General features: G+C 61.1%; 51 protein-coding genes, 1 tRNA gene and 1 pseudogene (1 of these 53 running past the window's edge). 23 read left to right on the top strand and 30 right to left on the bottom strand.

Going from position 1 to position 57,671, the window contains the following annotated elements; genetic code table 11:
- Window positions 1–113, bottom strand: the start of a protein-coding gene (locus ACTM82_RS02685; protein WP_427747469.1) for an HD domain-containing protein. 487 nt of this gene lie to the left of the window's left edge; only the first 113 of its 600 coding nucleotides appear in the window; the start codon lies at window positions 111–113; its stop codon lies beyond the left edge, outside the window.
- A 171-nt stretch (window positions 114–284) separates the two neighbouring features.
- Window positions 285–1,571: a glutamate-5-semialdehyde dehydrogenase gene (locus ACTM82_RS02680; protein WP_441054039.1), complete on the bottom strand. Its 1,287-nt coding sequence runs from the start codon at window positions 1,569–1,571 to the stop codon at window positions 285–287.
- Window positions 1,572–1,603: 32 nt separating this feature from the next.
- On the opposite strand from ACTM82_RS02680, the gene ACTM82_RS02675 reads away from it, so the two are divergent.
- A complete protein-coding gene (locus ACTM82_RS02675; RefSeq protein ID WP_441088508.1) occupies window positions 1,604–3,103 on the top strand; it encodes an alpha/beta fold hydrolase in 1,500 nt (499 codons plus the stop codon).
- Window positions 3,104–3,203: 100 nt separating this feature from the next.
- On the opposite strand, the gene proB is transcribed toward ACTM82_RS02675, so the two are convergent.
- The 5 genes from proB to ACTM82_RS02650 all read right to left on the bottom strand — a co-directional run bounded on the left by proB (window position 3,204) and on the right by ACTM82_RS02650 (window position 7,768).
- Window positions 3,204–4,331 (bottom strand): glutamate 5-kinase, encoded by a 1,128-nt coding sequence (gene proB / locus ACTM82_RS02670; protein ID WP_441054043.1) that lies wholly within the window; start codon window positions 4,329–4,331, stop codon window positions 3,204–3,206.
- Between the two features lie 79 nt (window positions 4,332–4,410).
- Entirely contained in the window at window positions 4,411–5,916 is a 1,506-nt protein-coding gene (locus tag ACTM82_RS02665; RefSeq protein ID WP_441054045.1) for a nicotinate phosphoribosyltransferase, read from the bottom strand.
- Window positions 5,917–6,000: 84 nt separating this feature from the next.
- Window positions 6,001–6,459: a hypothetical protein gene (locus tag ACTM82_RS02660; RefSeq protein WP_441054047.1), complete on the bottom strand. Its 459-nt coding sequence runs from the start codon at window positions 6,457–6,459 to the stop codon at window positions 6,001–6,003.
- A gap of 65 nt (window positions 6,460–6,524) precedes the next feature.
- A tRNA-Ala gene (locus ACTM82_RS02655) sits at window positions 6,525–6,597 on the bottom strand.
- Between the two features lie 232 nt (window positions 6,598–6,829).
- A complete protein-coding gene (locus tag ACTM82_RS02650) occupies window positions 6,830–7,768 on the bottom strand; it encodes a radical SAM protein (RefSeq protein WP_441054049.1) in 939 nt (312 codons plus the stop codon).
- 534 nt (window positions 7,769–8,302) lie between these two features.
- Here ACTM82_RS02650 and ACTM82_RS02645 point away from each other — a divergent pair.
- From ACTM82_RS02645 to ACTM82_RS02635, 3 genes are all read left to right on the top strand, one after another.
- The gene (locus tag ACTM82_RS02645; protein ID WP_427727958.1) at window positions 8,303–9,502 is read left to right on the top strand and encodes an MraY family glycosyltransferase; all 1,200 of its coding nucleotides are present in this window, start codon (window positions 8,303–8,305) and stop codon (window positions 9,500–9,502) included.
- Window positions 9,503–9,661: 159 nt separating this feature from the next.
- Window positions 9,662–10,711 carry a tryptophan--tRNA ligase gene (gene trpS / locus ACTM82_RS02640; protein ID WP_441054051.1) on the top strand — a complete coding sequence of 350 codons (1,050 nt, stop codon included), beginning with the start codon at window positions 9,662–9,664 and terminating at the stop codon, window positions 10,709–10,711.
- A 221-nt stretch (window positions 10,712–10,932) separates the two neighbouring features.
- Window positions 10,933–11,226, top strand: a complete 294-nt coding sequence (locus ACTM82_RS02635) for a DUF6485 family protein (protein WP_195838532.1) — start codon at window positions 10,933–10,935, stop codon at window positions 11,224–11,226.
- A gap of 419 nt (window positions 11,227–11,645) precedes the next feature.
- On the opposite strand, the gene ACTM82_RS02630 is transcribed toward ACTM82_RS02635, so the two are convergent.
- The 6 genes from ACTM82_RS02630 to ACTM82_RS02605 form a co-directional block, all read right to left on the bottom strand.
- Window positions 11,646–11,966 carry an MGMT family protein gene (locus ACTM82_RS02630; RefSeq protein ID WP_154515649.1) on the bottom strand — a complete coding sequence of 107 codons (321 nt, stop codon included), beginning with the start codon at window positions 11,964–11,966 and terminating at the stop codon, window positions 11,646–11,648.
- 193 nt (window positions 11,967–12,159) lie between these two features.
- Entirely contained in the window at window positions 12,160–13,014 is an 855-nt protein-coding gene (locus tag ACTM82_RS02625; RefSeq protein WP_441054053.1) for a DegV family protein, read from the bottom strand.
- Window positions 13,015–13,133: 119 nt separating this feature from the next.
- Entirely contained in the window at window positions 13,134–13,583 is a 450-nt protein-coding gene (locus ACTM82_RS02620) for a MarR family winged helix-turn-helix transcriptional regulator (RefSeq protein ID WP_154515655.1), read from the bottom strand.
- A 163-nt stretch (window positions 13,584–13,746) separates the two neighbouring features.
- Window positions 13,747–14,466: a B3/B4 domain-containing protein gene (locus ACTM82_RS02615; protein WP_441054055.1), complete on the bottom strand. Its 720-nt coding sequence runs from the start codon at window positions 14,464–14,466 to the stop codon at window positions 13,747–13,749.
- A gap of 224 nt (window positions 14,467–14,690) precedes the next feature.
- The gene (pckA, locus tag ACTM82_RS02610) at window positions 14,691–16,361 is read right to left on the bottom strand and encodes a phosphoenolpyruvate carboxykinase (ATP) (protein ID WP_427719537.1); all 1,671 of its coding nucleotides are present in this window, start codon (window positions 16,359–16,361) and stop codon (window positions 14,691–14,693) included.
- A gap of 262 nt (window positions 16,362–16,623) precedes the next feature.
- Window positions 16,624–18,195 (bottom strand): L-lactate permease, encoded by a 1,572-nt coding sequence (locus ACTM82_RS02605; protein ID WP_441054057.1) that lies wholly within the window; start codon window positions 18,193–18,195, stop codon window positions 16,624–16,626.
- A gap of 177 nt (window positions 18,196–18,372) precedes the next feature.
- On the opposite strand from ACTM82_RS02605, the gene ACTM82_RS02600 reads away from it, so the two are divergent.
- On the top strand, window positions 18,373–19,953 hold the full coding sequence (locus ACTM82_RS02600) for a lipopolysaccharide biosynthesis protein (RefSeq protein WP_441054059.1): 1,581 nt from the start codon (window positions 18,373–18,375) through the stop codon (window positions 19,951–19,953).
- Window positions 19,954–20,270: 317 nt separating this feature from the next.
- Here ACTM82_RS02600 and ACTM82_RS02595 read toward each other — a convergent pair whose 3' ends face one another.
- On the bottom strand, window positions 20,271–21,110 hold the full coding sequence (locus ACTM82_RS02595) for a metallophosphoesterase (protein ID WP_441054061.1): 840 nt from the start codon (window positions 21,108–21,110) through the stop codon (window positions 20,271–20,273).
- A gap of 262 nt (window positions 21,111–21,372) precedes the next feature.
- On the opposite strand from ACTM82_RS02595, the gene ACTM82_RS02590 reads away from it, so the two are divergent.
- Window positions 21,373–22,974 carry a potassium/proton antiporter gene (locus ACTM82_RS02590; RefSeq protein WP_441054063.1) on the top strand — a complete coding sequence of 534 codons (1,602 nt, stop codon included), beginning with the start codon at window positions 21,373–21,375 and terminating at the stop codon, window positions 22,972–22,974.
- A 337-nt stretch (window positions 22,975–23,311) separates the two neighbouring features.
- Here the strand turns inward: ACTM82_RS02590 and ACTM82_RS02585 are convergent, their stop codons facing one another.
- On the bottom strand, window positions 23,312–23,503 hold the full coding sequence (locus tag ACTM82_RS02585; RefSeq protein WP_441054065.1) for a hypothetical protein: 192 nt from the start codon (window positions 23,501–23,503) through the stop codon (window positions 23,312–23,314).
- Window positions 23,504–23,618: 115 nt separating this feature from the next.
- Between ACTM82_RS02585 and ACTM82_RS02580 the strand changes: the two genes are divergently transcribed.
- The 5 genes from ACTM82_RS02580 to ACTM82_RS02560 all read left to right on the top strand — a co-directional run bounded on the left by ACTM82_RS02580 (window position 23,619) and on the right by ACTM82_RS02560 (window position 28,567).
- The gene (locus tag ACTM82_RS02580) at window positions 23,619–23,975 is read left to right on the top strand and encodes a nucleotide pyrophosphohydrolase (protein WP_441054067.1); all 357 of its coding nucleotides are present in this window, start codon (window positions 23,619–23,621) and stop codon (window positions 23,973–23,975) included.
- The gene (locus ACTM82_RS02575) at window positions 23,968–25,710 is read left to right on the top strand and encodes a DNA/RNA helicase domain-containing protein (RefSeq protein WP_441054069.1); all 1,743 of its coding nucleotides are present in this window, start codon (window positions 23,968–23,970) and stop codon (window positions 25,708–25,710) included. The genes ACTM82_RS02580 and ACTM82_RS02575 overlap by 8 nt, the downstream gene beginning before the upstream one ends.
- 181 nt (window positions 25,711–25,891) lie before the next feature.
- Window positions 25,892–26,074, top strand: a complete 183-nt coding sequence (locus ACTM82_RS02570) for a hypothetical protein (protein WP_441054071.1) — start codon at window positions 25,892–25,894, stop codon at window positions 26,072–26,074.
- 135 nt (window positions 26,075–26,209) lie between these two features.
- Window positions 26,210–27,334 (top strand): 3-phosphoserine/phosphohydroxythreonine transaminase, encoded by a 1,125-nt coding sequence (serC, locus tag ACTM82_RS02565; RefSeq protein ID WP_441054073.1) that lies wholly within the window; start codon window positions 26,210–26,212, stop codon window positions 27,332–27,334.
- A gap of 69 nt (window positions 27,335–27,403) precedes the next feature.
- Window positions 27,404–28,567, top strand: a complete 1,164-nt coding sequence (locus ACTM82_RS02560; protein WP_427796062.1) for a phosphoglycerate dehydrogenase — start codon at window positions 27,404–27,406, stop codon at window positions 28,565–28,567.
- Between the two features lie 348 nt (window positions 28,568–28,915).
- Here ACTM82_RS02560 and ACTM82_RS02555 read toward each other — a convergent pair whose 3' ends face one another.
- Entirely contained in the window at window positions 28,916–29,905 is a 990-nt protein-coding gene (locus ACTM82_RS02555; protein ID WP_441054076.1) for a hypothetical protein, read from the bottom strand.
- Window positions 29,906–30,119: 214 nt separating this feature from the next.
- Here ACTM82_RS02555 and ACTM82_RS02550 point away from each other — a divergent pair, with 214 nt between their 5' ends.
- Window positions 30,120–31,340, top strand: coding sequence for a M20 family metallopeptidase (locus ACTM82_RS02550; RefSeq protein WP_441054078.1), 1,221 nt, complete (start codon window positions 30,120–30,122; stop codon window positions 31,338–31,340).
- A gap of 39 nt (window positions 31,341–31,379) precedes the next feature.
- Complete coding sequence (locus ACTM82_RS02545) at window positions 31,380–32,069, top strand: DUF1015 family protein (RefSeq protein ID WP_441054080.1); 690 nt, start codon at window positions 31,380–31,382, stop codon at window positions 32,067–32,069.
- Between the two features lie 127 nt (window positions 32,070–32,196).
- Here ACTM82_RS02545 and ACTM82_RS02540 read toward each other — a convergent pair whose 3' ends face one another.
- From ACTM82_RS02540 to ACTM82_RS02530, 3 genes are all read right to left on the bottom strand, one after another.
- The gene (locus ACTM82_RS02540) at window positions 32,197–32,832 is read right to left on the bottom strand and encodes a histidine phosphatase family protein (RefSeq protein ID WP_441048236.1); all 636 of its coding nucleotides are present in this window, start codon (window positions 32,830–32,832) and stop codon (window positions 32,197–32,199) included.
- Window positions 32,833–32,849: 17 nt separating this feature from the next.
- Window positions 32,850–33,392, bottom strand: a complete 543-nt coding sequence (locus tag ACTM82_RS02535) for a histidine phosphatase family protein (protein WP_441054082.1) — start codon at window positions 33,390–33,392, stop codon at window positions 32,850–32,852.
- Window positions 33,393–33,472: 80 nt separating this feature from the next.
- Window positions 33,473–34,144 carry a nitroreductase family protein gene (locus tag ACTM82_RS02530; protein WP_441054084.1) on the bottom strand — a complete coding sequence of 224 codons (672 nt, stop codon included), beginning with the start codon at window positions 34,142–34,144 and terminating at the stop codon, window positions 33,473–33,475.
- Between the two features lie 233 nt (window positions 34,145–34,377).
- Here ACTM82_RS02530 and ACTM82_RS02525 point away from each other — a divergent pair, with 233 nt between their 5' ends.
- Window positions 34,378–34,980, top strand: a complete 603-nt coding sequence (locus tag ACTM82_RS02525) for an HdeD family acid-resistance protein (protein ID WP_118099399.1) — start codon at window positions 34,378–34,380, stop codon at window positions 34,978–34,980.
- A complete protein-coding gene (locus tag ACTM82_RS02520) occupies window positions 34,981–35,463 on the top strand; it encodes a YaiI/YqxD family protein (RefSeq protein WP_154515742.1) in 483 nt (160 codons plus the stop codon).
- Window positions 35,464–35,595: 132 nt separating this feature from the next.
- On the opposite strand, the gene ACTM82_RS02515 is transcribed toward ACTM82_RS02520, so the two are convergent.
- A complete protein-coding gene (locus ACTM82_RS02515) occupies window positions 35,596–36,678 on the bottom strand; it encodes a putative manganese transporter (protein ID WP_441054086.1) in 1,083 nt (360 codons plus the stop codon).
- Between the two features lie 171 nt (window positions 36,679–36,849).
- Between ACTM82_RS02515 and ACTM82_RS02510 the strand changes: the two genes are divergently transcribed.
- From ACTM82_RS02510 to ACTM82_RS02490, 5 genes are all read left to right on the top strand, one after another.
- Window positions 36,850–37,818: a 3'-5' exonuclease gene (locus ACTM82_RS02510; protein WP_441054088.1), complete on the top strand. Its 969-nt coding sequence runs from the start codon at window positions 36,850–36,852 to the stop codon at window positions 37,816–37,818.
- A gap of 429 nt (window positions 37,819–38,247) precedes the next feature.
- A complete protein-coding gene (locus ACTM82_RS02505; protein ID WP_441054090.1) occupies window positions 38,248–39,447 on the top strand; it encodes a hypothetical protein in 1,200 nt (399 codons plus the stop codon).
- A gap of 411 nt (window positions 39,448–39,858) precedes the next feature.
- Entirely contained in the window at window positions 39,859–40,227 is a 369-nt protein-coding gene (locus ACTM82_RS02500; RefSeq protein ID WP_427747430.1) for an ArsR/SmtB family transcription factor, read from the top strand.
- A 63-nt stretch (window positions 40,228–40,290) separates the two neighbouring features.
- Window positions 40,291–40,509: a cation transporter gene (locus tag ACTM82_RS02495; protein ID WP_195363207.1), complete on the top strand. Its 219-nt coding sequence runs from the start codon at window positions 40,291–40,293 to the stop codon at window positions 40,507–40,509.
- 100 nt (window positions 40,510–40,609) lie between these two features.
- Window positions 40,610–42,562: a heavy metal translocating P-type ATPase gene (locus ACTM82_RS02490; RefSeq protein WP_441054092.1), complete on the top strand. Its 1,953-nt coding sequence runs from the start codon at window positions 40,610–40,612 to the stop codon at window positions 42,560–42,562.
- 98 nt (window positions 42,563–42,660) lie between these two features.
- Here ACTM82_RS02490 and ACTM82_RS02485 read toward each other — a convergent pair whose 3' ends face one another.
- From ACTM82_RS02485 to ACTM82_RS02450, 8 genes are all read right to left on the bottom strand, one after another.
- Window positions 42,661–43,431, bottom strand: coding sequence for a Cof-type HAD-IIB family hydrolase (locus ACTM82_RS02485; protein WP_441054094.1), 771 nt, complete (start codon window positions 43,429–43,431; stop codon window positions 42,661–42,663).
- Window positions 43,432–43,437: 6 nt separating this feature from the next.
- Window positions 43,438–45,297: an ABC-F family ATP-binding cassette domain-containing protein gene (locus tag ACTM82_RS02480; protein WP_427794612.1), complete on the bottom strand. Its 1,860-nt coding sequence runs from the start codon at window positions 45,295–45,297 to the stop codon at window positions 43,438–43,440.
- 297 nt (window positions 45,298–45,594) lie between these two features.
- Window positions 45,595–46,467: a phosphate ABC transporter ATP-binding protein PstB gene (gene pstB, locus ACTM82_RS02475; RefSeq protein ID WP_441041962.1), complete on the bottom strand. Its 873-nt coding sequence runs from the start codon at window positions 46,465–46,467 to the stop codon at window positions 45,595–45,597.
- Entirely contained in the window at window positions 46,464–47,390 is a 927-nt protein-coding gene (gene pstA, locus ACTM82_RS02470; RefSeq protein ID WP_441054096.1) for a phosphate ABC transporter permease PstA, read from the bottom strand. The genes pstB and pstA overlap by 4 nt, the downstream gene beginning before the upstream one ends.
- Window positions 47,383–48,291 carry a phosphate ABC transporter permease subunit PstC gene (gene pstC / locus ACTM82_RS02465; RefSeq protein WP_427795762.1) on the bottom strand — a complete coding sequence of 303 codons (909 nt, stop codon included), beginning with the start codon at window positions 48,289–48,291 and terminating at the stop codon, window positions 47,383–47,385. The genes pstA and pstC overlap by 8 nt, the downstream gene beginning before the upstream one ends.
- Before the next feature lie 24 nt (window positions 48,292–48,315).
- Window positions 48,316–49,251, bottom strand: a complete 936-nt coding sequence (locus tag ACTM82_RS02460) for a phosphate ABC transporter substrate-binding protein (RefSeq protein WP_441088507.1) — start codon at window positions 49,249–49,251, stop codon at window positions 48,316–48,318.
- A gap of 293 nt (window positions 49,252–49,544) precedes the next feature.
- Entirely contained in the window at window positions 49,545–50,981 is a 1,437-nt protein-coding gene (locus ACTM82_RS02455; RefSeq protein ID WP_441054101.1) for a M20 family metallopeptidase, read from the bottom strand.
- A 54-nt stretch (window positions 50,982–51,035) separates the two neighbouring features.
- The gene (locus tag ACTM82_RS02450; protein ID WP_441054103.1) at window positions 51,036–51,698 is read right to left on the bottom strand and encodes an HAD hydrolase-like protein; all 663 of its coding nucleotides are present in this window, start codon (window positions 51,696–51,698) and stop codon (window positions 51,036–51,038) included.
- Between the two features lie 158 nt (window positions 51,699–51,856).
- Here ACTM82_RS02450 and ACTM82_RS02445 point away from each other — a divergent pair, with 158 nt between their 5' ends.
- A complete protein-coding gene (locus ACTM82_RS02445) occupies window positions 51,857–52,717 on the top strand; it encodes a DegV family protein (RefSeq protein ID WP_441054105.1) in 861 nt (286 codons plus the stop codon).
- A gap of 168 nt (window positions 52,718–52,885) precedes the next feature.
- Here the strand turns inward: ACTM82_RS02445 and ACTM82_RS02440 are convergent, their stop codons facing one another.
- Together ACTM82_RS02440 and tgt are read right to left on the bottom strand one after the other, a co-directional pair.
- Window positions 52,886–53,644, bottom strand: coding sequence for a TIGR00730 family Rossman fold protein (locus ACTM82_RS02440; protein ID WP_154515782.1), 759 nt, complete (start codon window positions 53,642–53,644; stop codon window positions 52,886–52,888).
- A 233-nt stretch (window positions 53,645–53,877) separates the two neighbouring features.
- Complete coding sequence (gene tgt, locus ACTM82_RS02435; protein ID WP_441041950.1) at window positions 53,878–55,017, bottom strand: tRNA guanosine(34) transglycosylase Tgt; 1,140 nt, start codon at window positions 55,015–55,017, stop codon at window positions 53,878–53,880.
- Between the two features lie 233 nt (window positions 55,018–55,250).
- On the opposite strand from tgt, the gene ACTM82_RS02430 reads away from it, so the two are divergent.
- On the top strand, window positions 55,251–57,023 hold the full coding sequence (locus tag ACTM82_RS02430; protein ID WP_441054107.1) for a hypothetical protein: 1,773 nt from the start codon (window positions 55,251–55,253) through the stop codon (window positions 57,021–57,023).
- Window positions 57,024–57,344: 321 nt separating this feature from the next.
- A pseudogene (locus tag ACTM82_RS02425) lies at window positions 57,345–57,671 on the top strand (IS110 family transposase); the annotation flags it as partial.

The following is a 57,671-nucleotide window of genomic DNA, read 5'->3' as shown; positions in this document are numbered from 1 at the left end:
ATGGTGCCCTCGACCGTTTCGCCGTGGGTGATGTGGAACGGATCCTTGTTGTGCTCGTTGAGCAATTCGAACGCACGGTCGCGGGTGATTCCGGCGGAAAGCGTCTGAGACATGGCAATACCTCCAGGTGAGTCGGTGCTAAGACACGGTGTCACTATCGTATATCGCCGCGGCTCAAGCCGAAAGGCAGAAAAGGCATACGGAGAAAAAAGCCGGGCGAACGCGTCGCCCGGCAAAACCGCAGATAAAACCTGCCAAAATAAACCTGTCCCTTTTTGGGAGGTTTAGGGGCGGACCTGGCCGGTGCCGCGGAGCTTGTATTTGTAGGTGGTGAGGGCCTCGGCGGCAAAGGGGCCGCGGGCGTGGAGCTTTTGGGTCGAGATGCCGATCTCGGCGCCCAGGCCAAACTCGCCGCCGTCGGTAAAGCGCGTGCTGGCGTTGGCATACACGGCCGAGGCATCGATCTCATCCAAAAAGCGCTCGCAAGCGTCCGCGTCCTCGGCGATGATGGCCTCGGAATGCATAGTGCCATAGCGGTTGATGTGCGCGATGGCCTCGTCCTCGTTCGCCACGACCTTCACGCTCATCTCGAGCGCCAGGTACTCGCGGCCCCAGTCCTCCTCGGTCGCGGCCACGTAGTCGTCGCCCTCGGCAAGACCGGCGTCGGCGCATGCGGCACACGCGGCCCCGTCGCCGTGAATCAGCACGCCGTGGTCGTGCAGCACGGCCACGACCGCCGGCAAAAACGAATCTGCCACGACGCGGTCCACAAGCAGCGACTCGGCGGCGTTACACACGCCCACGCGCTGGGTCTTGGCATTGACGATAATGTTGAGCGCCTTGTCAAAGTCGGCCGACTCATGCACGTAGATATGGCAGTTTCCCGTGCCCGTCTCGATAACCGGCACAAGCGACTCGCGCACGCAGCGCTGGATCAGGCCCGCACCGCCACGCGGAATAAGCACGTCGACGATGCCGCGAAGCTTCATGAGCTCGCCGGTGGCCTCGCGGTCGGTGGACTCGATCATCGAGATAGCCTCGCGCGGGAAACCCTTGGCCTCGAGCGCATCGGCCAGCAGTTCGGCAATCATGGCGCACGAGTGATAGGCCAGCGAACCGCCGCGCAGAATGCAGGCGTTGCCGGTGCGGATGCAGATGCCCGCGGCATCGGCCGTCACGTTGGGGCGCGCCTCATACACCATGGCGACCAGGCCCAGCGGCACGCTCACGCGGGTGAGGTCCACACCACTTGCAAGTACGCGGTGGTCGAGCACGCGGCCGACAGGATCGGGCAGCTCAGCGAGCTTCTCCAGGCCGGCGGCCATGCCCTCGACGCGCTTGGGCGTCAGCAGCAGACGGTCGAGGAGCCCCGCCGAGGTGCCCGCATCGCGCGCAGCGGACATATCGAGCTCGTTGGCGGCGACGATGGAATCGACGCCATCGCGCAGCGCCGCGGCCATGGCGCGCACGGCCTCCTGGCGCTGCTCGTCGCTCGCCGTGGCAAGCGAGGCCGACGCTGCCTTGGCGGCAACGGCAAGATCGTGGACATACGTGGCTATATCGACCGACATGGGCGGCCCTTTCTCTTAGTAGTTTGCCAACCATGGTAGCCGATTTATGCGCATCCTCGCTGGCGGCGGTAGAATTGGTCAACCCGAAACACCGCAACGAACGGAAGTACCGCATGGCCCTCATCACTTCGTACCACGTCCCCGGCCTCTATGTCGAGGACCACAGCATCGACGTCCCCTTGGATTGGCGCGGCCTGGAGCCAATGCTTTTGGCCTTCGGCAGCACCATGCGCCGCGGCGCCATGCCGGCGCCCATCGCCGGCGCACCCGAGAGCATCAAGCTTTTCTACCGCGTGGTTTGCGCTCCCGACCGTATCAACGACGACCTGCCACTCCTCCTCTTTTTGCAGGGCGGCCCCGGCGGTGAGAGCCCGCGTCCGCTGTCGCCCACAAGCGACGGCTGGATCGAGGAGGCCGTCAAGCACTTCCGCGTCGTCCTGCCCGACCAGCGCGGTACCGGGCGCAGCAGCTGTGTAGACGGGCGCACGATTGCCGCACTGGGTGAGCGCGCCGAGGCGGCAGGCTCCGATGCGGCCCGCTCGCAGGCGGATTTTCTCAAGCGCCACCTCGCCAGCTCCATCGTGCGCGACTTTGAGTACCTGCGCCTGGTGGGCTTTGGCGGCAAGCCCTGGGTCACACTCGGCCAGAGCTACGGCGGCTTTTTGACGTTGAGCTATCTGTCGCTCTTCCCCGAGGGCGTGGCGGCGAGCTTTACCTGCGGCGGCATTCCCCACGTACCGGCGAGTGCCAGCGAGGTCTACGCGCACACCTTCCCGCGTATGGCGGCCAAGACTCAGCAGTATTACGACCGCTACCCCGCCGACGTCGAGCGCGTGGCGGCCCTGGCAGATGCCCTCGAGGAGCAAAAGCCCGCGCTGCCCGACGGCTCGCCGATGACGGTCGAGCGCCTGCAGCTCATGGGCAGCGACTTTGGCATGAAGCCGAGCTTTGAGCGCATGCACTGGATTATCGACCACGCGTTTGTTAATGGCGACGGTACGCTGAACTGCGGATCCTCGGTATCAGACAGCTTTTTGATGCGCGCCTTCGAGCGCACCAACACGCGCACGAATCCGCTGTACTGGACGCTGCAGGAATTCATCTACGCCGATGGCGACACGATGCCCATTGGCTGGGCAGCCGCCGAGGAAAAGGCCCATCGTGCCGAGTTCGACACCCTCGCGCGCCCACTCATGTTTACCGGCGAGGCCATGTTCCCGTGGATGTTTGAGCAGATGCCCGAGCTCAAGCCCTTCAAGCCCGCCATGGACCTGCTGATGGAAGACACCAGCTGGGACAAGATCTACGACCCGCAGCGCCTGGCCTGCAACGAGGTGCCGCTCCAAGCCGCGGTGTATTTCGACGACATGTACGTGGATTCGGGCCTGCAGCTCGACACGCTCAGTCGCGTGGGCAACTCACATGCCTGGGTGACCAACGAGTTCGAGCACGACGGCCTGCACGGCAGCGTGGTGTTCAAGCACCTCTTCGACGAGGCCCTCAACCGCGGAGACCTGCGTCGAATCTTCTAGCAAAGGAGTGTCCCCCATCAGCCGGCACAATAGGAACGTCCCCAAGTGCCGGCACGAGAAAGACAGCGCTGCGGGAAACGATCCGCAGCGCTGTCTTTCTTTATGCAAAGACGATCAAGTTGTCTCGGTGGATCGCGGGCTTCTCGGCCAAGTCTGCCAGCAAGCGGTTGCCGGCAATCTGGTCCTGGCGGCGTCCGGCTGCAAGCTCCAGCACGTCCGAATCGGCCTCGGCGATACCGCGGGCGACAACCATGCCGCTCGGATCGCACACGTCGAGCACATCGCCCTCGGCAAACGTGCCATCGACCTTGCGAATACCCACCGCAAGCAGGGAAGAACCGCGGCTGACCAGCGCCTTCGCGGCGCCGTCATCGACCGTCACCGAGCCATGCGCCTTGTCGCCCAGTGCAATCCACAGCTTGCGGGGCGCAATGTCCAGGCGCTCCGCCGGCGGATCGAACAGCGTACCCACGCTCTCGCCGCGGGCAAGGCGCACGAGCGCATCGGGCTCCTCGCCCGAGCAAATCACGCTCTGAATGCCCGCCGTCATCAGGATGCGGCTCGCGCGGATCTTGGTAATCATGCCGCCTGTGCCAACCGATGTGGAAGAATCGCCCGCCGACGCGATAATCTTGGCATCGATCCTATGCACGACTGGGACGAACTCGGCCGTGGGGTCCTCGTGCGGATTGGCGGTATAGAGGCCGTCGATGTCCGAGAGCGTCACGCACAGGTCGGCAGAAACCAGGCAGCCCACAAGCGCCGCCAGCGTGTCGTTGTCGCCAAACTTAATCTCGTCGACGGTAACGGTGTCGTTCTCGTTGACGACCGGCACCACGCCCAGTTCCACCAGACGCAGCAGCGCGTCGCGCGCGTGCAGATAGGACGTGCGACGGGCCGTGTCGTGACGTGTGAGCAGCACGAGCGAGGTAAGCAGGTCGCGCGCATGGAACTCCTCGTCGTAGGCCGACGAGATGATGCACTGACCGGCCGAGGCGCAGGCCTGCAGGCTCGGCAGGTCACCGACCGGCTTGCGGTCAAAGCCCAGCACGGGATAGCCACAGGCAATGGCGCCCGAACTCACCACGACCAGACGCCAGCCGAGTTTGCGCAGGGCAGCAGCCTGATCGGCAAGCCCGCCGATAAAGGCGCGGTTGACCTTGCCATCGGCGCCCACCACCGTGGACGAACCGATCTTTACCACCATCGTTTTATAAGAAGTCGTCATACGTCAAACCAATCAACTGTTGAGGGCTCGGGCGAGCTGACGGCAGAGGGAACGTAATTCCACCCTACATCCAACAAAATTAGCGAGCCCAGGGAAAGGCAGAAGCCGCGGCCATGTTCTTGCGCACGAGCTCGTCACGCACCTGCGCCAGGCCCTGCTCCATGCCCACCACATAGGTCTGCGGGTACAGGAAGCGCTTGTAGACCGGATCCAGATGGTCCAGCGCCCAAGCGCAACGCTCGCGTGCGGCCTCGATGCTCTCGCGCGGGGCAACAGCGCTGCCGTCGCGCACGATCGGCGCCAGCAGCTCGCGATACTCAAGCTCGGACACGTCGGTCACCAGGGCGGCATCGTTCACGGCCACGAGGGTATTGCCGCGCGCGGCGCCCTCCCCCGCCAGATGGTCCTCGTCATAGATCATGTCGCAGACCGGGCCGCCAAAGCCGTCGTAATAGCGGCGCACGCGCTGCACGCCCGGAATCGTGCGCTTGTAGGGCTGCTCGGAGAGCTTGACCACCGGCGTCCACGGGTCCGCCTCGCTCGCACGGCGGGCGGAAAGCTTGTACACGCCGCCCAGCGCCGGTTGGTCGTAGCAGGTCGCGAGCTTGGTGCCCACGCCAAAGCTATCGATGGGCGCACCCTGGTCAAGCAGCGACTGAATCGTGTATTCATCCAGATCGTTGGAAACCGAGATCCCCACATAGGGCAGGCCCTCGGCATCAAAACGGCCGCGGACATACTTGGACAGCTTGGCGAGGTCGCCTGAGTCGATGCGAATGGCCGACAGACGCTCGCCCGCCGCCTCCATCTCCTTGGCAACCGTAATGGCATGCTCGCAGCCCTCGCGCACATTATAAGTGTCGATGAGCAGCGTGCAGTTCTTGGGGCTCGACTTGGCAAAGGCACGGAAAGCCTCGAGCTCGGAATCGAAGCTCATCACCCAGCTGTGCGCATGCGTGCCAAAGACGGGAATGCCGTAGCGGCGACCGGCGAGCACATTGGACGTAGAGGAGCAGCCGGCAACGTAGCTCGCGCGCGCGACGGCCAGGCCGCCATCGGGACCCTGGGCGCGGCGCAGGCCAAACTCGGCCACGGGACGGCCGTCCGCCGCCAGCACCACGCGCGCCGTCTTGGTGGCGACAAGCGTCTGGAAGCCGACGATGTTGAGCAGCGCCGTCTCGAGCAGCTGGCACTCCAGCGCGGGGCCGGTGACGCGCACCATGGGCTCGCGCGGAAAGACGAGCTCGCCCTCGGGGACGGCGTCGATGTTTACATGCGCACGAAAACCGCGCAGGTAGTCGAGGAATTCAGGCTTGAACATCGCGCCGCCGGCCGGGGCCTGGAGCGATGCGAGGTAGTCGATATCCTCGGGCGTAAAGCGCAGGTTCTCGACCAGCTCGGGCAGCTCGGCGGTGCCGCACATGACGGCGTAGGCGCTGCCAAACGGATGGTCGCGGTAAAACGCCGTAAAACAGCCCTGCTCATTGGCCTTGCCGCTCTCCCACAGGCCCTGGGCCATAGTGAGCTCGTACAGATCGGTGAGCATTGCGATGTCGGTGGGATGCGAGATGTCGGTCAAAGCCATGGGGCGACCTTTCGGATGCGTTGTGCAGAGGTTGAGGGTTGGACGAGAGCAGAGCATGCGGACATGACGCCCGATGCAAATCGGTTAGAGCAGGCCCATGCTGGTCATGATCGTGTAGCCCATAAAGACGACAAACGCGACCAAGGCGAGCGCGATGATGATCTTTTGAGCCGGGGCCATACCGGGGATCTCGCCCTCGGCCGTGGGCTCCTTGGAAGTGACCATGCGCTGGGCAAACGTCATCTCGTCACGGCTCGGCTTGGACTCGGCGGGCTTGGGGCGGGCGGCTTTTTTAGGCTGAGGCTTGGGTGCAGCAGGCGCAGGCTTCGCAGCGGCGGGCTTGAGCACGGGCGCGGGCGCCGGCTCGGATGCGGCGCTCGCGGCAGCCTCCTCGGCCTTCGCATGCTCGGCACGCAGGGCGGCCAGCTCCTCACGCTCGCGACGGGCCTCTTCCTGGGCCTCGCGGCGGGCCTTCTCAGCGCGGAGCTCTTCCAACTCGGCGCGCTCCTCGTCGGACAATGGTTGGGAATCAAGCTCGGCCATAGTGCAGCCCTTTCTTTTTAAAAAAAGCCGCCGACACAATGTCGACGGCTTATCAAATCCAAGGGTGGAGACGAAGGGAGTCGAACCCTCGGCCTCTGCCATGCGACGGCAGCGCTCTCCCAACTGAGCTACGTCCCCAGGACAAGTTGATATTTTACCTACGGCTCGCCAACTGTCAACGCCCAATACCCAGTCTTTTTGGGACGGGGCTTTTTTGACTACTTTTCGGATGGTAGCTCGACCCCCACCGGGAGCAGTCTTTTTGGGACGGGGCTTTTTTAGCTACCCAGGCAGATAGCGAAAACGATTTGGACGATTAACGGCAGGGGCAGCTAAAATAGCCCCGTCCCAAAAAGACTGCTCAAAAGAGCTACTTTGCGCTGGTGAGGACGCCGGTAGTGTCGAACGCTGGGGTAAAGCTCTCGTCTACCGCGCCGCCCTCTTGCCAGAACATCGTCGTAAAGCCCAAGTCGTCGGCATGGTCGAGCACCCGCTCGTACTCCTCGCGCGTCACGGCTCGCGCCAAGTCGCCGCCCTGCTCGCGCATGAGCGCATTGGGCGTGTACTGGTTCATGACCGAGATCGGCACATCACCCACCGTCTGCCACACCAGGTCTAGCACGCGACACGAATCGTCCGCATGCCCCGGCAACACCAGGTGACGCACGATCATGCCGCGCTTCATGAGCCCGTCCTCGTCCACCAGCTTTCCCCCACGGCGCTCAATCTCGCGCGCCATTTGCGCCAAACCCGACACGGCCACACGCGGGTAGTCCTTAATGTGAGAGAGCGACTGCGCAAGCCCCGCATCGGCATATTTAAAGTCGGTTAGCCACACATCGACCAGATCGCCGAGCGCCGCCACGGCACTCGCGCGCTCATAACCGCTCGTGTTGTAGACGATTGGAACAACCAGCCCGCGCGCCCGTGCCGCGGCAATCGCAGCCGGCAGCAGGTGCGCGTAGTGCGTCGCCGTCACCAGGTTAATATTGTTTGCACCCTGGTCCTGCAGCTCCAACATAATCTCGACCAGGCGCTCGGGCATAATCTCAAGCCCAAAATTGCCCGTCGAAATCTCGTGGTTCTGGCAATAGACGCATTTGAGCGAGCAGCCGCTAAAGAAGATCGTGCCCGAACCGGCCTCGCCCGAGATAGGCGGCTCCTCCCACATATGAAGCGCCGCACGGGCCACCTTGAGCGTGTCGTTAGCACCGCATACGCCGCGCGCACCCTCATCGCGCGCCGCACCGCAACGGCGCGGACACAAATGGCAAGCGGGAGAAAAAAGTTCGGTCAACGACGTCGGCATAAAAACATGCTCCAAAACAACGATTCAGCAGGTCAAACGCAAAAGGACCAACCGCGCAGACGGCTCGAGCCCAAGGCGCCGTAATCGTCCGACACGATTTTTGTAATGTCAAGACTGGAATCGATAAAGTGCCGCTTTATGATGTAAGTATTCCGCCCCCCGCGGAGCAACTGGGTGAACCGTCGCGTTTATTTAGGGAGCCCACACAGTCGTACGTAGTACAGGTATCCTTCGTTGTTAAGGACGCTGGAACGGTCGATGAGGGCACCCACCTGTTTTAGGTGGGTTCATTTTCGTAACGTGGGGGGTGGTTTTCTTTTGCCGTTTTTGCCAAAAATTGCCATCGCAGATCCCGTATGACATCCAACGGCACTCGGCAGAACCCCCGCCACCATCCCAATATCTGGTAAGCGCGTGATTATCGATTGGCGCGATTCCCCGCACCCCCTTTGGTCGAGTATCATGGGTCAGCTATACCCTTTGCGGCATGGCATCCTTTGACCTTTTCCTTCGACGCTTGGCGGTTTTTGATACATGGCTTCATCCACGAGCTACATACCGTTCCTTTGCGTGGCAGCCGCGGCATATATCACGACCTTCCTCACGGTGCCCCTGGTTAAACGTCTGGCAATCAAGCTCGACGCCGTTGATTATCCTTCAAAACGCCGTATCAACACCAAGCCCATCCCGCGCTTGGGAGGCACGGCGGTCTTTTTGGGCCTGGTCGTTGCCTGCATCGTTCAGATTATGGGCACCTGGCATCTGGGCTGGCCGCCCGTCTTGGTCCCGCATCCGCGCCTGCACATTAGCTACCCCATGCTGGCGCTTTCTTTTACCGTCATTTTTGCGACCGGCGCGATCGACGACGTCTTCCAGCTTAAGCCCAAGCAAAAGCTCGCCGGCCAGGTCCTCGCCGCGCTCATCGCCTGCGTGGGTGGCCTAAAAATCGGCGTCATCCTCAACCCGCTTGCCCCCGGCGAGATTATGCTCGGCTGGCTCGCCTATCCCATCACCGTGGTCTACCTGGTGGCGTTCACCAACATTATCAACCTTATCGACGGCCTCGATGGCCTGGCCACAGGCATCTGCGGCATCGCATCGTTCACGATGTTCTCGATGGCCGTTCTCTCGGGCCGCATCGATGCCGCCGCGCTCTCCATCGCGTTGTTTGGCGCCTGCCTGGCCTTTTTGCGCTACAACTTCAACCCCGCGAGCATCTTTCTGGGCGACTCGGGGTCGCTGCTGCTGGGCTTTGCGCTGGGCTCCATTTCGCTGCTTAATGTGAGCCGCACCGCCGCGCTCACCTCGCTTATCATTCCGCTCATCGTTGCCGGTGTGCCCATCATCGACACGTTTAGCGCCATCGTGCGCCGCAAGCGCGCCCACATTAGCATTGGGCAGGCCGACAAAGGCCACATCCACCACCGCCTCATTCAAGAGGGCTATAACCAAAAGCAGGCTGTGCTGCTTATCTATGCCTGGTGTGTCCTGCTTTCGGCCGGTGCGGCCGCCATCAACCAGGTCGAAGTCCCCATGCGCGTGCTCATCTTTACCGTCCTTGGCATTGGCTCGGCAGCCTTCGCCAAGCACCTGCACCTGTTTGAGCCCGTGCTACGCCACCATTACAACAAGCGCACGCACGAAGACGAGCTGATAACCCCCGACGACCCCGCCTTTAAGCAGGAGGAGCAAGCGGCCGAGGAGCGTAAGGGAGAGCGCCACCACAGGCATTAAGGTTTGCTGCAGAAGATTGTTCTGCTTACCGTCGGCCGCTCGTGACCGCGCCTCGACCGCCACGCATGTCTCGCCTTACCACCCCCTTGCCCACTTTCGCCCGCCCCTCTCGATAAACGCGTTATCATCTTGACCCATGAACATACGTTAGGAGCAATCATGCCAAACGAGAACAGCTACGAAGTCGCGCTGCAAAAGAGCAACGCCATTCGCGAGGGCCTGGCCAAGACGCCCGAGAAGTTCACCATGCTTTCCGGCGACCGCCCCACCGGCCGTCTGCACCTAGGCCACTACTTTGGCACCCTCAAGGGCCGCGTGGAGTTGCAGAATATGGGCGCCAAGACCAACGTGCTCATTGCCGACTACCAGGTCATCACCGACCGCGACACCACCGAGCACATCCAGGACAACGTGTATAACATGGTCATGGACTACCTTGCCTGCGGTATCGACCCCGACAAGACCATGATCTACACGCACTCCGCCGTGCCCGCCGCCAACCAGCTCATGCTGCCGTTCCTGTCGCTGGTCTCCGAGGCCGAGCTGGCGCGCAACCCCACCGTCAAGGCCGAGATGGAGGCCTCGGGCCACGAGCTCACCGGCCTTCTGCTCACCTATCCGGTACACCAGGCCTGCGACATCCTGTTCTGCAAGGGTAACGTTGTGCCCGTCGGTCGCGACCAGCTGCCGCACATCGAGCTCACCCGTACCATCGCCCGCCGCTTTAACAACCGCTACGGCAAGGTCTTCCCCGAGGTCGACGCGCTGCTGTCCGAGACCCCACTGCTGCCCGGCCTGGACGGCCGCAAGATGAGCAAGAGCTACGGCAACGCCATTAATATCTCGATGACCGCCGAGGAGACGGCCAAGCGCATCAAGAAGAGCCAGACCGACTCCGAGCGCATGATTACGTTTGATCCCGAGAACCGCCCCGGCGTGTCCGGCCTGCTTTCGACCGCCGCCATCTGCACCGGCCGTTCCGAGGTCGAGATTGGCGAGGAGATTGGCATGGGCGGCTCTGGCCAACTCAAGAAGTACGTGACCGAGGCCGTCAACGGGTACTTCGCACCGATCCGCGAGCGTCGCCAGCGCTACGAGAACGACCTGGACTATGTGAAGGACGTCCTGCACGAGGGCAACCGTCGTGCCAACGAGATCGCCGAGCAGACCCTGGCCGAGGTTCAGGACGCCATGGGCATGGTGTACTAGTCGAGAGCAATAAACAACACTCAAACTAAACCGCCGCGATTGGCACAATCCTCGTTGCGGCGGTTTTGTTTTCTTCAGAGGTCGGTCGCCGAGATATTCAGCCGCTTGGCAGAACCCCTAAGTCGCAAGCACCTTGAGGCTATATCCTGTTAAGCAATGACACCCTATTGTTTAACATGCGGCAGCTTTTACGGCAGACCCGACCGACCGGAAGGAGTCCCATGAGCTCAGTTGCGTTTTGTACCTGCAACGACCGGAAATGCCCATTTAACCCTGTCAACCACGAGAAGGGCTGCACACCGTGTATCGCTAAGAATCTGCACGAGCACGAGATTCCAACGTGCCTGTTCAACGCGATTTCTCCCGATCGGCTTGAGGCCGATAAAGACGAGTGGTCGTGGCAAGCGTTCGCGCGGCATGTAGAAGCATATCTGGGAAGCGACAGCCCAAGAATCCCCGCAGGCGAAGAAGCGCCGCAGGGATTTACCAAGATCGGTTGCTGTAAGCGGGACTAACAATCAAAGTTAGTGCCCCCCTAAAACCAAACGTCAGTACCTCATTATGGGATAACAGACCTGATGGGTTTGCCCCATGCCTACAGGAAAGCGCCCGCCGACCATGGCAGCCGACGGGCGCTTTCCTGAAGTACACCGTTGAATCGCACAGAGGGGAGGAATGCGAATCAAACTCAACAGGGCAGGCTTTTTCATCGCCTATGGTCTGCTCCGTTGCTGCATACAATATAGTTCACCATTGTTTACTTTACAGCGTCAAATCGTGCCGCCATACCTTCTCCATAAGTTAGACACGGTAAACCTACCAAATAGGGACTGATTAATTTTGGCAGGTTTTTTCTGGGGAAACGTCAACGGCGCCAGCGTTCCACCGCAAAGGGGACAGGCACCTTTGTAGTGGTTTTAGCGCGAACGAGTCGCTATAACCCAGCCGGCCAACGACAGGCAGCCAAGTCGACGTGCATGGGGTCGACAAACGTCACGCCCTCCCCCAGCAGGAGCTCGCGCTGAGCGTCGGGACCGCCAAAGGCAAAGCCCTCGCAAATGCGACCATCGGCAAACACCACGCGGTGACAGGGAATCTCGCCGGGGCGCGGATTGCTATGCAGGGCATACCCCACGTACCGCGCACTTCGTGGACGGCCGGCGAGCAGCGCCACCTGGCCGTACGTGGCAACCATCCCCTCAGGGATCTGCTCGACTACCTCGTACACCCGCTCAAAAAAGCCCTCAGACGCCATCGATGCTCCTTTCCGCCCGCAACAGCATAAATCAAATGATCCCTCGGGGACGGCAGGGTTGCTGATCATTTGCGGCCTCCGTGAGGCCGATGGTCCGCAACCCCGTCATCGCCGAGGGATCACATGGCATGGCAGGTAGCGTTTGCCCAGATAAAACCTGCCAAAATAAACCTGTCCCTTTTTGGCAGGTCGGTTAGTTGGCAGGCTGGAAGAAGGCTACGGCTACGGCACCGGGGCCTACATGGGTGCCGATGGTGGCGCCGATGGTGTGAACGGGCAGCTCGCCCTCGGTGTGGCCAGCCCACAGCGTCGCACTATCCTCGATATACTTCTTGAGCACCGCATCCGAAAGGCCCGTATAGCCGAGCGCCAGCGGCATGGAAAAGTCGACGCCGCCCGCCTGTTCGACCTTTTGGTTCAGCAGGTTGCGACCGTTCTTGGAACCGCGCGCCTTGCCCAGCTGCACGATCAGACCGTCCTCGGCAGCCACCACGGGCTTTACGTTGAGCAGCGTACCCACGGCGCCGGCCGCAGCAGACAGGCGACCGCCGCGCACCAGGTACTCCAGCGTCTCGAGCAGGCCGATAACCACCACGCGGTCGCGCACGGCCTCAACCGCCGCCGCGATCTGGGCAGCGCCACGGCCCTCGTCCACCAAGCGCAGGGCATACTCGACCAGCACGCGCTCGCCCAGGGTGACGTTGTTGCTGTCTACCACGAACACATCGCCGCCCGGGGCCTCGGCAAGAGCGGTACGGGCACTCTGATTGGTGCCGGAAAGCTTAGCGCCCACGGTAATAATCACGGCCTCATCGCCGGCTTCACGAACCTCGGCGATAGCCTGCGAAAACGCGTACGGGTTGACCTGACCGGTCTTGGGCAGCTCATCGCGCTCCACGAGCATCTCGTAAAAGCGCTGGTGATCGATGTCGACGCCATCCATGTAAACATCGGTGCCAAAGGTAACGGACAGCGGCAGAACAGCCAGTGCCGGGTGCTCCGCCGGCGACATATCGCTTGCGGAATCGGTAATAATGCGGACGGACATAGCGAATCCTTTCTTGCGCAGGTCCCGCGCAGGGAATTTTGACAGCAATGCCCCGGCACGGTATACGCGCTCAAACGGGACGATGCAGTTGTTAGTGGGAAGCAAATGCCTAGGCGGCCCTACAGCTCGCGCAGGGTGTCGAGAATCGTACGCAGCGACGCGTACATCTGCTCGCGCTGCTCCACGCCCATGGCCTTGCCGGTGGCGTCGAGCACCTCGCGAATAATGCGATCGGCCTCATTCATGCTCTCGCCGCCCAACGTGGTCAGGCGAACCGGGGCGCGATACTTAACGGCGGCATCGCCCGAATCGTCGACCTCGACGTAGCCGCCCTCTTCCAGATGCGCCAGCGTGCGCGAGACGGCAGCGCGGGTCACGCCTGCCATGCGGGCGAGATCGGCACCAGTCAGGCCGTCCTTGCTGCGCTCAAGATAGTACAGGCACATGATATCGGAACCCTTAAGGCCCAGCCTTGCGCCCTCAGATGCCTTAATGCGCTGGATCTCCTTGTAGAGCCCGCTAATCAGTCCGACAAAATCCTCAAAACGTGTCTCGTCGTTCTGCTGCATGGGAGACGACCGCCTTTCGCTTGCATGATGCTAACGGGTAAACATCTTAGCCGCATGCCCGAACCCCCGTACCCAAATATCCCAATTGTTAACTCATCAACATAAAAACCACCACAAAGGGGACAGCACCTTTGTGGTGGTTTGTGTGGTGGTTTGGCCCGAGCTAGAGTTCCACGCGCGGGTTATCGCGGGTCACAAGCGTCTTAACGACAACCGTCGCTCCCAGATAGCGCTCGAGCAGCTCGGCTAAGCGATCGATCGCGGCCTGACAGTCCCCCATTCGCTCGGGCTCTACACACTCAATCGCCAGGAACGCATCGGCAGAATCGTCGGACAGAGCCGTTCGAACGCCGTCGCGCCAGTTCCAGCAGCGGCACACGGCGCCCGCATCATCGATGTAGGCGAGCTCGCCGGGCAGCGTCGGATCATCTGCCTCCTCGCCAAGCGGCAAGAACGCATCGCCACCGTCGGTCACCTTCAAGCGAAGGTCTCCCTCAATCGCGTGCAAATCCTCGCCTCCCACGGGCAGCGCGTAGGTCAGCGACACCGTGTTGTAAATATCCACCGCCGGTGTGATATGACCGACCGGCTTGCCCTTGAGCACGCGCTTGAGCAAGTTCTCGATTGAGCAGCGGGCGCCCTTTTTAGTCTTGAACAGGCGATAGGCCTCGCGCCAAGCCTTGACCGGCGCGTTCTCGCTGATAGTATCGCTGGTTAGATGACGCTCCGCATCGATATTGGCGCGATCGAGCAGCGCCGCAATCGCGTCCACGTCCTCTTGAGGAATCGTAGCCGCGGGCTTCATGCCCTTTACGACTACGACGCCGACCGACGCCTGTGGAAATAGCTCCCAAAATGAATCCTCGGCAATAAAGCTCTTCATACGTGCTCCTTTCGCAATTCGCGCCAACGCGAGCGCCTAAACAAAAAGCGCCCCTACAACGGCCACCTTCAAAGTCCTACGGTGCCGTCACAAGAGCGCTTACGCTGTCCCCATCCGGAGAAGGGGACGATATGTCAGGCGCATTGTAACCCGAGTCATCCACACGAGCAAAACCACCACAAAGGCGCCTGCCTCTTTGTGGTGGATATGGACTCGAGGCGACGCTAGTGGCGGAGTCCCAGTAGGCCGCGGCCGCGATGACGGGCCTCGGCGGACACCTGAGCGTGCGGGCCGGCGGCCTTGACGGACTCGGGCAGGTGCGAGTACTTCTTCTCGAAGTTCTCCTCGAACATCACCGCCAGGTTGTGCGCGGCCTCGTCGTAGCGCGCTGTGCTCTGCCAGTACTGGCGCGGCACCAGGATGCCGTCCGGCACACCGTGGCACGTGGTGGGAATGTCGACATTAAAGATATCGTCGTGCAAGAACTCGCTGTCCTCGATGGTACCGTCGAGGGCGCGTGCGACCAGGGCGCGCGTGTAGGCAAGCTCGATGCGATGGCCCACGCCATAACCGCCGCCAATCCAGCCGGTGTTGAGCAGATAGACGCGGGTGCGACCGTCGGCGATACGCTCGCCGAGCATCTTGGCGTAGACCATAGGGTCGAGCGGCATAAATGGCTCTCCGAACAGCGAGGAGAACGTGGGCGTGGGCTCGGTGACGCCGACCTCGGTACCGGGGATCTTTGCGGTGAAGCCCGTCACAAAGTGATACATGGCGGCATCGGCCGTCAGGCGCGAGATAGGCGGCAGCACGCCAAAGGCATCGCAGGTCAAAAACAGCACGACGCTCGGGGTGGTGCCCATGCCCTTGGTCCACGCGTTGGGGATATGCTCGACGGGATAGGCAACGCGCGTGTTGTGCGTGATCGAGACGTCATCGTAGTTGGGCTTGCGGTTCTCGTCGAGCACCACGTTTTCGCAGATCGCGCCAAAGCGAACGGCGTTGAAGATCTCGGGCTCGTGAAACTCGTCCAGGCCCTCGCACTTGGCGTAGCAGCCTCCCTCGATGTTGAAGATGCCCATGTCGGACCAACCGTGCTCGTCGTCGCCGATCAGCAGGCGCGTGGGATTGGCCGAAAGCGTGGTCTTGCCGGTGCCGGACAGGCCAAAGAACACCGCGGTCTCGTGCGTGACGGGATCCATGCTGGCCGAGCAATGCATGGGCAGCACATCGTCCTCGACGGGCAGCAGGTAATTCATGACGCTGAAGATGGACTTTTTAATCTCACCGGAGTAGCCGGTGCCGGCAACCAGAATCACGCGCTCCTGGAAGTTGATGACCACGGCGGCGCTGGAGTTGAGGCCCTTGATGGCGGGGTCGCACTGGTACCCGGGTGCCGCGAGCACGCAAAAGTCCGGCTCGCCGGTGCGCGCAATTTCGCGAGCAAGCGGACGGGCGAGCATCTGCTTAATGAAGAGCGCCTGGCTCGCGCGCTCGCAGGCAACGAGCAGGCGACGCGTGTGGTTGCGGTCGGCACCCGCCATGCCGCGGGTGACGAACACATCGCGCTCGTTGAGATAGTCGACGATGCCGGCCTTGATGGCCTCGTAGCTCTCAATCGAAAGCGGGCGGTTGACGGCGCCCCAGGCGATCTTATCGTGAACATCGGGGGTGTCAACGATAAAGCGGTCGTTGGGAGAACGGCCGGTGCGCTCCCCCGTCTCGATTACCAGCGCGCCGTTGGATGCCATGCGGCCCTCTTCACGGCGGATGGCGTGCTCGACGAGCTCCGCAGCAGGTAGATCGACCAGCAGACGCGGCTGATTCTCGGCGGGATCTTCGACCAGCGTAATACCAAAGTTGGACAGAACTTCTGCAGGGGTAACACCAGGCATGGGGCCTCCTTTAAAAGCGCGTCACGCGGGCGCGGCGCGCACTTTACTCACGTAAAGCCCGTTGTACCCGATATGCAAAAACGTTTTTGTGGCAAGGGCGGCAAGCCCGCCCAACGGTCAAAAATCGCAGGCAAGCGGCCTAGTCATTGGGTAGTCATTGGGGACGTTCTTAAACGACGAGTCGTTGGGGACACTCTTGAACAGGCAATATTCAAGGAGTGTCCCCGGATGCCGGCACAAAAGGAGCGTCCCTAAGTGCCAACTATAGCGGCAGGCCTTGGCCGAGCATGGCGATGGCGCTCATAAGGACCAGCATGCCGGCGGCGTAGGGCAGGACGGCGCCCAGGAGCTCGGCATCCTTGCCGCGCACGTGCACGGCGGCCAGGCCGATGGCAAGCGTCTGCGGCGAGATCATCTTGCCGGCGGCGACGCCAAGCGCGTTCAGCGCGACCATCCAGTAGTCGCTCACGCCCAGCGCGGTGGCAGCCTGGCTCTGGATGGGACCAAACAGCATGCCAGAAGACGTGCCCGAACCGGTCACGAATGCACCGACCGCGCCGATCCACGGAGCCAGAATCGGGTACAGGCCACCGGCGACCGCAATGCAAAACGCACTGATCGAAGAGATCATGCCCGCATAGCCCATAACCTTGGCACAGCCCAGAACCGAAAGCATGGTAATGACCGTCGGCATCATCTGCTTGACGGTCGCGGCCAGTACCTTGCCCATCATGCGCGGCGAAGCACCCTGAATGGCGCCGCCGACAAACGCCGCCAGGAAAATCCAGACGCCCGGCGTGTTGATCCACGAAAACGTGAGCGTGCCGGGGTTCTCGCCGCAATACACCTGCACCTGGCTCGCAAACGGTGCGAGCGCAGCATGCACGGCAGGCACCAGGTTAGACGTTCCCAACAGCAGCACAAAGATCAAAATGAAGCACGACCAAGCCGAAAGCGCCGACTTAGCGGTGAGCTGCTCGCCGGCCTCGATATTCATGTGGAAGCGTGCGTCCAGATGCCCCGACTTCTCGGCACGCATGGCAAGCGCAGCTGTCAGCGCGAGCGAAACGATGGAACCGACGACGACGGCAAGCTCGGGACCCACAAACATAGCAACGACAAGAGCCGCACCGGCAAAGGACACGCCGGAGAGCACGGCGATGCCCGCCACGCCGTTCAGGCGCTCGGCAACGCCCGCAACATTACCCTGGTCATCGGCGACACGACCCGCAACCAGCACGATAAACAGAGGCATCATCGCAAAGAAAGGCGCCAACTGCACCATCTGAACGGTCGCCAAATGCAGCGGGTCCAGGCCCACCAGACCGGCAACGGACACCGTGGGAATGCCAATGGAGCCGTAGGGCGTGGGCACGCCGTTGGCCAGCAGACAGATGAGCACGGCGGGCACGGCCTCAAAGCCCAGGCCCGCGAGCATGCCGGCGGGAATAGCAACGGCGGTGCCAAAACCGGCCATGCCCTCCATAAAGCCACCAAAGCACCAGGCCACAAGCAGCGCCAGCAGACGGCGATCGCTGCTGATGGAGGTGATCATGCTGCCGATTACGTCCATGGCGCCCGTGCGAACGCACAGGTTATACGTGAACACCGCGGCGATGATTACCAAAACGATGGGCCACAGGGCCATCAAAAAGCCTTCGAGCGAGGCGGTCGCGATCTGCGAAGCCGGCAGGTGCCACCATGCGAAGGCAAGCACGCACGAAAGGACAAACGATCCGATGGCGGCTTTCCAAGCTGGCCATTTAAAGCACAGCAGCATCACGACAAGCCAAATGATCGGCACAAGAGCCAGCAAGAATGCGGCGACGTCCATAGGTAGAAGCTCCTTGGTGCCGCGCGGGCGGCATCGTGGTATCACATAACTTCAACAGGATACCGCACGCTCACCGACAATTTACTGCCGCCCCCCGAAAATATTGAACAATCCGTTCAAAAACATGAGTGACACCGTCGCGTCTATACTAGAACGCAGCAATAGAAAGGACCCGCCTTGAGCATCTCGCCCCTCGATAGCATCCGCCGCGCCATCGCCCGCCGCAACGGCATCGCCAACCCCGCTGTATCGAGAGGCGGCACCGCAAAGGCCCAGGGCGGCCGCATCGAGAACGGCCTCTTCCCCGCATCGCACACCGCCGAGGAGCTCGCGCGTATCCAGGAGCTGAGTCAGCGCAACGCCGGCGGGCCAAATAGCGGCCAAGCCACGCGTCGTCGGCGCGAGCGCGATCGCGAGCCCGGTCCCGTCCGCCGTATGGTCAACGCCTGGTGGAACCGCCTGCTCGGCGCCGTCTACGGCGGCGGTTTCTCCATGCAGGAAGCCGAATACGAGGAGCACGCCACCAGCCGTGACTACCTTTGGAATACCCTCGGCACCGCCGTGTGGGGCATGGCGTTTCCGCTGCTCACTATCGTGTCTACGCAACTCGTGGGGGCCGAAGAAGCCGGCAAGTTCTCCATTGCCTTTGTCACCGGCACGCTCATCATGATCGCGTGCAACTACGGCGTACGCAATTTTCAGGTCTCGGACATCGACGAGAAGACGTCCTTTGCCTCCTACCAGCTCAACCGCTGGCTTTGCGGAGCTCTCGCCCTAGGCTGCGGCCTCATGTACAGCAGCGCCCGCGGCTATGACGCGCAGATGGCGACGATCGGCCTGGGCGTCTACCTCTATAAGGTGATCGACGGCATCGCCGACGTGTACGAGGGCCGCCTGCAGCAGGCCGACAAGCTCTATTTGGCCGGCATGAGCCAAACGCTGCGCTCCGTCGGCGTCATCGCGGTCTTTAGCGCGGCACTGTTCCTCACGCGCAGCATGCCCATCGCGGCCATGGCTATGGGTGTTACAGCGATCGCCTCGCTTGTGCTGGTCACCGCCCCGCTCGCCCTGCTCGAAACCGAAAAATCGCGTCGCGTGAGCATACGCGAAGTCGGCCGCCTTTTTGCGCAGTGTGCCCCGCTCTTTGGCGCGCTCTTTTTGTTCAACCTTATCGAGAGCATGCCCAAATTTGTGATGGAAGGCGCGCTGGCCTACAAATATCAGCTGTATTTTAATGCCCTATTCTTTCCGGCGCAGGCCATTTTGCTGAGCATTGGATTTATCTATAAACCGCAGCTCTTGCGTTTGTCGAGCATTTGGGCTAACCCGCGCAAGCGTCGCCGCTTTGACTTAATTATTGTCGCCGTCATGGCGCTGATCTTGGGTTTCACTGGCGCATGCGCCGCGTTTATGGCAGGCCCCGGCATTCCCCTTATGAGCTTTATGTACGGCCTCAACTTTGAGCGTTACCGCACATTGGCGCTGCTGATGGTCGTCGCCGGCGGCATCACCGCAGCCATCGATTTTATCTACGCCATTATCACAGTGCTGCGCCACGCCGACGATGTCACCAAGATCTACCTCATTTGCTTTGCCGTGAGCGTGGTGGTGCCGATGGTCCTCATCAACCTACTGGGGCTGATGGGCGCCGTGGTGAGCTACCTGGCGGTTATGGCCCTACTGCTGGTGCTGTTGATTGTCGAGTACGCCCACATTCGCCAGCGCATAGAACGAGCCCGCAACCCGTACGGTGTCTAATTAGCTGCCTCGGCCACCGGAATATGCGATGGAATCACCCCGGCTGGGGTCTCGTTGCGGACAATATGCATCACGCAAAACTAAGTGAGTAGACTTTTACCGAATCCCCGACCACACCGACAAAGCACAAGTCTGTGACCTGCGGTTTTATTGAGGCAAACATGTTGGGTGCTCGGCATTTCCAAAAAAGTCTACTCACTTAGCCAGCGGGCAGCCAAATGATTATGTAATCCCCGTCCCAGAAAAATCATTTGATGGGCAGAAGGGCAAAAGTAGTCAAAAAAGCCCCGTCCCAAATTAGCTACCCTTTGCACCGATTACTCGCCAGGGAGAATGTTTGCATAGAACTCGGCCCCGTCGTCCAGGCGCAGAATGCCTACACGGCCGAACTCGGAGCCGGTGGCGGCGGCGCAGTCGATGTCGATACGGTCGGGAACGCCGGCGGTATCCTCGCCGCCCAGGCGCACAATCTGCCCGCGGCCCGACTCCTCATCGAGCCCTGCCAGGCCGCCAACCTCGCAATAACGTCCAAGCGACACCGTGGGCGTGTGGCCGCTCACCACGACCGGACCTTTGCCCTCGGCAGATAGCAGCCCCGTCGGAGCATCCCAATAGCCATGGCGAATCCACAGCAAGTCATCGGACGACTGCACGGCAAGCATTTGCTGCAGCAGCTCGCTATCGGCATCGACCGCTCCCCTGCCGTCACCGCAATCGACACCGTGCTCAAGCAAAAACGCACGCGCCGCCTCGGTCTGAATGCCGGCGTGCACCAGCAGATACGGACGCTCGGCAGTCTCCGCCACCGCATAGAGTGGCAGGGCGGCAGCCCAGCGCACCAGCTCCTCGTATGCCTCAAACTCCATATCGTTGAGCTGCTGGCGCGTGGTCCAACCGCCGTTGATATCCCAGGTCTCAGCATCAAGCGGGTCCTGGCCAATGATCGCGTCGAGCATAATCTGCTCGTGGTTACCCTTAAGCACGCGAGCGTTGGGCAGCGAGCGCACCAAGTTGATGACGCCGACCGGATCGGGACCGCGATCGATCATGTCGCCCAACACGTACAGCGTGTCGTCGGACGCCAGCGAGATCTTGGAAAGGGCCTCGTCCAGCGCGCGCACGTGCCCGTGAGCATCGGATGTCACATAGATCGCCATGGAACGCCTTTCCCTGCATTACGGCCGAAGCCCGATGCCACGACTAAAACTTCAAGTTGAACTTAAACGTTACCCATTGTACTCCGTTGCAATAAAGCTGAAAAGTAGATACGAGTCGCCGCCAATGGTCTAGAAAAACGGCGCCGCCTGTGACGATATCGCGAACGCCCTCCGTTCAACCCATAAACCCACCATCTTTGGGTACAAATAACCGCAGATAACTGACCGTGCCACGCCAACCTCCCAGGAGCGGACACTATCCATGAACCAGATACTTCTTTTTATCGGCCTCGTCATCATTTTGTGCCTGACCATCAAACCCGTCGGCAAAAAGCTTCCCTTCCCCACCCTGCTCATCTTTATCGCGCTGGGCATGCTGTTGGGCGTCAACGGCCTGGCTCACATCGACTTTAACGACTACGCGCTTACCGAAACCGTCTGCAGCACGGCGCTGCTGTTCATCATGTTCTACGGCGGCTTTAACACCAATATCGACCGCGCCAAACCTGTCGCCGCACCCGCGGTACTGCTGAGCACGCTCGGCGTCGTCATTACCGCCGGCATCACGGGCGCCTTTGCACACTTCGCGCTAGGCTTCGACTGGATCGGCGGCCTGCTGCTGGGCTCGGTCGTGGCGTCGACCGACGCAGCGAGCGTCTTTAGCGTGCTGCGCGAGCACAACCTGTCGCTAAAGGGCGGCACCGACTCGCTGCTCGAGGTCGAATCAGGCTCCAACGACCCTGTCGCCTACATGCTCACTGCCGTGCTCGCCACCCTCGCGGCGGGCGGCGACATTAACATCCCTGTGCTGCTGGCCAAGCAGATCATCCTGGGTGTGGGCCTGGGCCTTGCCATCGGCTGGGCATCGGGCCGCCTGATTGAGCGCGCACACGCAACGGCCGAGGGCGCGCAGACCATCTTTTTGTTCGCCGTGGCGATCGTCGCCTACGCGCTGCCGAGCTATCTGGGCGGCAACGGCTTTTTAGCCGTGTACCTTGCCGGCATCGTGCTAGGCGCGAGCGACATCACCGGTAAGGTCGAGCTGGCGCACTTCTTCGACACCCTCACCGAGATGGCCGAAATGACCATCTTCTTTTTGCTCGGCCTGCTCGTGACGCCCGCCCGCCTGCCGCAAATGCTGCTACCGGGCCTGGCACTCATGGCGTTTATGCTCTTCGTGAGCCGCCCCATCGCCGTCGGTCTGCTCCTGGCGCCCTTTAAGACAAACCCTCGCCAGGTAGCGCTCGTAAGCTGGGCGGGCCTACGCGGCGCGGCTTCGGTCGTCTTTAGCCTCTTTGCCGTGGTGGCCGGCGTTCCCGGTGGACATGACCTGTTTGACCTGGTCTTTGTGATTGCCGTGTCGAGCATTGTGGTGCAGGGTTCGCTACTGCCGGCGGTGGCGAAGAAACTCGACATGATCGATGCAGCAGGCGATGTACGCCGCACGTTTAACGACTACCGCGACGAGGACGGCATGTCGTTTGTTAAGCTCAAGGTTGGCGCGGGGCATCCGTTTGCCGGGCGCTCGCTTGCCGATATTGGCAACGCTACGAACATGCTCGTCGTCCTGGTGCTGCGCGATGGCGCGCATCCGGTACTGCCCAACGGGGATACTGTGATCAAGGAAGGTGACCTGTTGGTGATGGCTGCCCCGACGTTTGAAGAGCGTGCCGAGGTTACGCTGCGCGAGGTCACCGTGACACCCCACGGTCGCCTGGCAGGACTGCGCCTGCGCGACGTGCCGCAAGGCAAGCACCCGTTTATCGTCGTGATGCTCAAGCGCGATGGCCAAACGATCATCCCCGACGGCAACACCCATATATACGCCGGCGACGAAGCCGTTATCGCCACGCTCGCGTCGTAGCGGCCAGGGGTAGCCGTCCCGAATTGGCTACATTTGAGCACCAATCGCCCCGGCTGGGGTCTCGTTGCGAACAATTAGCGCCTCTCAAAACTAAGTGAGTAGACTTTTGCCGAATCGCCGACCACGTCACCAAAGCACAAGTCTTTGACCTGCGGGTTTGTTGAAGCAAATTAGTCGTGCGCTCAGGATTTCCAATAAAGCCTACTCACTTAGCCAGCGAGCAGTCAAAATAGAACGGTCGCGACCTCATTAGGCTCCATTGGGACGGTTTATCGTGCATTTTCGCGCAGCTGCGGGTGCAGACGACCGTCCCAAATTAGCTATCCTTGTCACATTCCTAGTCATCGTCGACGGCAAAATCGCGGAGGTCGAGGCCTTCGCGTTCGGCTCGGGCTAGGAGCTCTTGGGGCGACTCGTCCTCGATATCCACTACGTCGAGCATGGCAGCCGGAAAGCCCACGCCTACTGCACTCCCCGCGCGATCGAGCAAACTCTCGCGCAGCTGATCTACGTCCACATCGATCTTCATGGTGTAACCTCCTACCGGGGAATCGCGTCCAAACAAACCGCACATCCCAAATGATGTGCAATAAACCCCAGATACGGTCATAATAAAATAATGAACATCAGGGAGGTTGCGGACGATGGATAAGCTCGATGCCATGACGGAACAAGTCAGGGATTTTTGCGACGATCGAGGCTGGCGCAAATATCACACGCCAAAAGAGCTTGCCATCGGCATGGCGACTGAGTCCTCCGAGCTCCTTCAGCTCTTTCGTTTTATGAGCGACGAGCGCATTGCAGAAATGTTCGAAGACGCCGAGCAGCGCCAAGTCATCGAAGACGAAATTGCCGACATGCTTCTTTTCCTCCTGCGTTTTGCCGATTTAAATAGAATCGATCTCCCAGCTGCGCTCTCGTCCAAACTCAAACGCAATGGCGAGCGCTACCCCATCAACGCATCATCCAACGAATACAGAAAGGCGGGCCACCGTGAGTAATGAGTTCGCCCTTCGGCAATACACGCTTCCCCTGCCCCAACCCTTTGAGACAAGCGAATCGCTTCAGGACTTTGGCACGCCAAAGCCTGGAGCCCATCATGACGAGAGTTGGCCCGTCCTTTACATTCTTACCAACAGCAGAAACAAGACGGCATACATCGGTCAAACAACCAACTACCAGCGCCGTATGAAACAACACGCTGCAAACGTGGACAAGGACTTCGACCGGACCCTTCTGATCGACAATCCCACCTTCAACCAATCCGCAACGTTCGAGTTCGAGAATCGACTTATTGAGCTGTTCTGTGCTGACGAAAAAAACCAGGTCACCAATGCCAACAACGGCTATGCCCAATTCGATTATTTTGAGCGGCCTCAATATCGCCAGAAGTTCCGAGACCTCTGGACAAAGCTTCGCGAAGAAAACTACGCGATTCATCCGATTGAAGAGCTCGAGAACTCCGATCTGTTCAAGTTCTCACCTTTCAAGACGCTTACGCCCGACCAATACGAAACGATCGAGACGATTTTTAAACGTCTCGAACAGGAGCATGAAGACGCAAAACATGGCGGCTCAAAAAGAGAACGTATAACCGTCGTGAATGGCGCACCGGGAACAGGTAAAACAATCCTCGCCATCAGTCTCATGTTCAAAATCAAAAATGAGCCCAACCTTTCCGGCCTGCGAGTCGGTTTTGTCACCCCGATGGATTCTCTGAAGAAGACCCTCAGGAAACTCACGCACTTCCTTCCAGGGCTAAAGCCTGGCGATATCTTGAGCCCCAGTGACGTAACCAAAAATGATCGTTATGACGTCCTACTTGTCGACGAAGCACATCGACTGGGTAATTATCTAAGCATGGGCGCCGGCATTGGGGCTTTTTACAACACCTGCGATCGCCTCGGCCTTCCGCATACGAGCAACCAGGTTGACTGGATATTCAAATGCTGTGACAAGGCGTACCTGTTCTACGACCCCAAACAGCAGGTTCGCGCATCCGGCCTCAATCGAGACGGCCTTGAGCATCGACTCAATCAGCTCGAAGAAGCGGGCATTGAAACTGAAGAGTTCAGCCTAAGCACACAAATGCGCGTACGCGGTGGTGACGAATACCTCGATTTTGTCTATGACTTACTCAACAACAAGGCGTATATGCATACCGGCATGAAGTTCAACGAACTCTTTTCGTCGGAGCCTTACGATTCGCGAGCCGGGGATCCGGACAGCGATATCCCCAGATACCAGTTTGGAATCGTCGACCGATTTAAGGATTTCTGTTCCCTGCAGCAAGCCAAGGAAGAAGAAGTTGGTCTATCCCGCATGACGGCAGGTTTTGCGTGGAAGTGGGAAACGAAGAAACACAAAGACGCGTTCGACATCGTCATTGAGGGCATCCCCAAACGTTGGAACTCGAATCAAAAGGATTGGGTTAACTCCCCCAACGCCGTCAACGAGGTTGGATGTATCCACACGGTGCAGGGCTACGACCTCAATTACGGATTCGTCATTCTGGGGCCAGACATTTACTACGACACCGATAAAGGAGCCGTCTGCGTTAACAAAGCGAATTTCAAAGATGCTGTCGCAAAGAAAAAAGCGAGCGAAGATGAGCTACGGAAGATTATCGTCAACGCCTACTATGTCCTCATGACGCGTGGCATGCTGGGAACGTATCTCTATGTGTGCGACCCCGCGCTCAAGGAGTATTTGTCGCGGTATATCCCGGTGATTTAGACGCAGGACAGACGTCGCAAATCTAAGGCGTTACTCAAACGTTAAACACACGAACATATTTTCGTGTTTTATACTTGAGCTAGACAACCACAGCATGGTATAAAAGAGCTGCGTTCCGCTATGGAGGGCAGTCAAGGGCCGGGGGATCCCCCCGGCATTTTCTTTTTTGAAAGGCTGTTTCATGAACGAACTGCCCGCATTCCCCGACAAATCAAGGCGCCGCCCAGAAAAGATCAACTCGAGCGACGAGCGGGCACGAGTCCAGCAATCCATCGCCCGCGGCTACGATGACCTCGTCAACGGCCACATGCGTCCTTGGAAACAAGCAAAAGCAGAGGCAGATCGGATGCGAGCCATCAGGTAAGGTCACCCCTCCCCCATGTAACCATCCTGTAAATCATAGCGGCGCAGTCGAGTTTTACCGTGATGCGGTCGCGCCGGGCGCTCCACTGTGCTAAAGTATCCCGAACGTTCAAACGACTACGAGGGGAACTAGAAGATGGCACGTGTGCACAACTTCTCAGCTGGCCCGGCCGCGCTGCCTACAAGCGTGCTCGCCGAGATCGCCGACGAGATGATGGACTACCGCGGTTGCGGCATGTCCGTGCTCGAGATGAGCCATCGATCTAGCATGTACCAGCAGATCATCGATGACGCCGAGGCAACCCTGCGCCGCCTGCTGAGCATCCCCGACAACTACCGTGTCCTGTTTTTGCAGGGCGGCGCCACGCTGCAGTTTGCGGGTATCCCCATGAACCTCATGCGCCGCGGCCGCGCCGGCTACGTTGTGACCGGCAACTTCGCCAACAAGGCGTACAAGGAGGCCGCAAAGTACGGCGAGGCCGTGCTGCTCGCGAGCTCCGAGGACACCAATTTCGACCGCATTCCCACCATGGCCAATATCAACGCGCGCATTGCCGCCGAGGCCGCGGGCGACGGGCTCGACTACGTCTACATCTGCCAGAACAACACCATCTTTGGCACCATGTACCACGAGCTGCCCGCTTGCGGCGATGTGCCGCTGGTCGCCGATGTCTCGAGCTGCTTCCTGTCGCAGCCGCTCGACGTTGAGCGCTACGGGCTCATTTACGCCGGCGCGCAGAAAAACGCCGGCGCCGCGGGCGTGACCGTGGTTATCGTGCGCGACGACCTCATCGCCGATGGCCCCGCCTTTGCGCAGACGCCGCAGTACCTGGACCTTAAGACCCAGGCCGCCAAGGGCTCCATGCTCAACACGCCCAACACCTTTGGCATCTACGTGTGCGGCAAGGTATTCCGCTGGGTGGAGCAAGCCGGCGGACTAGCCGCCATGGCCGAGCGCAACTGGGCCAAGGCCAACCTGCTCTATGACCAGCTCGAGCACAGCGAGCTGTTCCATGGCACCACGCAGGCCGACAGCCGCTCCATCGCCAACGTAACCTTCCGCACCGGCGACGCCGATCTCGACGCGGCCTTTGTCGCCGGCGCGGCCGAGCACCAGATTCAAAACGTCAAGGGCCATCGCCTGGTGGGCGGCATGCGCGCCAGCGTCTACAACGCCGTAACCATGGAAGATGTGCAGGCACTGGCCTCGTACATGAAGGACTTCGAAGTGCAGCATAGTTTGAGTCCGCGATCTAACTAGCCCGCAACCCGCGGGCCGACCAGCCACTTCAAACCACTTGTTATAAACAAACCCGCTAAGGAGTTTTTCATGCGCAAGATCAAAACCATCGACGACATAACCAAAGACGGCAAGGTCGAGTTTGGCGAGGGCTACGAGTTTGTGGGCACCGCCGAGGAGGCCGACGCCATCCTGATGCGCTCCACCGACCTGCACGGCTACGAGCTGCCCGAGGGCATCCGCGCCATCGCCCGCTGCGGCGCCGGCGTCAACAACATCCCCATCGAGGAGTACGCCAAGAAGGGCGTCGTCGTCTTTAACTCCCCCGGCGCCAACAGCAACGCCGTCAAGGAGCTCGTCCTGGGCATGCTGGTGCTCTCGAGCCGCGGCGTGGTGCAGTCGATGAACTGGGTGCGCGACAACGCCGACGACCCCGAGATTCAGGTCGACGCCGAGAAGGCCAAGAAGGCCTTTGTGGGCCGCGAGCTCAAGGGCAAGCGCATCGGCGTCATCGGTCTGGGCAACGTGGGCTCCAAGGTCGCCAACGCCTGCGTCGATCTGGGCATGGACGTCTACGGCTACGATCCGTTCATTTCCGTCGAGCACGCGTGGGTGCTGAGCCGCGAGGTGCAGCGCGTGGGCACGCTCGAGGACCTCTGCCGCGGCTGCGACTACCTCACCGTGCACGTGCCCAGCAAGGCCGACACCATCGGCATGATCAGCACCGAGCAGATCGACCTGCTGGCCCCGGGCGCCGTGCTCATCAACTATGCGCGCGAGACCATCATTGACGAGGACGCCGTTGACGCCGCCCTGCGCGAGGGCAAGCTGAGCTGGTTTAGCTGCGACTTTGCCACGCCCAAGACCGTCAAGATGCCCAATACGTTTATCACCACGCACTCGGGCGCCGGCACCGGCGAGGCCGAGGCCAACTGCGCCGATATGGCCATCAGCGAGCTCAAGGACTACCTGGAGAACGGCAACATCGCGCACAGCGTCAACTACCCCGCCTGCAGCATGGGCAAGGCGCGCGCCGCAAGCCGCATTGCCTGCCTGCATGCCAACGTGCCCAACATGATCGGCCAGATCACGGCGATCCTGGCCAAGGACAACGCCAACGTGCAGCGTATGACCAACGAGTCCGCCGGCGAGAACGCCTACACCATGTTCGACACCGACGAGCACCTGGATAGCAGCACCATCGAGGCGCTCAAGCAGATTCCGTCGATGTATCGCGTACGCGTGATCAAGTAGCGTCGGCGCCAAGCCTGCCAGACAGGCAATGAAGCTCATTCGGCCCCCGTTTTCGCGAAACGGGGGCCGATTTCGTTGCTCCGGCTGGTTTTGAAAATGCTACCCAGAATAAGTTTTTTCGGATAATAGACAGTACTACCCAAATCACTAAGCACACCTGCTTTGATAAACACCTTTATCAGTGGTTTTAGTAGGTAAAAATCGATCTCTATATGCCAAATTTAAGTTGACTGTCCATTTTCCGAAATAACTTGTTCTGGGTAGCGTTTTTAAAGCCTATTTCAAAGAACAACTGAAGCCTTTTCGTGACCAAACCCTAGCTCACGCGACCGTTTTCCACCCGCACGGCTACATTCCCGCCCAATCGATAAAAATCTCCTCACGAAGCCGCCGTTCGAGCTCCTGCTGCCGCGGCGTCTTGTCTTTCAACGGCACATCGAGATAGGACATGATGAGTTCCATCACCACGCGGAAGGCATCGGAGTCGACCAGCTGACCATAGGTCATCAGAACGACAGGATATCCCATCGCTTGCAGCGCCGTCGTTCGATCGGAGTCCGAGATCTTGGATTCTATGGATCCGTGAATGGCTTTACCTTGGCATTCAACCAGGCACTCTCTGCTGCCGTCCTTATTTGACAGCAGGATATCGGCGTAGCGCCTATCAAGCCCCGAAATCAGGCGGGCGCTGCGCGTCATGCGAATCTCAACGTTATTGGTAAGGCGCAGCCCTTCGCCGCCGCGCAACCTCGTAAGGCCAAACAGCATCGAAGCCTGGACCTCGAGCGGCGATGCCACAACCCCCGTAATACATTTCGCGGCACGCGTGAACGATTTAGCACCGCGGAGCCCCTGGATCTTATCGACGTACTCGGTTAGTTCAGAGAGCTCAATCAAGGGAGGTCGCTTCCACAAGTCCGTTGGATTCCCCGAGGCATCCTTTACGTTTTCCCAGCCCAACCGTGCGTCACCCCACCGGCTCCCATACGCCTGCTCAAGTGCCGACTTTACCTGAGGCGCAATCTTGCACACGGCAAAGGTGCCGCACATCTCATACATGCACATGATCAGGCGCTCATTTGAGACCGAGGAAGCCAGGGTCAGCAGGGTAAAGAGCGGGGACGCGACATCGAGGCCAAACTCTGTCTGCCGCACGGAGCCAAACGGCCTCTCCCCGTTCCAAACATGCCTGACAATGCGGCCGCCCTTGCGCCCGCAGAGGCCCTGCGCCAACACGTGTAGCGGAGTGCCCAGGAAATGCTTGACGAGCGGGTGCTCACAAAGATGCTCCCTGCGCGGATCGTCCGCAGAATCGGGCAGGTCCGGCATTATTGCCAAGACCTGCGGAGGTATCCGGTGATACCGAAAGGCAGATATGTCGCACAGCATGTCATCCATGAAGGATACGTACCCATTGCGTCGTTTGTGAGCCTGCCCGGACGCCAAACGCGATGGCTCGGCCTGTGAACGGTTAATACTGCTACGCACACGTCGCGAATCTTCCAGGTGGCTTACAATCGGTTTTGGAAACAAACTGATTGTGAGGTTGCATATGGTTGATGAGAACTTTGCCTGGCGGCTTACGCAGGAGCTCGTGAAGATTGATAGCTCGGACCCGGGCGCCTACGAAGGAGAGATCGAACACTTCATTAAGAGGCTCATTGAACAGCAGCTGGCGCAGCTTGATAGTCCTGCGCTCGATGCCGTGCAGGTTGCAGAGCTCGAAGTACTCCCCGGGCGCCGCAACCTTATGGTCACCGTGCCGGGTGTGAGCGACGAGGCGCGACTCGTCTACATCTGCCATATGGATACCGTCACCCTAGGAGATGGCTGGAACGCGGACACACCGCCACTCGGGGCGACCGTGCGAGACGACAAACTCCATGGCCGGGGCGCCTGCGACATGAAGGGCGGTCTGGCCTGCGCCATTGCCGCACTGGTCCATACGCTCGAGCGCGTGGCGGCGGATGGTGAGCTGCCCCACCGCGGCTTCTCGCTTATTTTCTCGGTCGACGAAGAGGACTTTATGCGCGGCTCCGAGGCCGCCATCGATGCCGGCTGGGTCGGCTCGCGCGAATGGGTGCTGGACACCGAGCCCACCGACGGACAGATTCAGGTGGCGCACAAGGGTCGCACGTGGTTCGAGATCGAGATGACCGGCGTCACGGCGCATGCGAGCCAGCCCTGGAAGGGCGCGGATGCCGTCGCCGCCATGGCCGAAGTCGTATGCTCGCTTCGTCGCGCGTTCGCGGCGCTGCCCGTGCATGATGAGCTGGGGGCTTCGACCATCACGTTTGGACAGATCGAGGGCGGCTATCGCCCCTATGTCGTGCCCGACCGCGCCAAGGTCTGGGTCGATATGCGCCTGACGCCGCCGACCGATACGGCCGCCGCGACGCGCATGGTAGAGCAGGCCATCGCCGGCGCCGAAGCCGCAGTCCCCGGTTGCCATGGAAGCTATACCGTGACAGGCGACCGCCCCGCCATCGAGCGCGATCCGGTCTCTCCCCTTCTAGCCGCGCTCAAGCGTGCCGCCGATGACGTGACAGGCGCGGACACGACCGTCGGCTTCTTTACCGGCTACACCGACACTGCCGTCATTGCCGGCAAGACAGGTAACCGCAACTGCATGAGCTATGGCCCAGGCTCGCTCGCGCTCGCCCATAAGCCCAACGAATATGTGCCCCACGCCGATATCGTTCGCTGCCAGCGGGTGCTGATCGCGCTCGCCGACAACACGCTCTGGGGCGCGAATAGCCAAGTTGGGGCATAATAAGCCGCGAACAAACCGACTCGCGCGTTAGGACTGTCCATGAAAGCTCTTCCGTTTCCCTGCATCCGTCCGGCTCAGGATCGCGTGCTCGAAGCGCTGCCTGCGATGGACAGCATTCTGAGTGACAACGAAGCCCTGCGCGCCGCGATTGCCGATGGGCTCATACTCAAGGATCCAGGTGCGGCGTATTACGTGTACGAATGCTCCGGAGAGCCAGGGCGCGTGACGGGCGTTGTGGCGATCTGCCCGGTTAACGTGCTGACGGGTAACGACGAGGCTGCCGCCGAGAGCGTCGACGCACTCGCCGCCGCGCGCGCGATCGCCGAGCTCAAGGTGCAGCCGCGCCCCGTGTCGCTCGCCTACGAAGCCTCGCCCGTCATGGATATCATCCTGGGCGCCGCCAAAGAGGGCGCGTCGCTCTATGCCGTCACCGACCCCACCGGCATTACGCATCGCGTGTGGGAGGTCAAGCGCGAGGACGCCGTTGCCGCCATCCGAGCCATGCTCGATCAGGCACCGGAGCCGGCACTGGCCGACGACCCCGCCTACGCTGCCGCGCTGGCAGGGGCGGCGCAGCTCCTGGCAGACGAGGCCCACGCAGCCGGCACCTACACGGGCAAAGAGCCGTTCAACTTTACCGTGGCCGTGCTGTTCCCCGCCGCGCAGGTTGCCAGCGGCGCACCGCAGGTTCCGACGGGTCTGCTCACTCACCAGATCGCACGGTTCTAACGGGGCCTAAACGCCCAGCACAAAGACTCGGCGGCTCAACAAGCAAGGGGTGGGGATGCATGCGCATGCATCCCCGCCCCCTTCGCATCGAGCAATTATGTCGGCGATCCGCATCGCCGCACCCGCGCTACCCACGCCGCGGGCCCGCTGCCGCCACGAGTGGCTCTAGCCCCAGCTCACGCGCGTAATCCTCCTGCGTAAAGACTTCGACCAGTTCAAACGTATCGGTTGCATCGTCAAACGCAAAATGCAGAACCGAGCAGTTGCCCGGCACGCGCTCGCGCTCGTCGGCCGCCGCTCCCCTAGAGTGGTCCAAAAACTCCTTGATGGCCGAGGCATGGCTCACCGCGAGCACGCACGAATGGTCCGGGCGTCGCATAAGATCGGTCAACGTCGTCACCATGCGCTCACGTACCTGCATCTGGCCCTCCCCGCCAAACTGACGATAAAAGTCACGCCACGGACGCTCGGGCATCAGCATCACGCGCTCGGCCTCAAAGTCGCCAAAGAACCACTCGCGCAGGCCATCCAGACGCTCGTAGGCAAGGCCCGGCCACAGGCTGGCGATAGTCTGCTCGGTGCGGTGCAGCGTCGAGGTGTAGGCGTGATCGGGCTCAACGCCACGCGCACGCAAGAACATACCGGCACGCGCCGCCTGCTCGCAGCCCAACTGCGTGAGCGGAGAATCGCTCCATCCCTGAATAATGCGTTTAAGGTTGAATATTGTCTGTCCATGACGGACCAGATACAAATCTTTGTTCATAGGGGTCCTTTCGTTCGTTACCAATCAAGGAGCGAAAACGCCCCGTCGCAATAGCCAAAATGAAGCACGGCACCGTTGTCGGGCTGCTCTCCCCCGCCGGTCACGCATCTAAGAAACTCCTGGCAGGCAGAGCCATGAGAGACCGCAAGCACACGATCGTGCTGCGGTCGGGCCATAATACGGGACAGCGCCGCGACCATGCGCGCCCGAAGCTCGCCTTCCGACTCGCCATCAAAGGCCACCGGATAATCGCCCCAGGGCTGCGGCGGCATATCGCGATTTGATGTGCCCTCCAGCGTGCCCAGGCGCCACTCGCGCAAATCATCGACCGGCTCTATGGGAAGATCCTCGCCAACGATCAGCTCGGCCGTGTGGCGCGCCCGACCCAACGGAGACGTATACGCGTGGTCAAAGGAGATGCCGCGCGCCTCAAACGCCGCGCGCGTCGCCAGTGCCTGCTCGCGCCCGCGCTCCGTGAGCGGCGAGTCTTGCCAGCCCTGCAGAATGTTCTGCACGTTAAGCTCGGTCTGCCCATGCCGAACCAAATACAGATCGGACACACGCCCTCCCCTCGCACCACCACAAAGGGGACAGGCACCTTTGTGGTGGTTTGCCGCCGGATCGCGCCGCAACGACGCAACTACACCAGCACGTCGGCAAGCGGACGCTTGGGCACGTGATGCACCTGCGCCTCGTCGCGCCAGTAATTAATAGAACCGTCGGGGTTGGAATCGATCGCGTCGATAACCTGGGTCTCGGCCGGCACGCCAAAAGCCATGATCAGCTTGAGCTCGTACTTGTCGTTATCGAGCCCCATCACATCGATCGCGCGGGGCGTAAAGGCCTTGAACATGCAAGCCGCCACCTCGGGCGTTGCGCTGCGCGCGGCGAGCATCATCGTCTGAGCCGCGATGCCCGTGTCGACCTCGGTGATAGGCGCGGCGGGTTTGCCGGGAACGGTGCGCTCGGCAAGAATTGCAATGTAGCCGGTCGGACGCTCGCCCTCGGCAGGACCCGGCCAGTCCTTGAGCGCCCCGGCCCATGCAAGCTCGTCAAACACGCGAGCGCAGTCCTCGGCACCGCTCACCACATGAAAACGCAAGCGCTGAGCATTGGCGCCACAGGGAGCCAGGTGCGCCAGCTCTGCCAGCTCGAGCAAAAACTCGCGCGGCACGCGCATGGACTCGTCAAAACGGCGGCATGTGCGGGCGCGACGGACCAGCGCATCAAACGCATCCAGGCCAAGCTTTTCGCAACCCTGCTTTGCCATCGACTCGACGCTCGACGGCACCACGGGAACTGCTTCGTTCATAGGGACCCCCAAAAAGCCAATTGTTCTTAGGAAAATCTAACCTAAAACGCAGGCAATAACGAACAGAGCTGCAATGTTCTACACCTGTTGAATAGAAAATCGCGACGTGGGGAACAACGGAAACAAATCGGGGCCTTTGGGTTACGTTTCGCCCTCCCCGGCCCATACGCCAGCGCCTTTAGGCGATACTGGTTGTAACGATCGCGGCTTACGCCGCACGGAAAGGAGGCCTCATGGGCATCTTTAAGAATGACGACCAGCAATCGAGTCTGTTTGGATTTGACGAGAAAAGCATGGCAGGCAAGGCGATTAAAGCCGTGCGCTGGATCTACGCCGCCACGGGTGTCATCGCGCTCATCGCCGGCATCGCGCTGCTGTTTGCACCCGCTAAGACCCTCGTCTTTTTGACGACCGTACTGGGCTTCTACTTTGTGATCACGGCTGGCGTCAGGCTGTTCACCGCCATTTTTGAGCCGCTGCTGCCCGCCGGCTGGCGCGTCACGAGCATCCTCGCCAACCTGCTCATCATCTTGGGCGGCGTGGTGATCCTGCGCAACCAGGCGCTTTCGACCGCGACGCTCAGCACGCTTGTGGTGGTCGTGGCCGGCTTTGGCTGGATTGTCGAGGGCATCATGTCGATTCTGGAGTCCGAGCTTTCTTCCAACCGCGCCCTCGCCATCCTGAGCGGCGCGCTCTCCATCATCGCCGGCGTGTTCGTGTTCATCTATCCGCTGTGGTCGGCAAAGATGCTCGTCATCTTTACCGGCGCTGCACTCCTGGTGTTTGGCGTGACGCTGGTTATTCGCGCTATCCGCTTTGGCAAGCTGGTGCACTAGATGCCGCGAACGCTGTTTATTGATGCCGACGCCTGCCCGGTCACGCGTGAGTCGATCGACTGCGCGCGACGGGCGGGTGTTGCCGTGGTTGTCGCCGGCAACAGCACGCAAAACCTGGAGCGGCACATTCGCCGTGACGACCCGCGCGATGCCGAGCACGCGCGACGTGGCTTTTGGGTCACAACGCTCGACGTGAGCGTAGGCGCCGATAGCGCCGACTTTGCCATTATCGAGCGTCTGCAGGCGGGCGACGTGGTCGTGACACAGGACATTGGCCTGGCCAGCATGGTGCTCGGTCGCGATGCCGCCGCCATCGGCGTGCGCGGGCGCGTGTACGACAAAGCCACCATCGATATGCAGCTGTTTATTCGTCACGAAGAAAAGAAGGTGCGCCGCGCCGGCGGTCGCACCCGTGGACCGGCAGCCTTCACCAGCGAAGACCGCGCCCGCTTTAAGCGCAACCTCACCGACCTGCTGCGCTAACCAAGGTAGATTTTTGGGACATGCCTAAAAATCTACCTTTTTGTTTTGGCGATTGGCGCGCATCCAACGCCGGTCATGGCGGTAGATGTTTGAGGCATGCCCCAGTTTTTACGGGATACCTCAAACATCTACTTAGAGGCCAAAAGCGGAAAGGATAAGGCCCCAGCCGGCGCCGATGACGTACATCATGACCAGGAACACGGCGTTTTCGCGGGCGCTGCGGTTGGTGCGGAACAGCACCAGGTAACCCACGCCGGCAGAAATGAGTGTACCGGCGAGCATCGGTGCCAGCTGCAGCGCGCCTTCCAGATACAGCTGCGTAATGGCCACGCTCGCCGAGCAGTTGGGAATGAGGCCGACAAGCGCCGAACCCAGGACGGCGAGCGTCTCGTTGCCGCGCAGGAACTGCTCGATCGCGGACTCGCCAAAGGTCTCGAGCACGGCGACCAGAATCAGCGTCACCAGGAAAATGAATACCGAAACCTGCACGGTGTGCGAAATCGCGCTGCGGATAATCGACAGGAAAGGCGCGCCTTTGTGTGAGTGGGAGTGACCGTGGTGGTGTTCGTGCTCGCCCTCGTGTCCGTGGTCGTGGCCATGTCCGTGGTCACGCTCGTCCTCGTCTTCATCACAACCGCAATGATCGCGCTCGCACAGCTCATGGATGTGGTCGGCGCTCACGCCCGCCTCGGCCACCTCGTCGATGATGTCACCGCCGCTGTGATCGTCATGTGCGCAGTTAACGTGCGCCGGATTGGCAGCGGTTCCCAACACGGTACGGCGGATCGCCGCATGAGCACGGGCGTTGCGACGCAGGCCGCGAATGGCGGCATCCACGATAAAGCCCGTGACCAGCGCGATCAGCGCCTTCGAAGCCAAAAGCATCGCCATAGTCTGCACGGGAACCTGCTCGGCAAGTAGCAGTGGCAGCATCTCGTCGGAGGTCGAGAGGAACACCGCCACCAAGGTGCCCAACGTCACGACGCGACCGGCGTACAGCGTTGCCGCCATCGCCGAAAAGCCACACTGCGGCACCATGCCCAGCAACGAGCCAACCACGGGGCCAGCGGCGCCGGCACGCTTGATGGCGCCGTTGACGCGATCGCCCGCCACATGCTCTAACGTCTCGAGGGCCAGATATGTCACCAACAAGAACGGCACCAGCGAGAGCGTGTCCTTGCCGGCGTCGAGCAAAATATCAATCAGCAAATCCATGGCGGATGGAACCTTTCGTGTCTTTCGGCAGCATTGTAAAAGTCCTAGCGGTCAACTAGGGTATTGTAGTTGTCCTAGGCGTGATGCCAATAGTTGCCTGTGGTAAACTATCATCTCGCCACATCTCAATGACCCCGAGCTGCACGACGCGGCCCGTCCAAGGAGCAGTATATGAACGTTTCGCAAGCACTCGAATACGAGCGCCAGCCGTTTATCCCCATGTTCATCTATGGCGATCACGCCGCCATGGAATCCGAGCGTCAAAAAGGCGAAGAGGCCCTCAAGGTGCTCGAGACCGAGTACTTTACCGCCGAGGGCGACCCTGGCTTCGACTTTGCCACCGTGCGCGACCTGGCCGACCGCAACCGCGACCTATGCGACCAGATTGGCGAGGCGCGCCTGCGCAACGTGACGCCCGCGACGCTTTCGCGCGGCCTGTCCGACGCCGATACCTGCGCCGCCATCGGCAAGATGCAAAAGCGCACCGCCGCGTCCGTCATGCGCGAGATCCGCGGCGACCGCGATGCGCTCGGCGTGGCGTACGCCCGCAAGCCCATCCAGGGCACGGTGCTCGGCATCGACATCGAGACCACCGGCCGCGCACCCGAGCGCGGCTACATCATCAACGTGGGCTGGGAGATCATGGAGCTCACCAGCGACGCCATCCCGCACGACGCCGAGGCACACTACTGCGGCCTGCCCGATATCTACCGCGGCGAAGATGTGCCGCTGTCGAATATCCATCACATCACCTGGGACGACATCGACGGCAAAACGCCCTTCCGCGAGAACAAGGAGCTGCAAAAGCAGCTGCTCAAGCTCATGAAGAAATACCCGTACATGGCGCACAACGCCGCCTTTGAGGACAGCTGGTTCAAGATCCATCTGGACGGCTATGCCGAGGCGCGCCGAGCCGGCAAGATTATCGTCATCGACTCGCGCCAGATCTGCCGCAGCCTGGACGCCGACGTGCGCTCGCTCCCCCGCGAATCCGCGCCCGCCGCGCTCGAGAACTGGGCACGCCGTCGCGGCACCCTCGCGCCCGACGCCAACGAGCAGCACCTGGGCCTCGACGACACCGACCTCATGCTCCGCACGGTGCAGGCCGAGTTCAACCTCAAGAACCTGTTTGCCAAGTAGATTGCCAAGCAGAGGCGCCATTCGCGAGCAATACTTGCCGGACCATAGCGCCCCGCGCAAAAGCGACACGCCGAGGCGCCCCTCTCAAGCGACGCAATACGGGCCGATGTCCAAGCGGATATCGGCCTGTTTTTCGCGCCGTACAACGCGGCCCTCCAGTCCCCGATGTCTAGCCGCCGCATAACCAAGAACTTCATCTGCGCATGTTCAAGCCAAATTGCACATTTTTGTTGACGCCGCCTTTGCATCAAAACGATGCTGATCAGCATCAGTTGTGGAGGTCTGCGTAGCCAGCGAGCTGCGACAATGCTCCAAATATCATCTTTCTCCATCATTGACGTCAAGCGCTTGGACAGCTTTTGTTATGCCGCGACATTTTGCCTTGGCGTTCATTGCGAACCCCGCCGCCTGGTCTGCCATGCTATCTGTATGAGTATCGTACTTTCACATAACACGGCAAAAGCGGTCTACCAAGCCGCATACTCGGTATCCGCAATTGGCACCGAGCCCTGCAGCCCTGCCAAGATCTACGGGGCGCGCCCCAGCAAGGAGCTGCTCGACTCTGCCGCCGACTGGCTCGCCAGGCACAACGTCGCTCTGGATAACGATGCCCCGCTCGATACAACGGTGTTCGAGCGCGCAAACGTGCGCAGCATGACGGGCTGCAAGTGCCACGTATCATCCAAGCGATTCGCGGGCTCGCGCTTTATCAAGCTTGCCGACGACATCTATATTGTCGGCGTCGAACTCTGTGCGCTTCAGGCCGCAACCTATCTTCCCTTTCGAGAACTTGTGGAGTACTACTTCGAACTGTGTGGCGCCTATTCCCTTGGGCACGATGCCTCGACATCCTATACCGAGCGCTTCGCGCTCACCTCGACTTCGAGCCTTAAACATTTCTTTAACTCCCTCATCGACTGCAAGGGCCTCGAACTTGCCCGAAAAGCCATCCAATGCGTGCGGGACGGATGCCGATCGCCGATGGAAACGGCGTTTGTCATGATGCTCACGCTACCCAGGCGCGAGGGCGGTCTTGGCATTAGCGAGATCGAGACCGACTACGAAGTAAAGGTCACAGCTGCTGCAAAGAATCTCACGCGGCGCGAAAAGTTCTATATGGATGCATATCTCACGCGGTCCCGAACCGACATCGAATACAACGGATTTCAGCACGATGCCGAAGAAGACCGCGCCATTGACGAAGAGCGCAAGAACGCGCTGGCGTCCATGGGCTACGGAATCATTACCGTCAGTCGCTATTCCTTTATGCACGCCAGCGCCTTCGCCAGGGTTATGGAGGCAATCCAGCGAAAGGAGGGCATTCGCCCATCGCGCCTGCCCAAAGATTTCGCAACCAAGCAAGAAGAGCTGCGACAATTTGTGCTCAGGAGATTTATCGAGGAAAAGAAGCGTATTGAGGAGCTCCTCCGTCAAGACGCAGCGCAGGGTAATGCACTTGAGCTCGAGCGCGCAGTGCTCGAGGGCATCTCGCTGGACGACCCGACGATCAACAATGTCCCGGCCATCGACGACATGCAAGTCATCGAGCTGGATTGCCCGGAGTTCGCCCAAACAAGCACCTCCACACCCGAAGGCAGGGTGTACGGGGCCAGAACAGAGGCGGACTGACAGGGTGGGTACCCCGGCGACGTGCAAAAACGGGAGTTTTCAGCAGAGCCGAGTATCCGAGGGCGGCCGAATTGCCCCATTTTGCACCGAAGCCGCTGTTTTCGATGTAAGTTAGGCAACAGCTGGGGAATATCTATTGCCATTTGCACTCCAGTAAAGCCCTGTGGCGGCAAACGACGCCGTATCATGCAATAAATAACCCCTCGTCGATGCTGAAAACTCCCCTTTTTGCACGTCGCTAGGGTACCCACGTTGGCATCGGCGGCCTTATCAGCACCAACCAATGCCCTTAGCCGCCTCTGGGGCCAATCGACAGCAAAAAATTTTGCAAATTATATTGACATATGAACATGCGCTCATATACTCGGAAGTAAGTTATATGAGCACATGTTCATATGAAAGGATATTGCAATGAGCGAACACGCCGATGAAATAAGGACCGACATCGACACCGCCATCGTGCCCGACATCCCCACCACTTGCTCGCCCGAGGACCTTCCCGACGAGGAGCTGCTGTACGACCTTGCCGACTTGTTCAAGGTTTTCAGCGACACCACGCGTATCAAGATCCTCTACGCTCTCATGGGCCGCGAACTCTGCGTGGCAGACATCGCCGAGGCGACTGCGACCTCGCAGTCCGCGGTGTCGCACCAGCTGCGCACGCTCAAACAGTCGCACCTGGTTAAATTCCGGCGCGACGGGCGCAATATCCTCTACTCGCTCGCCGACGATCATGTCTACACCATGCTTAACCAAGGCATGAGCCACATCTGCGAATAGCGACCAACCACGGTACCAGCGCGGTCTGCACCCAAGCCGCAAATACAGGGAAAGGAACCCATCATGAAAAAGCAGTTCAAGCTCGACGAGATCGACTGCGCCAACTGCGCGCGTAAGCTTCAGGACGAACTCGCCAAGCTCGAGGGCGTCAAATCCGTTTCGGTCAACTTTATGACCCAGAAGCTGACGCTTGAGGCCGACGACGCTGAGTTCGACGAGGTCCTTGATCGCGTCGTGGAGTTCACCGCCGACGCTGAGCCGGACTGCGAGATCATTCTCTAGCCTGCGCATACGCTGATACGCAAGGCCGCGCTTGCCGCGGCCTTTGCTCGCGAAATTACATGAGCGAGTGTTCATACATTCAAATGGAAGGATACGAGTCATGGCAACCGCCGACCCCAAGAAGAAAAAGAAGAAGCGCAAGAAAAAAGAGTCACTCGAGCATAAACGCAACCGCATCCTGGTAGCGCTGGGTATTTTTGTCGTGGTGTACGCCCTCGATGAGCTCGGCGCCCTCACCGCCGCATTCGGCACCCCAGGCAACATCTACGCCAGCTTTGTGCTGTTCCTCGTGCCGTTTTTGATTGCCGGATACGACGTACTGCAAAAGGCATTCAATAACATCCGCCGCGGCAAGGCGTTCGACGAGAGCTTTCTCATGGCCGTCGCGACCATCGGCGCGTTTGCGACGGTGCTCTTCCCCGATACCGACCCGCACATGGCCGAAGGCGCCGCCGTTATGCTGTTCTACCAGGTCGGCGAGCTGTTCCAGGCATACGCCGTGGGCAAGAGCCGCAAATCGATCAGCGCCATGATGGACATCGCGCCCGATTACGCCAACGTTGAGCAGGCTGACGGCACGCTCGAGCAGGTCTTTCCCGATGACATCGCCGTCGGCACCGTCATTGTCATCAAGCCCGGCGAGCGCGTGCCCATCGACGGCGTTATCGTCGAGGGCGTAACCCAGCTCGACACCGCCGCCCTCACCGGCGAGTCAGTCCCCCGTACCGCCAAGACCGGCGACGATATCATCAGCGGCTGCATCAACATGACGGGTCTTATCCGCGTGCGCACCACCAAACCCTTTGGCGAGTCCACCGTCGCGCGCGTCCTGGAGCTCGTGGAGAATGCCAGCGAAAAGAAAGCACGCACCGAAAACTTCATCACACGGTTCGCCCGCGTCTACACGCCCGCCGTCACCGGCGCGGCAGCGGTGCTCGCGCTCGGCGGCGGCCTGGTGACCGGTGCTTGGTCCGATTGGATCCTACGCGGCCTGACCTTCCTCGTCGTCAGCTGCCCGTGCGCACTCGTAATTAGCGTGCCACTGAGCTTCTTTGGCGGCATCGGCGGCGCGTCCAAGCTGGGAGTTCTCATCAAGGGCTCCAACTACCTCGAGGCGCTCGCCGATGTGGATACCGTCGTCTTCGACAAAACCGGCACGCTCACCAACGGCACGTTCTCGGTCGTCGCGGTGCACCCCGAGGGCGGCTATACCGAGCAATCGCTGCTTGAAGTCGCAGCCCTCGCCGAGTCGTTCTCCGACCACCCCATCGCGCAGTCGGTGCGCGCCGCCTTCCAGGGTCAACTCGACCCCAAGCGTGTATGCGAATCCGCCAACGACGCGGGCCATGGCGTGACGGCGAACATCGACGGCAGGCACGTCGTCGTCGGCAACGCCAAGATGCTCGCCGCGTCCGGCGTTGAAACACCGGACTGTGAGGTCGTCGGCACTATCCTCCATGTGCTGGTCGATGACGTCTATGCCGGTCACATCGTAATTGCCGACACCGTCAAGGCCGATGCCGAGCAAACGATTCGCGAGCTGCACGCCGCCGGCGTCAAGCGCACCGTCATGCTCACGGGAGACCGCGAGGAAGTGGCCGCCGCCGTGGCCAATCAGCTGGGAGTCGATGAGTTCCACGCGCAGCTTCTGCCAGGTGACAAGGTCGAGCGCGTCGAGGCATTGCTGACGACCGAATCGGGCAAGGGCAAGCTCGCCTTTGTGGGCGACGGTATCAACGATGCGCCCGTGCTCACCCGTGCCGATGTGGGCATTGCCATGGGCGCCATGGGCTCCGACGCCGCGATTGAGGCCGCCGACGTTGTACTCATGGACGACAAGCCGTCCAACATTTCCCGCGCGATCCGCGTGGCTCGCAAGACCATGACGATTGTTCGGCAGAACATCATCTTTGCACTGGGCATTAAGTTGCTGATTCTGGTGCTCGCGGCGCTTGGCATTGCCAACATGTGGCTCGCCGTGTTCGGCGACGTGGGCGTGGCGATCATCGCCATCCTGAACGCCATGCGCGCGATGGGTGTCAAGAACCTGTAGCATGCGTGGCTGTCCGGCCGGGCGACGCGGCACACAACGCGCAAGGGGCGTCCCCAACTGCCGGCAGAAAAGGAACGTCCCCAAGTGCCGAGCCGCAGCTATAGCAGCCCAAAGTGCTTTACGGCGTTGTAAATTCCGTCGTCGTCCACGGCGGTCGTCACGTAGCTCGCCGCAGCCTTTACCGTGTCTTGCGCGTTGCCCATGGCCACGCTCGTACCCACGGAGGCAAACATCGACAGGTCGTTCTCGCCATCGCCAAAGGCGATCGCCTCGCTCGCGTCGATGCCCAGGCGCTCCAGCGTCGCCGCCACGCCCAGGTCTTTACCGCCGTTGGCCGGAATAATGTCGCAGAACAGGTCGCACCAGCGCGTGGTGAGCGAATGCGACACGGCATCGGTCACGATATGCTCGTCGGCAGGATCCACAAAGGCGCAAAACTGGTAAACCGGCGCATCGAAGGCATGCTCAAACGGCTCCTCGTGGTAGACGATTCCCGCGTTGTTACCGGCCGTCACCACGCGCTCGGACAGGCGGTTCACAAACGAGTTCTCGCCCTGCATGCACAGCGAGTCGTAGCGCCCCTCGGCCACCTGGTCCACAATCACCGCAACGTCCTCCGGATCAATCGGACAGCTGCGGTAGACGCCCTCGGCATCAAAGCAGTGCTGGCCCGAAAGCGTAATGTACGCATCCCAACCCAAGTCGAACAGCCAATCGGGCATCTGGTAGGTCGGGCGACCCGTGGCGATCACGCACGTAATCCCCTGCTCGTGAAAGCTGTCGAGCACTTGCTGCGCCGACGCCGGAATCCGGTGCGTCTTAAAGCTCAGTAGCGTGCCGTCGATATCGAAAAACGCGGCTTTGATCATCCTCGTCTACTCCTCGCCCTCGAGCTTCTCGCTCGCCTCGAGCCACGCCATCTCCAGCTCGTCCATAGCGGCGTGAGCCTCGTCGATCTTTGCCTGCTGCTCGCCCAGCGCCGTGTAGTTGGTGGGGTCGACCTGAGCCATCGCGGCCTCGGCCTCCTCCACGCGAGCGCGCTGCGTCTCCATCTTGCGCTCGAGCGAGCTCACCTCGCGGCGGAGCTTCTGGCGCTCGGCGTTGGAAAGGCCATTGGGCTGACCGCTCGCCTTGGGCTTTTCGGCCGCAGCTGCCGCGGCACCGGTGTCAAACGTGCCGGTCTTGGCGCTCGGCGCACCCACGGGCTCGCCCTCGGCGGTGGCGTTGCACAGGCGCAGGTACTGGTCGACGCCGCCGGGCATGTGCGTCAGGTGGCCGTCGAGCAGCGCCCACTGCTGGTCGGTCACGCGCTCCATCAAAAAGCGGTCATGCGTTACCAGAATCAACGTGCCGGGCCAACCATCGAGCAGGTCCTCGACAATCGCCAGCATGTCGGTATCCAGGTCGTTGCCGGGCTCGTCCAGGATGAGCACATTGGGCTCGTCCAGGATCGTCAGCAGCAGCGACAGGCGACGGCGCTGTCCGCCCGAAAGATCGCCGATACGACTCCAGAGCTGCTGCGTCGTAAAGCCCAGACGCTCGCAGAGCTTCTCGGGCGAGGTCTCCTTGCCATCGATAACGTAGTACTTCTTGTAGTTGCTGAGCACCTCGCGGATCGTGTCGCCCATGTAGGGCTCGAGCTCCTCGAGCTGCTGCGACAGCACGCCAAAGCGCACCGTCTGGCCAATCTTCACGCGGCCGCGCAGGGGCGCGATCTTGCCCTGAATCACATCGAGCAGTGTGGACTTGCCGGCGCCGTTCTCGCCCAAAAGACCATAGCGGTCGCCCGCACCAATGAGCCAGGTCACGTCGGAGAGCACTTGCTTGGGCGCGCCGTCGGTATCGGCATAGCCGGCGTCCACGTCGACCACGTCGATAACCTGCTTGCCCAGGCGGCTCACGGCGAGGCGCTTGAGCTCCAGCTCGTCGCGCACGGGCGGTACGTCGGCGATGAGCTCGCGAGCGGCCTCCACACGAAACTTGGGCTTGGTGGAGCGCGCCTGTGCGCCGCGGCTCAGCCACGCGAGCTCCTTGCGCGCCATGTTGCGACGGCGCTCCTCGGTAACGGCGGCCATGCGGTCGCGCTCTACGCGCTGAAGGATGTAGGCCGAGTAGCCGCCCTCGAAGGGGTCGACCTGGCCGTCGTGGACCTCCCACATGCTGGTGCAGACCTCGTCCAAGAACCAGCGGTCGTGCGTGACCACGAGCATCGCGCCCTGACCGCGCTGCCAGCGGGCCTTTAAGTGACGCGCGAGCCAGTTGATGGTGCGCATGTCCAGATGGTTGGTGGGCTCGTCGAGCATGAGCACGTCGTAGTCGCCGATCAGCAGGCGCGCGAGGTCCACGCGGCGGCGCTGACCGCCCGAAAGCTCGCCCACCGTGCCCTCCCAGGGCACATCGCTAATAAGGCCAGCCAGAATCTGGCGCGTACGCGGGCTCGAGGCCCATTCGTACTCGGGCGTGTCGCCGACGACGGCATGATGCACGGTGTCGGTATCGACCAGGTTGTCCTTTTGGCCGAGCAAACCAATCGTCGTGTCGCGGCGATGCGTCACGCGGCCGTCGTCGGGCTCCAGTGTGCCGGCGAGCACACTCAGCAGCGTCGACTTGCCGTCGCCGTTTTTACCGACGATGCCAATGCGGTCACCCTCGTCCACGCCGAGCGTCACGCTATCGAAAATATGCTTGGTGGGAAACTCTAGGCTGACGGAATCGCATCCCAAAAGAATCGCCATATGCCCTGCTCCTTCGTAGAAATTCAACGTTGTCCATGATAGCAGCGAGCCCCGCCCCAAAACCTACCAAAAAGGGACAGGTTTATTTTGGCAGGTTTTATCTGGTCAAACGTCAGAGCAGTCCAAGGGCACTCCGTGGTAAAACGTTAAACCTGCCAAAATAAACCTGTCCCTTTTTGGTAGGTCGACGGCCGCACACGACACAAAAAGGCGGGCTATCTCCCGCAAGAGATGACCCGCCTCTCCAATCAGTCCCGCGGCAACCATGGCCGCCGCGGGCCTCAAGCATGTCCCGGACTAGGAGAACATGCCGGTGAGGTAATCATTCAGCCGCTTATCCTTGGGCCGTTGGAAAATCTCGTCGGTCTCGTCGTACTCGACCATATCGCCCATGTAGAAAAACGCCGTGCGGTTGGACACGCGCGACGCCTGCTCCATGTTGTGCGTCACGATGACGATGGCGCGGTCGGCAACAATCGATGACATCAGGTCCTCGATTGCCAGCGTCGAGATGGGGTCGAGCGCCGAGCAGGGCTCGTCAAACAGAATCACATCGGGATTGAGCGCCAGCGTGCGCGCAATGCACAGGCGTTGCTGCTGGCCGCCCGAAAGCGCGTAGGCGCTCTTGTCGAGCTTGTCCTTGACCTCGTCCCACAGCGCCGCGCCGCGCAGGCTTTCCTCTACCATGCGATCGAGCTCGTCGCGGTCAGTAATGCCGTGGCGTTTGGGCGCAAACGTGATGTTGTCGCGAATGGACTTGCGGAAAGGGTTGGGCTGCTGAAACACCATGCCAATGGAGCGACGCAGCTCGTAGGTGTTCTCGGTCTTGGTGTTCACGTTGCGCCCGCGGTAGTTGATCTCGCCCTCCACGCGGCAGCCGCGAATCTCGCGATTCATAAGGTTGAGGCTGCGCAAAAAGGTCGACTTACCGCAGCCCGAAGGCCCGATGAGCGCCGTGATCTCGCCCTTGTGAAAGTCGAGCGACGTATCGTGCAGCGCATGGTGGTCGCCATAGTACACGTTGACGTCCTTGGTGGAAAGCACGACCTCGTCGCTCACGGCTTTGCCGCTTACGCGCACGCGCTTCTCGCTCTCCCCCACGCTCGACAAAAAGTCCTGGGTCTCGGACGCGGCCACCTCGGTTGCGGGCGTTTCATTTATCTCGCTCATTCGGCCGTCATCCTCCTTGCCAGTTGCTTGCCCACGATACGGGCGACTACGTTAAACAGCAGCACGCAGATCATCAGCAGTGCCGCGGTGCCCCAAACAATCTGCTGGGCCTCGGGGCTGCCCTCGCCGTAGATCTTATAGATGTGCACGGCGAGCGACTCACCGGGGCGGAACACGTTCCAGGCGCAAGTGGGACTCGACAGGTTAAAGCTCAAGAAGTTCAGGCGAACCGGCGAGCTCATGCCCGAGGTAAAGAGCAGCGCCGCGGCCTCGCCAAACACGCGGCCGGCCGAAAGCACGATACCGGTCACGATGGCGGGCATGGCCTCGGGGATCAGGATGTGCAGCGTGGCCTCCCAGCGGGTGAGGCCCATGGCCAGGCACGCATCGCGCTGGGCCTGCGGCACGTCCTCGAGCGCCTGCTGGATCACGCGCACCAGGATGGGGATGTTGAACATGGTGAGCGCGACGGCGCCGGAGATGATGGAGTACTTCCAGCCCAGCTGCACCGAGAAGACCAGAAAGCCGAACATGCCGACGACGATGGAAGGCAGCGAGGACAGCGTCTCGATGGCGGTGGAGGCGATGTCGCGGATGGGGCCGTCCGGCGCGTACTCAACCAGGAAGACCGCGCCGCCCAAGCTGATGGGCACCGAGATACCTAGGGTGATCAGCAGCAGATAGAACGAGTCGAACAGCTGGTAGAGCACGCCGCCCTCGGTTCCGTTGGCGCGCGCGGGCTGCGTGAGAAATCCCGACTGGAACAGCGTCGAGATGCCCTCGAGCAGAATATAGGCCACCATGGAGACGACGATGAGCATGACGATGGCGACGATTGCCGTCAGCACGCCCGTGGCGATGCGGTCCTGCTTTTGGACGCGCCTGAGTCTCGCCTCGTCGATATGAATGCGCGTGCTAGCCACGAGCCTTCGCCCCCTTGCGGCCGATAAGGTGGATGATCAGGATAAAGATGAGGCTCATGCCCATCAGCAGCAGACCGAGCGCCCACAGGACGTCGTCTTGGGCCGAGCCCTCGGCATAGACCGCCATGGACGTGGTGAGCGTGGTGGTGATGGTGGACGCCGGCGACAGCAGCGACGTCGGCATGGCCTCGATACCGCCGATAACCATGCGCACGGCGAGCGTCTCGCCAAAGGCGCGGGTCATGCCAAGGATGACCGCGGTCATGAGCGACGGCATGGCGGATTTGAGTACCACGTGCCAGATGGTCTGCCAGCGGGTGTAGCCCAGCGCGAGCGAACCCTGACGGTAGCTATCGGGCACGGCACGCAGGCCATCGACCGAAAGGGTGGTCATCGTCGGCAAGATCATGACGGCCAGCACAATGGCGCCGGGCAAGATGCCCAGGCCCGTGCTCACGTGGAAAACGCTCTTCATAAGACCGACGACCACGTGAAAGCCGACCAGACCAAAGACGACCGAGGGAATGCCGGTCAAAAGCTCAATAAGCGGCTGAAACACCTTGGAGCCAAACTTAGGGCTAATCTCGACCGCAAAGATGGCAGAACCGATGGCGATGGGCAGCGCGATAAGCGTGGAGAGCACCATGACCGCAAACGAGGTGACGATCAGGGGCAGGGCGCCGGTATAGGGCAGGCCGTTTTTGGCCGTGTTGGCCAGGTCCCACTTGGTGCCGGTAAAGAACTCGACGACCGAAACGCCGTCCTTGAGAAAAGCCGAGAGGCCCTTTTGGGCGACCATAAAGATGAGCGCGGCAACGACAAGCGTCACGAGCGCTACGCACGCGCCCGTGACGCCCAGGCCCACGTTCTCAAGGTCGCGCTTTGGCAGCTGTTTTGCCATTGCAAACCTTTCCGGGGCGATTACTTATTTAGCGGAGACCTTGCCGCTGGCGTCCTTGACGACCTTCATGGCAGAGACAGGGATAAAGCCCTGCTCCTCGACAAGTTTGCCCTGGACGTCGTCGGAAAGCATGAACTCCAAGAAGGCCTTGGTGGCATCGTCGGCGTCCTTTGCGCAGTACATGTGCTCGGTCGCCCAGATCTTAAAGGAGTCGTCAGTGACGTTTGCGCTCTTGGGCTCCACGCCCTCAACCTTGATGGCGTTGAACTTGGAGTCGTCGAAGTGCGAGAAGTCGAGGTAGGAGATGGCGTTGTCGGTGCTGGCCATCTGAGTCTGGACGTCGCCGGACTTGTCGAGCTCGGCGTCGCCCTTAAAGTCGACGACCTCGTCACCAAAGACGGCGGCCTCGAAGGTGGCGCGGGTGCCGGAGCCGGCCTTGCGGTTGAGAACGACGATGGTGGCGTCGTCGCCGCCGACCTCCTTCCAGTTGGTGATCTGGCCGGAGAAGATGCCCTTGAGCTGCTCGAGGGACAAGTCGTCGACCTTCACGCTCTTGGAGACGACGGGGCCCATGCCCACGACGGCGACCTCGTGGTCGACGAGGTTCTTGACCTGGTCGGCCTCGAGCTTGGTCTCGGCGAAGACGTCGGAGTTACCGATGGTGACGGTACCGGCGGCAACAGCGGTCAGGCCCTTGCCCGAACCGTTGCCCGAGCCAGAGACGGAGACGTCCGGGTTGGCGTCCATGAACTTCTCGGCAGCGGCCTCGACGAGAGCCTGGAACGAGGAGGCGCCGTCGTAGGTCACCTCGCCGGAGACGGACTCGGCAGCGGCGCTGCCCTTGTCGGCGGCGTTGGAAGCGCCTGCGCCGCCGCAGCCAACGAGGCCGAGGCCCACGAAGCTGGCAAGACCACCAGCGAGGCCGAGGAACTGACGACGAGAATAAGCCTGATCGAGCATAATCTTCCTTTCATACATGCGACTCGCGGGCACCCTGCCCGCTTTGCTGTTTGGAAAGATACGGCCTCGATCGGGCGGTGCCCGCGCCAACTGCGGATTCTTACGGGCATTTGATAGACCCTTACCGCGAGCGCGACTCGGCTTTACAAACGAATAACAAACCCGCCCCCAAGCATGGCCCGCCTTTTACACCAATAAAAACAAAGTTGCGGTGAAATAGTTCCTGCTTGGCCATCAAATGGCCCATTCTAGGAACTATTCCATCGCAACTTAGATTAGGAAACCGCGTAACCTTAAAGCTCTAATTCATTCAAACGGAGGATCGCAACAATATAGATCTTGAGCGCCTGCTTGAGCTGTTCCTCGTTGGCGCACTCGTTGGGGCCGTGCATCTGGCCGCCCCATGCGGGCAGCTCCAGGCCGGTTTCCTCGGGGCCAAACGACACGGCGCGGGCAAAGTTGCGCGCGTACGTGCCGCCGCCCATGGCAAAGGGCTCGGCATGCTTGCCCGTAAACTCGTTATAGGTATCAATAAGCGCCTTCACGGCCGGATCGTCGGCGGACACCGAGAACGGTACCTTTGCACGACCCACACGGCACGTCACGCCAAAGCGGCCCACGAGCGGCTCGAGCTGCTCGCAGATGGTATCGGCGCTCGTGCTGTCGGGGAAACGTACGTCGATGACCTGCTCAATATGGCCATCCATCACACGGATAACACCGGGGTTGCACGTGAGCGGGCCAAACGCCGGGCTCGTCGCGTCGATACCCAGGCCGTGGCCATAGGCATCCGCATGTGCAAAGGTCAGAAACTTGACAAACTCGTGCTCGGCGGGCGTCAGCAGGCACTCGTCGCGTGCACCAAACGCGTCCTCGGCCTCGCGCAGATACGCCACGATGAGGCCGACGGCATTGATCGTTCCCTCGGGCATCGAAGCGTGACCGCCAATACCGTGGGCGAAAATCTGCGCATGCCCGTTATCGAGCGCCGTGATCTCCAGGCGGTCGGCGTTCTCAACGGGCGCCGGCAGCTCATCGGCGGCAATTGCGAGCTCGCAGATAGACTGCGACGGAATGGCGTTGCTCGCCTCGGCACCGCTCCACGATACGATGCGCCCGTCGTCGATCTTGGAGCTCACAAACGTCGCCCCAAACTGGCCCTTCTCGGCATTGCAGACCGGGAACTCGGCATCGGGCGTAAACAAAAAGTCGGGGTCTGCGTGGTTCTCCAGATAATGGTGAACGTCGGACATGCCCACTTCCTCATCGCAGCCCAGTAGCGCGCGGAAGGTATAGCGCGGCACAATGCCGTGCTTGATCAGGTAGGCACCGGCGTAGAGCGACAACACGGCCGGGCCCTTGTCGTCGATCACGCCACGACCGAGCAGCCAGCCCTCGCGGCGCTCCATCGCAAACGGGTCGGTGTTCCAACCGGGACCGGCGGGCACCACATCCACATGGCAGATGGTCGCAAGCTGCTTATCGCCGCGGCCGGGAATGTCGGCGATGCCCACATAGCCCTCGTCGTCGCTCGTCTGGTAGCCGAGCTTTTGCGCAATGCCGAGCGCACAATCGAGCGCATCACGGACCGGGCGGCCAAACGGCGCACCAGGCTCCGCATGGGCAGCAACGGCCACGGACGGATAGCTCACCAGCTGCTCGATATCGGCAACGACATCTTCCCAGATCTCGTCGACATACTCGGTAACGCTCTGCTCCACCTGATTCATGGACGACCTCCTTACCAATGAGCGACGGCCACACCCGCCCCTCGCATAACGTCATTAGATGGCGAAAAGTTTAGCAAGCTCGGCCACCGAGTGCACCGCTGCATCGGCGCCCGCCGCCTCGTGCTCGCCCGGCACCGCCGCGCCCGAATAGATGCCAATGCACGGCACGCCCATTGCGTGCGCGCCCTCCACATCGTTAAAGCGGTCGCCGATCATCACGGCATCGTCCGCCGTCGCGCCGAGCGCCGCCAGGGCATCGCGAACCGAATCGGCCTTGGTCTCGCGCCCCTGCGGCGGATTCATACCGACCACCGCCTCAAACTGCGAAAGCCCCAGCTCGCCCACCATGTCGATGCACTTTGCCTCCATGCGCGACGTCGCCACGGCCAAGTGATGCCCCTGGGCGGCCAGGCCATCGAGCAGTTCGGGAATTCCATCGAACACGGGGTACTCTTCCGGTCCCAGCTCATCAAAAAAGGCACGGTACTCGTCGGCCACCACAAGCGACTCCTCGCGCGAGAAGCCGTAGAAGTCGTGGAAGCTCTTCCACAACGGAGGCCCGATCATGCGGCGCAGGTCACCCATCTGCGCCTCAGAAAACCCGCGCGCAGCCAGCGCTTTACGCGTCGAGGTCATCACCGCCCGGCCCGTATCGGCCACCGTGCCGTCAAAATCAAACAGCACGACCGGCCGCTTGCATATCTCCAGCGCCTCCATCGACATCCCTCTTCCCCCCAGTTGACGATTTCCACACCGAAACTTCAACCTGTTGACTATTCAACAATTGAACCTAGCAATGTGGAGCGACTCTACTATACTTGTCGCACTTTGCTCTCAGAAGGCGGCGCGCAAGCGCCCCAACGAAAGGTGCAATTATGTCTTTTGCCATCATAACCGACTCCACGTCGGACATCTCCCCCGCCCGCGCCCAAGAGCTCGGCATTTACGTGATTCCGCTTCATGTGATTATCGAAGGCGAAGACCTGCTCGACCAGGTGCAGATTACCGCCGAGGAATACGTCGCCCGCATGGCCGGATCCGGGCAGCTGCCGCACACCTCGCAGCCAAGCGCCGGCGAGTTCAAGGCACTCTTTGACCGCGTGCGCGCCGACGGCCACGATGGCGCCATTTTTATCTCGCTGTGCAGTGAGTGGTCCGCCTCCTATGCCAACGCCAGCCTGACGGCCGAAGCGCACGAGCTCGACGTGCGCTGCGTCGATTCGCGCACCGGCTCGGGTGCCGAGGGCCTGCTGGTGGAGTACGCGCTGGCCATGCGTGAGGACGGCCGCAGCCTGGACGAGACCGAAGCGCAGATCCGCACGACGCTGCCCGACGCCCATCTGCTGCTGATTCCCCGCACGCTCGAGAACCTCGTTAAGAACGGCCGCGCGCCCAAGCTCGCCGGCCAGCTCACGCAGATGCTCAATATTCGCCTGGCCGTTTCGCCGGAGTGGAAATCGGGCGAGATCAAGGCGATCAAAAAGGGTCGTGGCGCCAAGCGCATCGTCACCAACACCATGGCAGATTGCCTCGCATTTTTGGCCGAGCACCCGGGCTCCAGCGTACGTGTGCTCACGACCGGCGCCGCCGAGGAGCAGGAGCTCGTCAACCAAGCGCTCGCAGGCCAGAACTACGTAGACGCCGGCACCGGCCCCATCGGCTGCACCATCGCCACCCACGTAGGCGTCGACGCCATCGCCATCAGCTACTGTCCCCGCTACCAGCCCATCCACTAGGGGCACCTTTACCACTTGCGGTGGAATAGGGACTGTTTTTGGCTTATCAACCGCAAATCAATCCCTATTCCACCGCAACTTGGAAGCAGTTCATTTGGGACGGGGCCAAAAAGACTGATATCAAACGTTTCAGACCAGTCTTTTTAGCCCCGTCCCATTTTACCTACCCTACATCAGCCCGCTCAGGACAATATCGACGGCCTCGTTGAGGTCATCGGTGATGTGGACGAGGTCTGGATCGAGTGGGCTGATCATGCCGGCATCCATCACCGGGCCGTTGAGCCAGTCGAATAGGCCCTGCCAGTATTCGCTGCCCACCAAAACAAGCGGCATGCGCTTGACCTTGTGCGTCTGCACCAGCGTGAGCACCTCAAACATCTCGTCGAGCGTACCAAAACCACCGGGAAACACGATGGCGCCCGAGCTGTATTTGACAAACATGGTCTTGCGCACAAAGAAGTAACGGAAGTCCATGCCGAGGTTCACGTATTTGTTGAGCCCATGCTCGTGCGGAAGCTCAATACCCAAGCCGACCGACTTGCCGTTGGCGCTCGCCGCTCCCCTGTTGGCCGCCTCCATAATGCCAGGACCACCGCCGGTGATAACCGCCACGCCGCGCTGCGCGATCTTGCGGCCGACCGTGCGCGCCGCCTTGTAGAGCGGATCGGTCTTGGGCGTGCGGGCACTGCCGAAGATGGTCACCGCGGGCCCGAGCTCGGCAAGCGCGCCGAAGCCATCGACAAACTCGGCCTGAATGCGCAGCACACGCCACGGGTCGGCGTGCAACCAGTCAGTCGAGTCCTCGGGCGCCAGCAGGTTGGCGTAGGTGTTGTCCTTAGGAATCATAGGGCCGCGCATAACCACGGGGCCGCGTCGGTACGTCTCGTCGTAAGCCGGCTCGCCCTCGACGTTCTCATTCTTAATCATGGGATACTCCTATCGAAAATAGAAACGGGCGGGGTCGACGCCATGCGTCAAACACCCGCCCGAACATCAACCATTCGGTATGGTACCCACGATGCATCAAGCGCTTGCAAGGCATCGGTCAGAGGTCGTGCAACCGATGCCGACGCATGCGATGCCCGGCGCCGGCTACGCACGGTCGATTGGCACGTAGCCTCGACACCGCGCGAGCGCCCCCGTAAGCGCACCCGCAGCTCTTAGTAATCCACTGCCGCGGGGCTGTTCATCCAGTCGCTCACGAACGCACCGTAGTGGCCCTCGATAATGGCCTGGCGGGCACGCTGCATAAGGTTGAGCAGGTAGTAGATGTTGTGCATCGAAAGCAAAATGCCGCCGAGCATCTCCTTCTGCGTGACCATGTGGCGAATGAGCGCACGGCTGTAACCGCCCGTGCACACCGGGCAGGTACAGGTGGGATCGATGGGGCCGTCGTCGTGCGCAAAGCGGGCATTGCGGAAGTTAAGGCGACCCTCGCTCGAAAACGCCGTCCCCATGCGGCCGGTGCGCGTCGGCAGCACGCAGTCGAACATGTCGATGCCCACGCCTACACCACGCACGAGCGTCGTCGGGTTGCCGACGCCCATCAGGTAGCGCGGCTTATGTTTGGGCATGTACTCGCTCGCGAGCGGTGCCAGCGTCTCAAACATGGTCTCGTGGTCCTCGCCCACCGAGTAGCCGCCAATGCCGTAACCGGGGAAGTCACCGCACTCCTCCAGATGGCGCAGCGAACGCAGGCGCAGGTCCAGATGCATGCCACCCTGAACGATGCCAAAGAGCGCCTGGTCGTCGCGGGTATGAGCTTTATAGCAGCGCTCGGCCCACATGCTCGACAGCTCAACGGCGCGCTCAACGTAGGCGCGCGTGGCGGGATAGCCCGGGCACTGGTCGAGCTGCATGCAGATGTCGGAGCCGAGCTTCATGGCGATTTCCATGTTGTCCTCGGGCGTCCAGAACACGTGGCGGCCGTCGTAGTCGTTGACGATAAAGCGCACGCCCTCGTCGGTGAGCTTGACGGCGTCGTTGTGGCTGAACACCTGGAAACCGCCGGAATCAGTGAGGATGGGGCCATGCCAGTTCATAAACTTGTGCAGGCCACCCAACTCGGCGATGGTGTCCTCGCCGGGGCGCATGGACAGGTGATAGGTATTGGCGAGCACGATCTGGGCGCCGAGCTGCTTGACGGTCTCGGTAGGGATGCCCTTGACGTTTGCCTTGGTGCCCACGGGCATAAAGATCGGCGTCTCGATGTCGCCGTGCGGAGTGTGCAGCACGCCGGCACGCGCATGCGTCGTCGGATCCTCGGCGATCAGGTCGAATTTAAATAGGCTCTGGTCCATAAACTGGAACTCCTTGGTTGCGGTTCATACGCAAACCATTATAAAGACCGCGGCAGGTGAACGGCATAACGTCTTTCGGAGAAGGAAATGTCAAGCGCAAACTGAATAGAGCGGCCAAATTTTTGCTATCCAAGCGAGCCATCGAACACGTTTTGAAACTTTGCTGCGGCGCGCGGGATGCCGGCGCGAGACTTTATCATAGGGTGACAATCAACGATGAGGAGCACATGCCTATGACAGACGAGCTGGACCCCCAGACTCAGCAGCATATTGATGATTCCGCAGACGCCGTCGACGACTGCAGCACTCCTACCTGCGTCGCCGCTTCCGTCGATGCATCCGCCGAAGATGCGCACGCCGGTGCGGATAAGGCAACAGACACAGGCGATACTGTCGAGCATGACGAAGGCGAGCAACCGGAGTCGAACGACGCCGAGCCCGACGCGGACCCCGCGCCACAGGCGGCAGGCCCCATCGAGATATCTTCGGAAGAAGAGCTCGATGCCGTCATGGACTCCATGATGGATGCCGTCAAAGCGATGAAAGACGCCGTGGCCGACGCCGATGTGGACGCCGAAGAAGAGAAGGCCGCCGAGGCCGCATCGACCTTCGTGCCTGGCGAGACCCCCGTTGCCGACCAAGGCAGCACCGTACCTTCGTTCTTACAGCTCGAGCACCCTACAATTGGCGCAGATGCAGTTGACCCGCACACTGCCGGATTTTCCGTGATCGAGGGTGGCACCGGCAATATCGCCACGTCGCAGGCGCCCGATGCGGGTACGGCCGACGCCGGTCACCCGACCGCTCCACACGCCCCTGCAGCCAGCCGCGATCTGGGAACCGCCGTCTCAAATACAGCAAACGCCGTAGGCACTTTTATCGCCCAGGGCGCCTCTGCCATGCGCGAGATGAACGCCGCAAAGAAGGCGCTCGCGGACGCTCGTGCCCACCTGGCCGAACTTGATCAGCGCATCGCCGATCAAGGCGAGGAGCTCGAGACGCGCCAGGATATCGCAGGGCGTTACGACCAGATTGTCGCCGACCAGCGCCAGGCAATCGCCACGGCTCAAAAGACCGCTGCGGCGGCAGAAATCGGCCGCGATACCCATGCCGCCAAGACAACAGAGCTCAAAGCGCAGCTCGAACAAATAAAAGAAGAGGACGACGCCACCGAGCGGCGTCTCAAAGCCGCACTCGATGCCGTCGAAGCGCGCGAAGCCAGCTCGCGCGAGACCGGTAACCGCCTCGTACGACGTCTCGAGGATTCCAAGCGCATCCGCGACAAGGTACAGGCCGAGCGCGACGCCGGCATTGCGGCCGCACAACAAACCGTCAACGCCACGCGCGCCCAGCTCGAGACGCTGCGTCACGAGTATGCCGAGCTGCAGCGCAATCCCTCGGCAAATCCTGCCAACTATACGGTGCGCACCAGCGAGCTTTCGATGCAGATCTCCGACACGGCTGATGCCCTGCGTAAAGCCGAGGAAGATGTCCCGCGCATCACCGCCGATCTTGAGCACTCGCTCGCAGCCGCCGAGCACGCCGTCGAGCAGGCGCAAGCCCCCATCGCCGACGCCAAGCGCGCCCATCAGGCCGTGACGGCCGAGGCCGATGCCGCGCGCGACGAGCTGCAGACCGCAAAGGCGGCCGCTGCAACGCGCCAGCGCGAATTACGCGAGAAGATCGTCACCGAGGACAAAGCGCGTCAAGAGCAAGAGCAGGCTATCGCCAATGCCCAGGCGGACGTCGCGCATGCGCAGTCGATCATCGAGCAGGCGACCGAGGTGCACAACCACCCCGAGATCACCGAATCGCTCGCGGGCTCCCTGGCTCGCGATAAGGACGAGCGTGCCGAAACCGAGCGCGAAGTGGCTCAGCTCGAAGCCGCCGAGAACGACGTGCGCGAGCGCACCCGTGACTCACGCGTTAAATTCACCGGCGCAATCGTCTGCATTGTCACCGTAATCCTCGTGATCGTCCTAATCTGGCTGTTCGCGAGCAAGTAAACCAGCTGCCAAAAAACACTCACCGCAACGTTTTGATTGGTGCAAAGGGGCCAGGCAACTTTGCACCAACTTGGTGCATATAAAACAGTCCCCATTGCACCAACAACGTTTGCCCAGATAAAACCTGCCAAAATAAACCTGTCCCTTTTTGGCAGGTTGAACCACGGCAACGCCAATGTTTTGGCGAAGTCAGACACTATGACCCAATCCGAGGGCACTAAAAAGATAGGAGCCCCCGCTCGTGACCGCGGGTCGGGGCTGCGACAATGATGTTGAAGTGCCATAGGCGCAGCCGCGCCGCAACGAGGTTGGGAGGCTCCCATGCCAAAGTATTCTACCGCGTTCGGGATGGACGTCCACCTGAGGTCGACCACCGTCTGCGCCCTCGACGCGGACACCGGCGAGGCCGTGACGAGGAGGTTCCCCGGCAACCCCTGGGGCGAGATCGCCGGGTGGATGGATGGGTTCCCCGGGCCGTCGCTCGCGGCCTACGAGAGCGGCTACCTCGGCTTCGCCCCGCAAAGGGAGCTCGCCGGGCTCGGCGTCGAGTGCGTCGTCGCCGCGGTCTCGAAGATCCCCAGGTCGGCCGCCGACTCGGCCTCCAAGAACGACAGGAACGACGCCGCCAGGATGGCCAAGGCGATACTC

Source organism: Collinsella sp. HCP3S3_E5 (genome assembly GCF_052067635.1).
Taxonomy (GTDB): Bacteria; Actinomycetota; Coriobacteriia; order Coriobacteriales; family Coriobacteriaceae; genus Collinsella.
Note: the sequence above shows the minus strand (reverse complement) of the source record. Positions and strands in the feature narration are given on the sequence as shown.

Bases quoted from the DNA above. Each gene is read 5' to 3' on its own strand.
- ACTM82_RS02680 (WP_441054039.1), bottom strand. From the start codon at position 1,571: ATGTCGGTCGATATAGCCACGTATGTCCACGATCTTGCCGTTGCCGCC.
- ACTM82_RS02675 (WP_441088508.1), top strand. From the start codon at position 1,604: ATGGTAGCCGATTTATGCGCATCCTCGCTGGCGGCGGTAGAATTGGTC.
- proB (WP_441054043.1), bottom strand. From the start codon at position 4,331: ATGACGACTTCTTATAAAACGATGGTGGTAAAGATCGGTTCGTCCACG.
- ACTM82_RS02665 (WP_441054045.1), bottom strand. From the start codon at position 5,916: ATGGCTTTGACCGACATCTCGCATCCCACCGACATCGCAATGCTCACC.
- ACTM82_RS02660 (WP_441054047.1), bottom strand. From the start codon at position 6,459: ATGGCCGAGCTTGATTCCCAACCATTGTCCGACGAGGAGCGCGCCGAG.
- ACTM82_RS02650 (WP_441054049.1), bottom strand. From the start codon at position 7,768: ATGCCGACGTCGTTGACCGAACTTTTTTCTCCCGCTTGCCATTTGTGT.
- ACTM82_RS02645 (WP_427727958.1), top strand. From the start codon at position 8,303: ATGGCTTCATCCACGAGCTACATACCGTTCCTTTGCGTGGCAGCCGCG.
- trpS (WP_441054051.1), top strand. From the start codon at position 9,662: ATGCCAAACGAGAACAGCTACGAAGTCGCGCTGCAAAAGAGCAACGCC.
- ACTM82_RS02635 (WP_195838532.1), top strand. From the start codon at position 10,933: ATGAGCTCAGTTGCGTTTTGTACCTGCAACGACCGGAAATGCCCATTT.
- ACTM82_RS02630 (WP_154515649.1), bottom strand. From the start codon at position 11,966: ATGGCGTCTGAGGGCTTTTTTGAGCGGGTGTACGAGGTAGTCGAGCAG.
- ACTM82_RS02625 (WP_441054053.1), bottom strand. From the start codon at position 13,014: ATGTCCGTCCGCATTATTACCGATTCCGCAAGCGATATGTCGCCGGCG.
- ACTM82_RS02620 (WP_154515655.1), bottom strand. From the start codon at position 13,583: ATGCAGCAGAACGACGAGACACGTTTTGAGGATTTTGTCGGACTGATT.
- ACTM82_RS02615 (WP_441054055.1), bottom strand. From the start codon at position 14,466: ATGAAGAGCTTTATTGCCGAGGATTCATTTTGGGAGCTATTTCCACAG.
- pckA (WP_427719537.1), bottom strand. From the start codon at position 16,361: ATGCCTGGTGTTACCCCTGCAGAAGTTCTGTCCAACTTTGGTATTACG.
- ACTM82_RS02605 (WP_441054057.1), bottom strand. From the start codon at position 18,195: ATGGACGTCGCCGCATTCTTGCTGGCTCTTGTGCCGATCATTTGGCTT.
- ACTM82_RS02595 (WP_441054061.1), bottom strand. From the start codon at position 21,110: ATGGCGATCTATGTGACATCCGATGCTCACGGGCACGTGCGCGCGCTG.
- ACTM82_RS02590 (WP_441054063.1), top strand. From the start codon at position 21,373: ATGAACCAGATACTTCTTTTTATCGGCCTCGTCATCATTTTGTGCCTG.
- ACTM82_RS02585 (WP_441054065.1), bottom strand. From the start codon at position 23,503: ATGAAGATCGATGTGGACGTAGATCAGCTGCGCGAGAGTTTGCTCGAT.
- ACTM82_RS02580 (WP_441054067.1), top strand. From the start codon at position 23,619: ATGGATAAGCTCGATGCCATGACGGAACAAGTCAGGGATTTTTGCGAC.
- ACTM82_RS02570 (WP_441054071.1), top strand. From the start codon at position 25,892: ATGAACGAACTGCCCGCATTCCCCGACAAATCAAGGCGCCGCCCAGAA.
- serC (WP_441054073.1), top strand. From the start codon at position 26,210: ATGGCACGTGTGCACAACTTCTCAGCTGGCCCGGCCGCGCTGCCTACA.
- ACTM82_RS02560 (WP_427796062.1), top strand. From the start codon at position 27,404: ATGCGCAAGATCAAAACCATCGACGACATAACCAAAGACGGCAAGGTC.
- ACTM82_RS02550 (WP_441054078.1), top strand. From the start codon at position 30,120: ATGGTTGATGAGAACTTTGCCTGGCGGCTTACGCAGGAGCTCGTGAAG.
- ACTM82_RS02545 (WP_441054080.1), top strand. From the start codon at position 31,380: ATGAAAGCTCTTCCGTTTCCCTGCATCCGTCCGGCTCAGGATCGCGTG.
- ACTM82_RS02540 (WP_441048236.1), bottom strand. From the start codon at position 32,832: ATGAACAAAGATTTGTATCTGGTCCGTCATGGACAGACAATATTCAAC.
- ACTM82_RS02530 (WP_441054084.1), bottom strand. From the start codon at position 34,144: ATGAACGAAGCAGTTCCCGTGGTGCCGTCGAGCGTCGAGTCGATGGCA.
- ACTM82_RS02525 (WP_118099399.1), top strand. From the start codon at position 34,378: ATGGGCATCTTTAAGAATGACGACCAGCAATCGAGTCTGTTTGGATTT.
- ACTM82_RS02520 (WP_154515742.1), top strand. From the start codon at position 34,981: ATGCCGCGAACGCTGTTTATTGATGCCGACGCCTGCCCGGTCACGCGT.
- ACTM82_RS02515 (WP_441054086.1), bottom strand. From the start codon at position 36,678: ATGGATTTGCTGATTGATATTTTGCTCGACGCCGGCAAGGACACGCTC.
- ACTM82_RS02510 (WP_441054088.1), top strand. From the start codon at position 36,850: ATGAACGTTTCGCAAGCACTCGAATACGAGCGCCAGCCGTTTATCCCC.
- ACTM82_RS02505 (WP_441054090.1), top strand. From the start codon at position 38,248: ATGAGTATCGTACTTTCACATAACACGGCAAAAGCGGTCTACCAAGCC.
- ACTM82_RS02500 (WP_427747430.1), top strand. From the start codon at position 39,859: ATGAGCGAACACGCCGATGAAATAAGGACCGACATCGACACCGCCATC.
- ACTM82_RS02495 (WP_195363207.1), top strand. From the start codon at position 40,291: ATGAAAAAGCAGTTCAAGCTCGACGAGATCGACTGCGCCAACTGCGCG.
- ACTM82_RS02490 (WP_441054092.1), top strand. From the start codon at position 40,610: ATGGCAACCGCCGACCCCAAGAAGAAAAAGAAGAAGCGCAAGAAAAAA.
- ACTM82_RS02485 (WP_441054094.1), bottom strand. From the start codon at position 43,431: ATGATCAAAGCCGCGTTTTTCGATATCGACGGCACGCTACTGAGCTTT.
- ACTM82_RS02480 (WP_427794612.1), bottom strand. From the start codon at position 45,297: ATGGCGATTCTTTTGGGATGCGATTCCGTCAGCCTAGAGTTTCCCACC.
- pstB (WP_441041962.1), bottom strand. From the start codon at position 46,467: ATGAGCGAGATAAATGAAACGCCCGCAACCGAGGTGGCCGCGTCCGAG.
- pstC (WP_427795762.1), bottom strand. From the start codon at position 48,291: ATGGCAAAACAGCTGCCAAAGCGCGACCTTGAGAACGTGGGCCTGGGC.
- ACTM82_RS02460 (WP_441088507.1), bottom strand. From the start codon at position 49,251: ATGCTCGATCAGGCTTATTCTCGTCGTCAGTTCCTCGGCCTCGCTGGT.
- ACTM82_RS02455 (WP_441054101.1), bottom strand. From the start codon at position 50,981: ATGAATCAGGTGGAGCAGAGCGTTACCGAGTATGTCGACGAGATCTGG.
- ACTM82_RS02450 (WP_441054103.1), bottom strand. From the start codon at position 51,698: ATGGAGGCGCTGGAGATATGCAAGCGGCCGGTCGTGCTGTTTGATTTT.
- ACTM82_RS02445 (WP_441054105.1), top strand. From the start codon at position 51,857: ATGTCTTTTGCCATCATAACCGACTCCACGTCGGACATCTCCCCCGCC.
- ACTM82_RS02440 (WP_154515782.1), bottom strand. From the start codon at position 53,644: ATGATTAAGAATGAGAACGTCGAGGGCGAGCCGGCTTACGACGAGACG.
- tgt (WP_441041950.1), bottom strand. From the start codon at position 55,017: ATGGACCAGAGCCTATTTAAATTCGACCTGATCGCCGAGGATCCGACG.
- ACTM82_RS02430 (WP_441054107.1), top strand. From the start codon at position 55,251: ATGACAGACGAGCTGGACCCCCAGACTCAGCAGCATATTGATGATTCC.